Source organism: Streptomyces sp. NPDC033178, from assembly GCF_055577685.1.
Genome location: NZ_JBVIPT010000001.1, coordinates 630,719 through 686,088 on the forward strand (window position 1 = coordinate 630,719; position 55,370 = coordinate 686,088).

Consider the following 55,370-nt stretch of genomic DNA (forward strand, 5'->3'; position numbering starts at 1 on the left):
TGCTCGCCAGCGCGACGACCCGCAGCGTGGGCCCGGCCGCGTCCAGCAGGGCGGCGTCCACCCAGTCGTTGCCCAGGGCCAGGATCGCGCTCGCGCCCTTCGCCAGTTCCGCCAGATCCCGCGGTTCGGGCTTGCTCGTCCCCGGCCACGCCACGACCTCGGCGTCGGACGCCAGGCGGGCGATTCCCCCGCCGGGGAGGGCGGCCCGGGTGGTGAGCACACGCTGCTTCATCGGTTTCTCCCGTGCTTGATCCGCGTTTCACGAAATCAGTGAAGTCGATTTGGTTCGATTCGATTCGTGAAGACGCTAGTCAGCACATTCCAGAGCAACAAATAGCCGATTTGTGTGACGTCATCGAAAATCGGGATGCATTAATCCGACGCCTTCGAGGATTCCATGGACGCATCCCCGAAGGCGACGTCCTCACCGAATTCCGTGATCAATTCATGGAAGAGGTCGTGCACGGCGTGTGCGGGTTCCGACAGCGGCTGATGGTCGGACGTACACAGGGACAGTTTCACCGTGATCGTCGGATTGACGATCCGGCGTACCACGAGATTCCGTACGTCGAGGGTCGCGCGCGCCGCGGACCAGGGCAGGACCGTCGCCCCGACGTCGGCGCCCACCGCGCTGATCAGGGTGAGGACCGACTCGATCTCGCCGACCACCCTGGGTTCGAGCGAGGCGTGCTGGAACGCGGCGTCGACGACCTGTCTGATGGTGTGGATGCGGCTGGGCAGCAGCAGCGGGACGCCGGCCAGCTCTTCGAGGGAGACGTCGCCGTCCCCTGAGGGCACCGACCCGCCCGGCGCGGCGATCAGGAACAGGTCCTCGGTGCGCAGCGGCTCGAACTGCACACCCCGCAGCGGCCCGGCCCCGTAGATGAACGCCATGTCCATCCGGCCGGTCATGATCGCCTCGCTGATCACTCCGCCGAAGTTCTCGTTGATGTGCAGCAGGATGTCGGGGTAGCGCTCGCGCACGCTCCTGAGCAGCGGCAGCGCGAGCGCCGCGCCCATGCTGTAGGGGGCGAGGCCCACCGAGACGCTGCCCGCGGGCGCGCGTCCGGAGATGTCGACCGCCGCGTGGGCGAGATCGATCTGGCGCAGGATGAGCTGCGCGTGCCGGTACAGCGCACGGCCCGCCTCGGTCGGGGCCACACCGCGTTTGCTGCGGATCAGCAGCTGCTGCTTGAACTGCGCCTCCAGCACCGAGAGCTGCTGGCTGAGCGCGGGCTGCGCGATGTGCAGGATGTCCGCCGCGCGCGTGATGCTCCCGGCATCCACGATCTTCACGAACGAGTAGAGACGCCTGGTGTCCATGTGCGGCCTTCCAGCGGGGGCGGAGCCTCATGGTAGGCGCGGGGCCGCCGGACGACCCTTGGCGCGTTGTGCTCCACGTCATATCCAACGGTGATTACGTCACGCACAACGGGTATTTGCCGCCTCCTCGCGTTCGGACTACGTTCACCGAAACGCGATTTCGAGGTCGCTCGACCGAACGGCTCGCGTATCTCGCAGGAAATGTATCGGCCCCGTTAATTCCTCTTTTCAGGCGGCGTACGGACCCCGCCCGAAGAGCACCGGAACGACAATGCGGCGCCGCCTTTTCCTTCTTCTGTCCGGAGGATGTCATGACGCACAGGGTTGATCTCGTGGCCGACCTCGGCGAGGGGTTCGGCGCCTACACGATGGGCGATGACGAGGCCCTTCTCGATGTGCTGACATCGGCGAACATCGCCTGCGGGTTCCACGCGGGCGATCCACGGATCATGGACGCCACCGTCCGCCACTGCGTGCGGCGCGGCGTGGCCGTGGGCGCGCATCCCAGCTTTCCCGATCTCGTCGGGTTCGGCCGCCGCGCAATGGACGTGACACCGGACGAGGTCCGCACCGACGTGCTCTACCAGGTCGGCGCGCTCCAGGCCTTCGCCGTGTCGAACGGCACCGGTCTTCGGCATGTGGCGCCGCACGGCCGGCTGGGCAACCTGGTCGCGACGCGCCCCGACTACGCGGCGGCCGTCGCGGACGCGGTCGCCTCCCTCGACCCGTCACTGATCGTCCTGGCCCAGGACGGCGAGCTAGCCGACGCCGCCCGCGCCCGCGGCCTGCGGGTGGGCATCGTCGGGATCGCCGACCGGGCCTATCGCGACGACGGCACGCTGGTGCCGAGGAGCGAGCCCGGCGCGGTCATCCACGAGGAGAAGGAGATCGCCGAGCGGACGATCCGCATGGTGACCGAGGGCGTCATACGCAGCGTCGGCGGGCGTGACATCCCCGTCGACTGCGACACCGTGCTGCTGCACGGAGACACCCCGGGCGCGATCTCACTCGCCCACCGTGTGCGCCAGGACCTGCTCGCCGCCGACGTCGAGATCACGGTCCTGGCCGACGTGCTCGACGGCAAGGCCGCCTGACATGGACGGCGGCACGGGCATCGTGGACAGCGCCGACACCGCGCGCGGCAGTGTCGTGATCGTGGACTGCGGCGATTCGGCCGTCGTGGCCAAGGCCGTCGGCATGGACGCCGAGCGCGGCTGGCAGGTCGTGCACGCGCTGGCCGACGCCTTCGAGGCAGTAGGGCTGGCCGGCGTGCACGGCATCGTGCCCACCTACGACTCGCTGCTCGTCGAGTTCGACTGCGTCGACACCGATCACGACACGGTACGGCGGGTGCTGCGGCACGAGGCGGACCGGCTCGGCGAAGGTCCGGTGACGCCGCCCGCGGCACGGCGTTTCGTCGTCCCGGTGGTCTACGGCGGCGAGTTCGGGCCCGATCTGCCCGTCGTCGCCGACCAGTTGGGGCTGAGCGAGCGGGAGGTCGTGGAGCTGCACTCCGCCGCGGACCTCACCGTCCGCTGCCTCGGCGCACCGGCCGGCGCCCCGATGATGGACGGCCCGGCGTTCCCCCGGCCCGTACCGCGGCTGTCCTCGCCCCGCACCCGGGTGCTGCCCGGCTCGGTCGCGGTGGCCGGGCGGCAGGCCGTGATCTGCCCCATGCCGTCGCCCGGCGGCTGGCCGCTGCTCGGCCGCACTCCCCTGCGCGTCCTGGAGGACCTCGACGCCGACCCGCTGACCGCGTACCGGCCCGGCGACACCTTCCGCTTCGTACCCATCACGCCCGAGCAGTGGGACGACCACGCCGGCCACTCCCTGGCGGTGTCGCATGGCTGACACCCTGAACATCCTCCGGGCCGGCATGGCGACCGTGCAGGATCTGGGCCGGTTCGGGCGCTCCCGTTACGGCCTGCCGGTGAACGGTGCTCTCGACCAGCACTCCGCCCGCGTCGCCAACGTGCTCTGCGGCAACGACGAGGGCGCGCCGCTGCTGGAGATCACCGCCCTGGACTTCAGCTGCACGCCGTCGACCGACGTACTCGTCGCGGTGACCGGCGCGCCCGCGGACCTGACGGTCGACGGTGTCGTACGACCGCAGTGGGAGCCCCTCTCCGTGCGGTCCGGCGAGACGATCCGCATCAGCGGCATCCGCCACGGCATCCGGGTCTACCTGGCCGTCCTCGGCTCGGTCAACACCTCCTACCTGCAAGGCAGTTGTGCCCCCGACACGATTCTCGGCTTCGGCCACTCACTGCGCGATGGAGACGAGCTCGGCCTCCAGCGGCACTGCCCGCCCGTCGACCACCCCGAATACCGCATCCCGCTGTTCCGGCTGCGCGCACCGGTGACCCGCTTTCCCACGCCCTGGACGATCGACGTGACCGACGGCCCCGACCTCGCCGAGTTCGGTGACACGGCCGAGCGGCTGTTCCGGTCGGAGTTCACCGTGAGCCCGCAGAGCAACCACATCGGACTGCGGATGGCCGGTGACGTGCCCCGGCGCGTGGCGACCGGCGAGGTGCTCTCGCGCGGTGTCCCGGTCGGAGCCGTCGAGGTCCCCGCCAGCGACGAACTGCTCGTCCTGCACCGCGGCCGCGGCGTCACCGCCGGCTATCCGGTACTGGCCGTCGTGACCGCGACAGGACTGTCCGCGCTCGGCCAGGTCGGACCGGGCCAGACCGTCCGCTTCCGGCGCAGGACCGTCGCCGAGGCAGTGGCCACCCACCGCTCCCAGCGAAACGCCGTCCACGCCCTCCAGAACCGGGTGCGCACCGTCTTCGACGCCCTGCGCATCCCCTCAAGCCCCGCACGCACCGTCCCCGTCTCCCCGTAACCTGCCAGCAGACAGGAGAACGTCATGAGTACCGTGGCCGCTCAGCCGGTGCCCAACACCGTCGATCCGAAAACCGCTCGAAAAGTCACCCTCGCCGGGTGCGTCGGCATCTTCGCCGAGCTCTACGACAACGGAATCTTCGGCTTCATGGCGGGCACCCTGGCCGTCGTGTTCTTCCCGAACGCGGACAACGCGACCGCCGTCCAGTTCGTCTTCCTCGGCTACGCCGTCTCGTTCTTCTTCCGCCCCCTCGGGGCGATCATCTGCGGCCACCTCGGCGACCGCATCGGCCGCCAGCGCATGCTCGTCTTCGTCATCATGCTGATCAGCGTCGCGACCGCGGCGATCGGCGTCCTGCCGACGTACGCGAGTATCGGCATCGCGGCTCCCGCCCTGCTCATCCTGCTGCGCGTCGCACAGGGCTTCTCGGTCGGCGGCGAGGCCTCCGGCGCGATGAGTTTCCTCGCCGAACACGCCCCCGAGGGCAAGCGCGGCCTCTACACGAGCTACGCCCAGATCGCCTCGTTCCTCTCCCTGCTCACCGGCACACTGATCGCCGCCGCCATGACCAGCGGTCTCGGACAGGACCGTATGGAGTCGTGGGGCTGGCGCATCCCGTTCCTGCTCGCCGTGCCACTCGGCATCACCGGCATCTACATCCGCAAGCGGATCAGCGACACCCCCAACTTCAATCGGCTCAAGGAAGAGGGCGGGCTGTCGAAGAACCCTCTCAAGGAGGCCTTCACCTCCGCCGAACACCGGCGGGCCATGCTCCTCGCCCTGTTCATCCCGCTCATGAACGGCTCCGGCTACTACGTCCTGTTCAGCTACATGCCGACCTTCATGAACACCGAGCTCAACTTCAGCAAGGTGCAGGGCCTGCTCGTCACCGCGACCAGCCTGGTGGCCATCTCGATCGCCATCCCGTACATGGGCAGCCTCTCCGACCGCATCGGCCGCAAGAAGGTCCTCGCGGGCGCCGCTGTCGCCATGGCCATCGCGGGCATTCCCTGTTACCTGCTCATCGGCACCGGCAGCGTCCCGCTCGCCATCCTGGGCGCCTCCATCATGGCGGTCATCTTCGCCGGGCACACCGGCGTCATCCACATCCTGCTCGTCGAGCTGTTCCCCACCCGCGTGCGCTACTCCGCCTACGGGCTCGGCTACAACGTCTCGGCCGCCCTCTTCGGCGGTACCGCTCCCCTGCTGATGACGTACCTCATCAACAAGACCGGCAACGTCAACATGCCCGCCTTCTACGCGGTCGTCACCGCACTCGGCACGCTCATCGCCGTGTCCCGGGTCAAGGACAGGGCACACCTGCCGCTGCGCGACGCGTAGCCCGGCCGAACGCCCTCACCCCCCACTCTCTTTCACCCCCCACCTCTCTCCAGAGACCTCTAGGAGCGCATCCACATGCCCTTTTCCGACTACAACACCGCCCTGGTGACAGGAGCCTCCACCGGAATCGGAGCCGTGGTCGTCGAGCGGCTGACCAAGCAGGGGCTCGCAGTCCACGCCGTCGCCCGTAACGCCGAGCGGCTCGACGACCTCGCCCGGCGTACGGGCTGCACCCCGCACGCCGTCGACATCACCGACACCGCGGCCCTCACCGAGACCCTGCGGGGCATCGAGGTCGACGTCCTGGTCAACAACGCCGGGGTCTCCCGCACCGGGAACATCCTCTCCGCCGACGAGTTCGCCGTGGACGAGCAGATCGCGGTCAACCTCCAGGCCGTACTCCACCTCGTACGCCTGATCATGCCCGGGATGGTCGAGCGCGACCTCGGGCACATCGTCAACATCAGCTCGATCGCCGGCGTCTACAACTTCGGCGGGAACACGGTCTACCACGCCACCAAGGCGGCCGTGCACACCCTCTCCCGCCAGCTGCGCGTCGACGGGTACGGCCGCCGGATCCGCGTGACCGAGATCTGCCCCGGCCGGGTGGAGACGGAGATCTTCGGTCGGCTCCTCGGCGACATGGAGGAGGCCCAGAAGCAGTTCTACGACGGCTACGAGTCGCTCAAGCCGGAGGACATCGCGGACGCCATCGAGTTCGCCGTCGGCTCGCCGCGCCACGTGAACATCGGCCACATCGAGATCCTGCCGACGTTCCAGGTGCCCGGTGGCCTCAACTTCGAGAGGAGGACGGACTGACATGGCGACCTCCACAACCGCCTTGACTGCCCTGCGCGTTCAGCGCATCAAGCCCTCGCCGAGCACCGCGGCCGCCCAGCGCGTCCGCGAGCTCAAGGCACAGGGACTCGCCATCCTCGACCTCACCGTGGGCGAGCCCGACTTCGACACCCCCGAGCATGTGAAGGCGGCCGCCGTCGAGGCGATCCGGCGGGGTGACACCAAGTACACGCCGGTCAACGGCACCCCCCAACTGCGGGCCGCCATCGCCCAGAAGCTGGAGCAGCGGCACGGGCTGAGCTACTCCGCCGACCGGATCGCTGTCGGCGGAGGGGCGAAGCAGGTCATCTTCCTCGCGCTGATGGCGACGCTGGACACGGGCGACGAGGTGATCGTCCCCGCTCCGTACTGGGTGTCGTATCCCGACATGGTCCTCGCCAACGACGGCACACCGGTCGTCGTGCCCTGCCCGGAGGCCGAGGGCTTCAAGCTGACTCCGCAGCGGCTGGAGTCGGCGATCACCGACCGGACCCGCTGGGTGATCCTCAACGCCCCGAGCAACCCCACGGGAGCCGCGTACACCGTCAACGAACTCCGCGCACTGGCCGACGTGTTGCTCGCCCACCCGCACGTCCAGGTGCTGACCGACGAGATCTACGACGAGATCTGGTTCGAGCCGGGCCAGGTCCCCAGCCTCGCCGCCGTCGAACCACGCCTGACCGACCGGGTGTTCCTCACCAACGGCGTCTCCAAGGCCTACGCGATGACCGGCTGGCGGATCGGCTACGGCGCCGGTTCCGCCGCGCTGGTGGCGGCCGTCAACACCCTGCAGTCGCAGATCTCGTCCTGCCCGTCGTCGATCAGCCAGGCCGCCGCGACCGCCGCCCTCACCGGCGACCAGGACTTCGTACGCGACTGTGTGGCCGTCTACCGCGGCCGCCGCGACGTGACGGTGAAGCTGATCGACGACGTCCCCGGTCTGTCCTGCACTCCACCGAGCGGCGGCTTCTACGCCTTCGTGAACTGCACGGGCGTACTGGGGAAGCGGACTCCCGCGGGTGAAGTGATCGGCTCGGACGAGGAGTTCGCCCGCTACCTGCTCGAATCGCAGCAGGTGGCGGTCATCCACGGTGCCGCGTACGGATCACCGGGCTACTTCCGGATCTCCTTCGCGACCTCCACCGACGTCCTCACCGAGGCCTGCGAGCGCATCGGTCGCGCCTGCGCGGACCTGTCCCCGGCCGACCCCTCCTGAAGACCTGCCCGCCCCTCCTGAAGACCCGAAGGAGCGTCATGATCCGCGTCAACACGAAGTTCCATCGGCCCGACCCCGACCTGGTCGAGCAGCTGAGCAAGTACTCCGCCGCCACGATCCACGAGGCACAGGGCCGCCTGGGTGCCCTCGACTCGACGATCAAGCCGGTCGACCCCGCGATGTCGCTGTGCGGCCCCGCGTTCACCGTGCGCTGCGCTCCCCGCGACAACATCATGCTGCAGGTCGCGATCGCCCACGCCCAGCCCGGTGACGTCATCGTCGTCTCGGCCGGCGAGTACGCCGAGGCGGGATCGTTCGGAGACGTACTGGCCAACGCGTGTGTCGCCAAGGGCCTGGGCGGCCTCGTCACCGACACCGGCGTCCGGGACACCCGGGAACTCCGCGAACTCGGCTTCCCCGTCTTCTCGTACAGCGTCTGCATGAAGGGCACCGTCAAGGAGACCGTGGGGCCGATGGCCGAACCGGTGCTGATCGGCGGCGAGATCGTCCATCCCGGCGACGTCGTGCGCGCCGACGCCGATGGTGTGGTGGTGGTACGGCGCGACGACGTGGCGGACGTCGTGCGCAGGTCCCAGGAACGGGTCGAGGCGGAGGACGCCTACATCGCGGCATACCGCTCCGGAAAGAGCGTCATCGAGGTCAGCAACCTCGCCGCCGTGCTCGAGGCGAAGGGGCTCGTCATCGACGCGTAGCCGCCCGCCGACCGGCCGCTCACGCCTCGCGATCGGGACGTCGACGCGGAGGCCGGCTGTCCATCCCCGCCACGGAGGCTGTCCATCCCCGCCGCGGTGGCTTTCCGTCTCCACCACTGCGGGTGTCCGTCTCCACCACCGTGCCTGGGCACGGTCCGTGCGGATTGTCGGAGGAGTAAGCTAGGGTTACCGAGAGTATTTCGCGCACCGGCCTTCATGCTCGTGTCGTTTTCGGCGATTGACTACGCCGGTGCCGGTTCCAACCGCTCCGGAGCAGGGTTCGCAACATGAATGCGACCGTTTCATACGCGCCGACACTCGAAGACACGCCTTCTCCTCCGTCTCTGCGCATGTCGCTGGCTCCCAGCGGTCCCGCACCGGCTCTGCTGGACGGCGCCTGGTGGCCCCGCTCCCGCGATCTCGGAGCGGAACTTCCCTCACTGACCGCCGTGCTCGATTCGCTGTGGGGGCGGATCACCAGGGTCACGGTGAATCCCGGACACTGGCCGACCGTCCCACGCAAGGTGTCCGTCGCGGGGCATGTCGTGAAGGTCGGCTCATTCATGGCCCAGCAGGACCCGCACCAGATGTTGCTGCTCTCCTATCGCGTGGGCCGCTGGGACCTGCTGGTGATCCCTCCGCAGACGGATCCCGTCTCGGCAGCCTGGCTGCTGGCCGCCGCGAGCGATCCACTGCGCACGTCGACCGCGAGCGAGCTGATGGCGGAGGCGGCGCGCCTGGGCACGGTGACGGAGACCGACCGGGCCGTGGAGGCGGTCCGGGGCTCCGAAGGAAGCCATGAGGCGGGCGGCCCACCCGCAGGTCCGCGGAACCCGGCGGTGACTGCTCCGGTACTCGGCGCACCGGCGGTCGCTCCCGCGACACAGCATCCGGCGAAGGAGGTGTGACGGCCATGGAGACCTTCGTGACCGTAGTGGTGATCCTGGCGATGGTCGCTCTGGGCGCGTTCCTGATCCATCGGCTCAACAACCAGCACGACGAGCGCATCGCGGCCTTCCGCTTCAGCCGCTCCCTGCCGGCTGCCCGGGGACCCGCGCCATCGGCCCCGAAGCAGGTTCCGGGTCGCGCCGCGATCATCGGCACCAGTGATCGCCCGGGCCGTGACGACGGAGGACGTGGACGGCTCCGGGCCTGGGCCTGGGCACGCACACAAGGGAAGTGAGTCATCATGCTCGCCGTCCCACTCCTGGCGGACACCAGCGGTGAGCCGGCGCTTCCCGGCACCGCGGTGCGCGGTTGGAGACGACCTCCAGGCGACACGGGGATGTTCGATGGTGCGTGATGACCACGGCCCCGCCCGCGCCGCGACGGCCATGGTCGTACGGGACGACAACGCCGTCTCGGCCGGACATGTCCCCACGGTCGCCGGTGTCACCCCGGCCGCCCGGACCGTCGTACCGTCCCGTTCTCCCGGCTGAGGACTGACGGCTCCGGCGGGAGCCGCAGCACTCAGCCAGTCGCACCGCACGCAGCCCAGGACCCCGGCCGCCGCACCACGGACAACAGGCCGGGGTCTTCCCGTGCCGTGTGTCTCCCGGACCGCTCGGGTTCGGGAGACGGCCTCGACGTGAGGAATGTGGAAACCATGGGTGTTCCGATCACTGTGCCGGCGGTGTCCGCCGCGGCCGGACCGGTCCGGTTCGCCACGCACATCCATCGGCCGGGGTCCGCCACGGTGATCGCGGAGACGCACGGTCCCGTGGCCGACGATGCCTCGACGCGGTGGCCCGGATGAGGCCCGACAGCCGCTCGGACCGGATCCAGGTGCTGGTCGCCGAGCAGGCGGCCCGGCGCGGCGCCCGGGCCGGCGTGGTGGACGTGTGTGCCGCGGCCGTGGCCGCGCTGCCGGTCGGCGGGGCCGGGCTGTCGGCGATGTCCCGGACCGCGGGAAGCCATCCGCTGTGCAGCACGGACGACATCAGCGCACAGTTGGAGGAGCTCCAGCTCATGCTGGGCGAGGGACCGTGCGTGGACGCCTTCGTACGGGGTTCCGCCGTCTTGACGCCCGATCTGCTCACCGGTGAACTCCAGGAGCACTGGGCCGTGTTCGCCGACGCGGCCCTGGAAGCCGGAGCGCGGGCCGTCTTCGCACTCCCCCTGCAGATGGGAGCGATCATCCCGGGAGTTCTGGACCTGTACGCCGACGTGCCGACCGTGCTCGACGCCGAGCAGCTGGCCGACGCGCTGGCGTCCGCCTCGACGATCTGCGTGTCGAGCAGAAGCAGTGTCGCGAGATCGGCGAACGCCAGAACATCGACATGGAGCAGGCCTTCACCGCACTGCGCGGCTACGCCCGCTCCCACAACCGTCGCCTGGTCGATGTGGCCCGCGCGTTCATCAACGGCTCGGAGCCCCTCGTCGGCCAGGGCACCTGACCACCCGAACGGCCTCGCCCACAACGACCGGACCCCACGGTCCGAGCAGCCGAACGGGCCAGGAACCGTGGACGCGTTCGGGACTTGTCGGCAGGGCTGCTCAGCAGGGGCCGTCCGACGGTCGGCCGGGACGAAGGCACCGGAGAGTTGAGTTCACAGCTCCCGGTGCCATCCGTCGAGGCACCGCGTTACCCCGTGTCCGCCACGTGCAGGTGCCGCAGCGCCCGGCTGAGTTCCCGCCGTATCTCTTCCGGGAGTGGGAGCGTCTCGTCGTCCGTCGTGGCCACCAGGGCCGCGGCCACGTCCCGGAGCTTGATGTTGCAGTGCTGCGACACACTCACGAGCAGGTCCCAGGCCCTCTCACCGGAGCACGGTGCCAGGGCCATCACCATGCCGCGGGCCTGGTCGATGACCGCACGGGTCACCAGGGCGTTCCCCAACTGCTCGTTCCTGGCGGGCAGTTCGACAACCTCGGCCAGCAGAGCCGCGTCCTTCGCCAGAGCGACAGCCGTCACCAGCCGCTCTTCTTCGCGGTGCGTGGTCACCTGGTGCACGGTGGGCCTCCCAGGAGCGGAGAAGGACATCGCTGCCGGGGACCGGGGCCTGACTCGTCAGCGTAGTCCTGCCCAAAGCTCGCGGATAGCGTGCGACATCTGCGGGTACTTGCTGCAGTGGATGGCTGCCGCCCCGGCCCCCGATCGCCGGTTTCCGCCTCGGGCGCACAACGCGGGAAGGACGCACTCGATGCAGCTCTCGTGAAGGTCCGACCAGCACAGACCGTAGTAAAATTGTTGCGGTTGGTGCACTCTCACGTGCAACCGACAGGCGCCTCGCCCAGAGGGGAAACGGCATGATCCAGGCAGCCGACATCCGAGAATGGCGCAACCAGGACGTGGTCGATCCGAAGGGGCACAGGATCGGCGTACTCGAAGCCGTCTACGTGGACACCGCCACCGACGAACCGGCCGTGGCCACCGTCCGGACCGGACTGCCCACCAGGCAGCGTCTGGTCTTCGTCCCTCTCGACGAGACAACTCTCGGGCCGGGCTATCTCAAGGTCTCCTATGCCAAGAGCCTGGTGAAGAAGGCTCCTTCGATCGGCACGGACGACATTCTGCCCGCCGAGCAGGAGGAAGAGATCTTCCACTACTACGGCATCGCCTACCAGCCGGGTGCCAACGGCGAGCGGCAACTCGCGCGCCGTTGAGGCGACATTCCGCCGAGACTGCGGTCCGCCGAGACGGCAGTCCACTCGAAGGGACTCGAAGGGAGGTGTGCGGGCGATGGTGCTCTTCCTGCTGGTCGTCCTCGCCGCCGTCGTCCTGGGGATCATCGGCGTGGCAGCGGACGGCCTGGGCTACCTGCTGGTCATCGGCATCATGCTCCTGGCAGCCGACGTGATCATTGCCGCCGTCGTCTGGTCCCGGCGTGCCAGGCGCCGTCCCGTTCGCTGACGGGGGCGGCGGCGGAGCGTCGTCGTAGAACGTCCCGGAAATCGGGGACCACGTCTCCCTACCGGGTCAGCCCGGCCTTCTCGCAGGCGCGCCGGAGTTCCGGGGCGCAGATCTGGTCGACGGTGTACACGCCGCCCTTGACGAGGGTCTGCTCGATGTTGTCGACCGTCACCGCGTTCGGAGTGAGCAGGACGGACGGGATGTCCTCGGTGGTGGGACTGTCGGTCGTCGTGGTGGCGACGTCGTCGAGTTCCTCGCCGCGCGCCAGGGCGACGGCCATGGCGGCGGCCGCGTCGGCCTCGGCCGCGAAGGGCTTGTAGACCGTCATGTACTGCTCGCCCCTGATGATGCGCCGCACGGCCTCGATGTCGGCGTCCTGACCGGTGATGGGAGGCAGCTTCCCTACACCGGCGCTCTTGAAGGCGGCGATGGCGCCCGCGGCGATGGAGTCGTTGGCCGCGAGGACGCCGTCGATCCGGTCGGGGCCGAGCGCGGCGATGGCGGCGGACATGTTGGTGTGGGCGTTCTCCTTGCTCCAGCCCAACGTGTCGTACGACCTGCTGATCGTCACCTTGCCTGTGATGACGGACAGGGCGCCCCGCTTGTACCACGCCGCGTTGGGGCTGGTCGGATCGCCGTTCAGCATGACGATGTTCTCGCCCTTCGCCCTGTCGCCCATGGCCTTCAGGAGCGCCTCGCCCTGGAGCCTGCCGACCTGTGCGCCGTCGACGGTGACATAGCCCGAGATCGGGCCCTCGGCGAGCCGGTCGTAGGCGACGACCGGGACATCCGCCTTGCGCGCCTCCTGGATCGAGGACCGGAGCGCCCGGGTGTCGGCGGCATCGAGGATCAGGACCTCGACGCCTTTGGTGATCATGGACATCATCTGTTGCCGCTGCCTCGCCGCGTCGTTCTCGGCGTTGCCGTACTCCATGGTGCAGCGGGGGCACAGCTCCTTGAGACGCTGCTCGATGAAGGGCTTGTCGGCATGCTCCCAGCGGGGCACCGCTCGGCTCGGGAGCAGCAGACCGACGGTGAAGCCGTCCCTGTCGGCCGCGTCGTCTCCTCCACAGGAGACCAGGGACATCGTCATGAGCCCGGCGACGAGCGCCGCGACGAGATGCCTCGTACGGGTTCTCATGGCGCGGCCCCTCGTTCCGTCCCGGGCTCCGGGTCCGCGGGAGTCGGCTCGCCCTGCGGCACCACGATCTCGCTCCACACCTGCTTGCCGTCGGCCACCGGCATCGAACCGAAGTTGTCCGACATCGCCTCGACCAGGAGCAGGCCCCGACCGCCGGTCGACTCCCAGTCCACGGTCACCGGCTTGGCGGGCGCACGCGGCGAGGAGTCGGTCACACAGACCCGGAGCCGGTCCCCGCGGAGCATCAGATCGACGCGGACGGGGCCCTGGGTGTGCACCAGGGCGTTGGTGACGAGTTCGGACACGACCAGCAGCACCGCGTCGGCCACGTCCTCGACCCGCCACTTGCGCAGCGTGCGCGCGGTGAACCGGCGGGCGTGCATGACGGCGTCGGGCAGCCGCCACACCGCCCAACCGGCCCGGATCGGCCGGGACTTCATACCGTCGTAGCGCAGCAGCAACAGCGCCACGTCGTCCTCGCGACGGTCGACACCGCCGAGCAGTTCGTCGGCCATCCGCCCCGGATCCGCGGGATCGGCGGCGGCGAGGGCGCTGCGTGTACGCCGCATACCGTCGTCCAGAGGCAGATCGGCCGCCTCGACCAGCCCGTCGGTGACCAGGGCGAGCACCGTGCCGGGGGTCAACGCGACGGCGGTCATGGGGAATTCGGCCTCCGCGAGAATGCCCAACGGGAGCCCGCCCTCGACCTGCACCTCCTCGGTCCTGCCGTCCGGATGGCGTATCAGCGGTGCGAGGTGCCCGGCCCGGACGAAGAGGGTGTTGCCCTCCTCCAGGTCCAGTTCGGCGTAGCAACAGGTGGCGAACAGATCGGTCTCCATGCCGACCAGGAGCCGGTTGGCGCGTGAGACGACCACGTCGGGCGGATGCCCCTCGACCGCGTAGGCCCTGACCGCGGTACGCATCTGCCCCATGATCGTCGCGGCCCCGGCGCTGTGTCCCTGTACGTCTCCGATGACCAGCGCCACCCGGTCCTCGGACAGGGCGATGACGTCGTACCAGTCGCCGCCCACCTGCAGCCCTCGCCTGGCGGGCAGATAGCGGGCGACAGCCGTGCCCCCGGGCAGCTCCGGGAGACGCCGGGGCAGCAGGCTTCGCTGCAGCATCGTCGCGAGCTCCTGCTCGGCGTCGTGCGCGTGAGCGCGGCTGAGGGCCTGCCCGACCAGCGCGGCGGTGGCGGTGAACAGGGACCGCTCCTCGGGGACGAAGTCGTGGGGCTCGTCCCAGCCGACCAGGCACACGCCCGCGACCCGGCCCTTGGCGGGAAGCGGCAGCACGGCCAGACCGCCGACCCCGATGCCCGCGAGTCCGGGTTCGAGGGCCGTGCCGGCGGACCACAGGTTCATCCGCCCGTCCCGCAGCGCCATTTGAAGAGTGGGCAGGGCACTGACCGGTGCGTCGGGCCACTCCGAACGCCACTCGGAACGCCACGACTCGGGCCAGGCGGCGGGCTGGGGCGGGTCGAGCACGGTGACCATGAGCCGGTCGTCCCGCAACTCGGCGAGTGCCACCCGGTCGGCGCCCAGCGGCTCGCGCAGGGCGGTGACCACCACCCGGCCGACGTCACGGACCGTTGTCGCGTCGTCGAGTGCGGCGGTCAGCCACTGGATCCTGGACACGTCGTCGGCGCTCTGCCGCAGGACCGAGGTCGCCGTCACCATGCCCAGCACCTGCTCCGGGCGGTCGTCGGTGCTCGCCACCACCCGGCAGGTCAGGCTCAGCCAGCGCATACCACCGGTGGGACGGCGGACACGGAACTCCAGCTCCCGGCGGCCGAACGCCTCCGTGGACGGTTCCAGTACCGAGATCAGCGCGTGCATGTCCTCCGGGAGCGCGTGCGCGAGGAGGGTGTCCACCTTGCCGTCGAAGTCGTCCGGTGTGATGCCGACCAGTTCGAGGAGTGCCTCGTCCGCCTCGATCAGACCGGTGTCCGGCATCAGGACGAACGAGCCGACGCCCAGACTCCGCAGGGCGGGGCTCAGCAGCGACGACGGCGCGGGGCGGTCGGCCTCGGTCCTGAGCAGTTCGGCGATCGCGTCGGCGTACCGCTCCAGGAAGCGCCGCTGCTCGGCCTCGAAGCCGACCGCGGACGCTCCCACGACGACGAGGCAGCCCAGCCGCCTGTCCTCCGTCCCGAGCGGCAGGGCGGCGAGCGGCGCCTCTGTCGGTGGCGCTTGTGCCTGCTGCACTCGTGCCTGCGGCGACTGTGCGGACGGCGGCGTCGGTCCGCCCTCGGAAGGCCCGCTCCCGGAAAGCCCGCCTTCGGAAAGCCGGCCTTCGGAATCCCGGCCCCCCGAGCGGGGAGCGAGTTCCGCGAGGTCCAGCCACAGCGGCCGGTCGGTACGGAAGGCGTGCGCCGCCGGTGAGTCGCCGGAGAGGGGCAGCCGCTCCGGCGGCAGGTACCGGGACGTGGCGCGTCCGGCCGTTTCCACCAGCCGGAGATCGCCGTTCCCGGCATCCGGCACATAGACCGCCGCCAACGCCACTCCGGCGAACGTCAGGGATCTGTCGCTCGCGGCGGCCTGCGGCAGAGGTGGCCGTGAACCGTTGTCGTCGGCGCCGGCCCGGGACTCCCGCGGCTCCGAGACTCCGGCCAGGGCGCGGCCGTCATGATGCATGTCCGCGACCTACCTCCGGTCCATGCGGCAGGTGCCGCTGGGTTGAGATCGGGCGCCCACCTACCAGAATCGCATATCAGGACCAACCCGACAGATCCGGTTGATCGCCGTCAGTGGCAGACCCGCCCCAGGGGCACCCGCGCCGGCCATGAGAGGCCGTCTCGGCGCCTCGGCGCAGCCACTTTCGCGCGGTGCCCTGCGCCCGTCGCCGAAGGCAGGAGCCGAACCGCCGCGGTCGACGGCCGGAGCCGGGCCGCTGCGTTCGCAGATCGCCACGGCCGGTGCCACAGTTAAGACGTGTTCGTCATGCCACGCCGGTCACACGCCAGCCCTTGACGCCGCGACGCACCCGGACCCGCCGGCCGTCTCGGGCCGGGCGCGGGCAACCGTGAGCGCCCCTCGTCACGCGAGGTGAAGGACAAGGGAGGTCTTTCACATGAAGGCCTGCATCCGGGGCGCGGCCATCGCCATGACCGTGATCTCGGCGGTGGTTGCCCTGGAGGCCTGCGGGCAGGACGCCGGGGACGACTCCGACACCGGGAGGGCGCTGAGCATCGGCGTGCTGCTGCCGGACTCCACCACGGCCCGCTGGGAGACACAGGACCGGCTCCTGCTCCAGAAGAGGATCACGGAGCTGTGCGACGACTGCGCGGTCGAGAACGCCAATGCCAAGGGCGACGTGGCCATCCAGCAGGAACAGATGGACTCGATGCTCACCAAGGGGGTCGACGCCATCGTCCTCGTGGCCGTGGACGCCAGATCGCTCCGCCCCGCGGTCAGGAAGGCGGACGAGGCGGGCGTCCCGGTCATCGCCTACGACCGCCTCGCCGAGGGCCCGATCGCGGGCTATGTCTCCTTCGACGGCGAGGAGGTCGGCAGACTCCAGGGCCGGGCACTGCTGACAGCGATGGGTGACAGGGCGCCCGGCGACCAGATCGTCATGATGAACGGCGACCCCAGCGACCCCAACGCGGTGTCGTTCAAGAAGGGCGCACTGTCCGTGCTCCAGGGGCGGGTGAGGATCGGCGAGGCGTACGACACCCTCCAGTGGAGGACGGAGACCGCGCACATGAACATGACCGCCGCGATCGCGGCCCTCGGTGTCGAGAACATCGACGGGGTGTACGCCGCCAATGACGGCCTCGCCGCCGGCTGTATCTCCTCCCTCAAGGCGAACAAGGTCGCCCCGCTGCCCCCGGTCACCGGGCAGGACGCCGAGCTCGGAGCCGTACGGCGCATCGTCGGCGGCGATCAGTACATGACCGTCTACAAGCCCTTCGCACCCGAGGCCTCCGCCGGCGCGGCCATGGCCGTGGCCGCGGCACGCCACGAAAGCCTCGACCGGGTCGCCAAGGGCGAGGTGACGCCCCGCGGCGGGCACACGGTTCCGGCCGTCCTCCTCACCCCCGTGTCCGTGACGCTCGACACGATCAAGGACACCTTGGTGAACGACGGCGTGTACACGGTCGAGCAGATCTGCACCCCCCAACTCGGGGCCGCCTGCGACAGGGCCGGACTCACCTGACAAGCAGGTTCCGACCAGGTCCGGCCCGCCCCCGGGAAGGAGATGGTTTCCGTGACGGGTCCCCCCTTGCTGGCACTGCACGGCGTATGCAAACGCTTCGGCGTCATCGAGGTCCTCGACGACATCGAGCTGGAGATCCACGCCGGACAGGTCGTCGCTCTGCTGGGCGACAACGGGGCGGGCAAGTCCACCCTGGTCAAGGTGATCTCCGGGGTCTCCCCCGCGGACAGGGGCTCCATCGAGTGGGAGGGCCGGGCGGTCCACATCAGGCGTCCCCACGACGCCCGGGACCTCGGCATCGCAGCCGTCTACCAGGACCTCGCGCTGTGCGGAAACCTCGACGTCGTCGGCAATCTGTTCCTCGGACAGGAGATCCGCAGGCTCGGGTTCCTGGACGAGGTGGAGATGGAGCGCCGCACCCGAGGCCTGCTGGACCGCCTGACCCGGGGCATCCCCGATCTGCGCGCCCCCGTCGTCTCGCTGTCCAGCGGTCAGCGGCAGACGGTCGCCATCGCTCGTTCGCTGCTCGGCGACCCGCGGGTCCTCCTCCTCGACGAACCGACCGCGGCGCTGGGCTTCGAGCAGACCAGCGAGGTCCTGGACCTCGTCGACCAGTTGCGTGACCGTGGTCTGGGCGTCCTGCTCATCAGCCACAACATGGGTGACATCAAGGCTCTCGCGGACCGGGCGGCCGTCCTGCGGCTGGGCCGCAACAACGGCTTCTTCGACGTGAACACCTCGTCCCAGGAGCAGATCATCTCCTCCATCACCGGCGCCACGGAGAACGTGCCCCGCCGGACGGCCTCCCAGGAGGCGGGGTGGTGAAAGGGATGCGCAACACGGCGGACTCCGCACGGACCGAATCCACCGCACCCGGCGCCGGTCGGCCGCGGCGTGGGCGGACCGTCGCCCGTGCCGCGGAGAGGGGGATCGCCTACCTCCGGCGCAAGCTGCGGGCCGGCGAAGTGGGCTCTCTCCCCGTCGTCCTCGTCCTCGCCGCGGTCTGGATCATCTTCCAGTCGCTCAACTCGAACTTCCTGTCCCCCCGGAACCTGTCGAACCTCAGCGTGGACATCGTGGGTACGGGTCTGATCGCGGTCGGCATCGTCTTCGTACTGCTGCTCGGTGAACTCGATCTGTCGGTCGGCTCGATCAGCGGTCTGGCGGCGGCGGCCTTCGCCGTGCTGAACGTCAACCACGGCGTGCCGGAATGGCTCGCCGTCATCATCGCGGTGCTCGCGGGAACCCTGGCGGGAACCGTCCAGGGCTTCTCCGTGGCCAGGACCCGGGTGCCGGCGTTCGTCGTCACCCTCGCCGGGCTGCTCACCTGGAACGGCCTCATGCTCTACGTCCTCGGGACCAGCGGCACGGTCAACCTCGACGAGAACGGGCTGGTCGCCAAGCTGACCAGCTACTACTTCACCAACGACGCCGCGGCCTACGCTCTGGCGGCGGTCGCCGCGGGTGTGGTCTTCCTGGTGTCCTACCAGGACATGCGGCGGCGCAAGGCCGTCGGTATGCCGCACCGCTCGCTCCGGGGGATCGTGGTGCGCACGGGAGGTCTCGCGGTGGTCGCGTTCGCCGCCGCGTATCTGCTCAACCGTTTCCAGGGACTGCCGCTCGCGCTCCTGATCTTCCTCGTGGTGGTGGCCGGCCTCGACATCATTCTCCGCCGTACGCACTACGGTCGGCAGGTCTACGCGCTGGGCGGCAGCATGGAGGCGGCCCGGCGCGCCAGCCTGAGCGTGACGCGGGTGCAGACCGCGGTACTCGCGGTCTCGGGCACCATGGCCGCGGTCGGCGGACTGTTCCTGGCCTCGCGCATCACGTCGGTGAGCCAGGGTTCGGGCTCGGGCGTCCTGCTGGTCAACGCCATCGCGGCGGCCGTCATCGGCGGCACCAGTCTGTTCGGCGGACGCGGCACCACCTGGTCCGCGGTGCTCGGCATGCTGATCATCCAGTCGATCGCCTCGGGCATGGCGATCACGGACACCCCCACGGCCGTCCAGTTCATCATCACGGGCGGGGTGCTCTTCGCCGCGGTACTCATCGACTCTCTGGCGCGACGCTCCCAGCAGGCCCGCGGACGGGCCTGACGCTCTCGTACGCATCCGTCCCGGCCGTCCGCAAGACCGTCCGGGCGGTTTCTATCTGAAACGTCAAGTAATGGCCATAGGTTGCCCGGTTGCGTACACCAACTGTCCCTCCAGCACCTACTCTCGCCCCAAGTCCATTCGACGATGAACAGGCGAGCTGAGGGCAATGGAGCCACTTCGTCCCACGGATCCGGAGCACTTGGGGCCGTACCGTCCTGTCGCGCGACTCGGCGCCGGAGGGATGGGGGAGGTCTTCCTCGCCCGGGACGACCAGCAGCGGACCGTGGCCGTCAAGGTCATCCGGCCGGAGCTGGCCGCGAACAGGGACTTCCGGATCCGTTTCCGGCGCGAGGTGGACGCGGCGCGGGCGGTGAGCGGCAGATACACGGCGACCGTCGTGGACGCCGACCCGGACGGCCCCGTCCCCTGGCTCGCCACCGCGCACATCCTCGGTCCGACGCTGGCCGACGCCGTCGAGGAGCACGGACCGCTGCCGCCCAGGTCGGTACTGGCCCTCGGAGCCGGACTCGCCGAGGCGCTGATCGCCGTGCACTCCGCGGGGCTGGTGCACCGCGATCTCAAACCGTCCAACGTGCTGCTGTCCGCCGAGGGCCCGCGGGTCATCGACTTCGGCATCGTCCGCGCCACCGACGGCTACGAACTCACCCTGTCCGGTGTGCTGCTGGGCTCCCCGCGGTACATGTGCCCCGAGCACGCCACGGGTGACCCGATGGGCCCGGAGGGGGACGTGTTCTGTCTCGGCTCGGTCCTCGCCTTCGCCGCCACCGGGAACGCGCCCTTCGACGGCTCGTCGGCGGCCACCCTGTTGTACCAAGTGGTGCACGGTACGCCGGATCTGACGGGCGTTCCGGATCCGCTGGACACGATCATCGAGCTCTGCCTCGACAAGTCCCCGACGGCCCGGCCCACTCCGGACCGGGTGTCGGCGGCGTGCGCGCCGGGTGGTACCGACGCGCTGGACTGGGAGGGCTGGCTGCCGGAACCCGTGGCCGCCTCGATCAGCCGGCAGGCCGCCGACCTCATGGACCTGGACCTCGGGCCCGGACCGGGTACGGACGTCGCCGAGCGTGAGCCCGCCCGCGCCACCACCGGCCACATGGCCGCCACCGGTGTCCGCACCGACCCGCGCGGCACCGTTCAGCAGCTCGTCACCGAGCGCCCGAGCCCCCATCGCGTCGTCTTCCCCGAAGCGCCGACGCCCAGCCCGCCGCCCGGCAAGTCGCCCGACCCGGTCACCCACCGAGCGCGGCGGTCGGCCGGGCCGCGTCCCTCCCGCCGTACGGTCCTTGCGGCCGCCGCGCTCGGCGTCGTCACTCTTGGTTCCGGCGTCGCGGCACTGCTCGGTGAGCCGAAGGAGCGGGCCAAGTCGGCCCCGGAGCCGGCCGGTCCGGCGCCGAAGCCGCTGTGGGTCTACCGGGGCGACCCGCTCGTCGAGGCGCCTGCGGTCTTCTACAAGGACACGGCCCTGCTCAAGTCGCAGTCAGGCGCGTTGTTCTGCCTCGGTCTCGCCGACGGCACCAGCCCCCGGTGGATCTACCGGGGCATCAGCCAGTCCCCCACCCCGCCCCTCCTCGTCTCGGGCGATGTCGTCGCCCTCGGCACCGGCGCGACCGTGCTGGGCGTCAACCCGGTCACCGGCATCGAGCGGTTCTCCCTGGACTTCGGAGAGGACTTCCGGTTCGACACGCTGCTCGGCGGGTTCAACGACCAGCGGGTCACCATCTCGGGTCTGCGGTTCAGCCGCCCGGACGGGTCGCAGGGGTCGGCCACCTCCACGAACGTCGTCCTCAACACGGATCTGCGGGAGCGCCGGGCCGATGTCATCCCCATCAGCGGGGAGGACATCGGCCTCGATCTGAAGCCCGTCATGGCATCCCGGCGCTTCATCTACATGGACGGGCTGCACCGCCTCACGGCCCGTGGCACCGCGAGCACCGGGGACGTGCTGTGGCGCCGGCCCATGAACTCCGACTCGGACGCCCGCTCGGCCCCGGTGGTGCTCGGCGGAACCGTCTTCGCCGTCGACAGCGAACTCATCGCCGTGGACGTGGAGTCCGGGGCGGTTCGCTGGCGGGTGAAGGAGGAGAAGGGCGGCTTCGCCTCCGTGGCCGCAGCGGCCGGCACGGTGTACTGCACCACCAGGAACCCGCACGGCATCCAGGCGTTCGACGCCGCCGACGGCACCCGGCGCTGGTTCCGCCGGACCCCTCGGCTCGATCTGGGCAACGCCCTCGTCGCGGGCGGCGGCGCGGTGTTCGTCACGGCCGCCCGCAACAGGGACGGGTTCTACGCGATCGACGCCCAGAAGGGCGAGCTGCTCTGGAACTTCACCGACGGCCAGGACGCCGGCATCAACGACTGGCAACTCGCCTGCGACAGCGACGGCCCCCTGATCGCCCAGCACTTCAACAAGGTGTACGCCCTGCCGATACCGCGACTCTGAAAACCCCGGGACCACACCCGTGATGCAATGGGGCCACTTAACAGATCTTGGGGCGGAGTGGGCGTGTTGAGCAACGGTGGGCCCGGCGCGGGATGTTTCCAGCCGCTGGAGGACGGCGATCCGCGGATCGTGGGCGGCTACCGGCTGGTGGCACGGCTCGGGTCCGGCGGCATGGGGCGGGTCTATCTCTCGCACACGCCGGGCGGACGGGCCGTCGCGGTCAAGGTGATCCGGCCGGAGCTGGCCGAGAACGCCGAGTTCCGCAAGCGGTTCCAGGCCGAGGTGGCGGCCGCGAGCCGAGTGCACGGGCTCTATACGGCCCCGGTCGTGGACAGCGACACCGAGGGCTCGATCCCGTGGTGTGCGACCGCCTATGTGCCGGGTCCGTCCCTCGCCGACGCGATACGCGACCACGGGCCACTGCCCGTCGACACCGTGCTGCGGCTGATCGCCGGTGTCGCGGAGGCACTGCAGGCGGTGCACCGTGAGGGCATCGTGCACCGGGACCTCAAGCCGTCGAACGTGCTGCTCGCCGACGACGGCCCGCGCGTCATCGACTTCGGTGTCGCACGGGCCGCGGACGCCACCTCGGTGACGCAGAGCGGCATGGCCCTCGGCACGGTCGCCTACATGGCGCCGGAGCAGGCGCTCGGCGGCGAGGCCGCCGCCTCTGCCGACGTGTTCGCGCTGGGGCAGACCGCCGTGTTCGCCTCGACGGGCCGCGGCGCCTTCGGGGACGGGGACGCGCACGCGGTGCTCTACCGGGTGGTGCACGAGCAGCCCGACCTCGGCCAAGTACCCGAAGAAATACGAGAGTTGGTGGCGCAGTGTCTGCGCAAGCCCGCTGCCGAGCGGCCTTCCGTCGAGGAGGTCATCCGCTCGGTTCAGGCGATCCAGGCGCATCGCGGTGACGAGGCCCGGTACACATCGGGGGCATGGCTCCCGGGCGAGCTGGTGGCGGGGATAGCGGCTCGGGCCGAAGGAGCCCATCAGGCCCAGGCCAGGGCCCAGGCACCGGCGGAGGCGGCTCCGAGCGCTCACGGTTCCCGCGGATTCGGGGCCGCAGGCGCTGGCGAATTCGGGGCCGCAGGTTCCGGTGGTTTCGGGGCCGCGGGCTCGGGCGGCGGCTTCGGCCCCGCCGGCTCAGGCGGTTTCGGCCCCGCGGCGGCCTACTCCCCCACCTCGCCGTCCCAAGCAGCGCAGTCCCATGCCGCACACCCTCACGCCGCACAGTCCCACGCCGCGCTGCCCGGACCGTTCGTGATGGGGAATCCGGCCGCACCGGGTGCGTACACACCGACTCCATGGCCCCAGCCGCAGGAGCCCGCGGCCGCGCAGACCTCCACGGTCACCACGAACGGCACGGGCCGCGGGGCTCGGCCCTGGATGCTGTCGGCGGCCGCAGTCGTGCTCGTCGCAGGTGGGGCGGCCGCCGCGCTGCTGTTCGTCCCGGGGGACGACGACAAGGACGACACCGGGGCCTCGGAGGTGGCCGCGTCGCAGTCGGCTCCCAAGGCCGACAAGTCCCCGTCGGCGTCCGGCTCCCCGTCGGCCAAGGCGTCGAAGAAGCCGAAGCCCGCCAAGTCCGCGCTGCCGTCCGGCCCTTCGGGGCCCGCGACACCCACACAGGCTCCGAGCCCGGCTCCCCCGGCCGCGTCCAGCGAGCCGTCGGCGCCGAAGGCCCCGGCCCCGGTCACGTACTCCGGGATCCGGATGACCGCGAGCCACGACCTGTATCTGGCGGACACCCCGGTGCGCCCCAAGGCGGACACCGGCAGCTCGGATGAGGATCTGACGTACGCCGTCTACTCCTCGGGCGCCGTCCTCGCCCCCGGCACCACCTCCGGCAGCTCCCTCGCCCTGCTCCCGGCGGGGCGGCAGGGCAGCGTGGAGGCGTGCAAGGCCGCGACCGGCTACAAGAGCTACATCTGGATCAAGGACCTCACCGCGGGCCGACAGATGTGCGTCATCAGCGGGACGGGACACGTGGGGCTCGTGACGTACCGGGGTTCGTCCGGGACGACGTACGCCACCCTGGACGTGAAGGTGTGGCGCGACGCGGCCTAGGGGCCGAAGCTCCGGCCCCGGCCTGACAGTTGACGGTCCCTACAGCTCCTGGTCGCCGAAGGGGAGCGCGTCCAGGTCCCCGTCGAACTCCCCGACGTTCGGGAGCATCAGCTCCAGGGCGTCGGACGGCTCGTCCTTGCGGCTGTCGGGGCCGAGGAGTGCCTGCTCGGTCCAGATGCACTTTCCTGTGGCGGTGTAGCGCGTGCCCCAGCGCCGGGAGAGCGCCGTGATCAGTTGCAGTCCGCGGCCTCCCTCGTCGGTTTCCGTCGCCCGGCGGATGCGGGGCATCGTCAGGCTGCCGTCGAAGACCTCGCAGACCAGCTCGTCGTCGTGCAGGAGGCGCAGGCTGACGGGCCCCTTGGCGTGGCGTACGACGTTGCCGACCAGTTCGCTGGCCAGGAGTTCCGTGGTGGGTGTCAGGCTGTCGAGGCCCCAGGCGGAGAGCTGCTCACGGACGTGGCGGCGGGCCTGGCCGGCCGCCCTGGGGTCCTCGGGGAGCGACCAGGAGGCCATCCTCTCGACGGGCAGGGCGTGCAGCCGGGCGACGAGGAGCGCCGCGTCGTCGGCCGCCTGGTGCTCGGCGGGGAGAAGGCCGGCCGTCAGGGTGTCACAGAGACGTTCGAGACGATCGCGTTCCCCGTCCGGGTCCACGTCCGTGATGTGCGCCGCGTGCAGCAGCCCGGCCAGGTCCGCCATGCCCTCGTCGATCTCGCGCGTGGACGACTCCACCAGGCCGTCGGTGTAGAGCACCAGCAGGCTGCCCTCCGGCACCGCCAACTCGACTGTCTCGAAAGGTGGTTCGGCCGCGCCCAGCGGAGGGTCGGGGGCCAGTTCCGGAAAGTGGACCCTGCCGTCGGGATGGACCACGGCCGGCGGGGGATGGCCTGCCCGGGTGATGGAGCAGATCTGCGTGGTCGAGTCGTACAGCGCGTACAGGCAGGTGACGTACGACTCCTCGCCCATGCCTCCGACGATGTCGTTCAGATGGCTCATGATCTCGTCGGGCGGCAGTTCCAGGTCGGCGAGGGTGTGGACCGCCGTGCGCAGGCGGCCCATCGTCGCCGCCTCCGGCAGGCCGTGGCCCATCACGTCGCCGACCACCAGGGCCACCTGGCCACCCGAGAGCGGGATGATGTCGTACCAGTCGCCCCCCACGTCCATGCCCTGTCCTGCGGGGAGGTAGCGGGCCGCCGCCGTGCATGCCGACGGCGTGGGCAGGTCCCTGGGGAGCAGGCTGCGCTGGAGTTCGCGGGATCGGGTGTGTTCGGCGTCGTAGAGCCTCGCCCGTTCCAGGGCCTGGGCGACCAGGGCGCTGATCGTGGTCAGCAGGGTGCGTTCGTCGTCGGTGAGGCGGCGCGGACGGTCGAAGGCCACTACACAGACGCCGAAGGTGACGCCGGACGCCGTCAACGGCAGGAACGCCCACGCCTGTTTGCCCGCACGCCCGGGCAGATCGGCCTGCCCCGGTGAGCGCGCGACGAGTTCCTGCGCGGAGGACAGGAAGAGCGGTGTGTCGGACGTGACCGCGTCCCAGCCCGGGTCGCCGGATATTCGCGGGCGGCGGTCGACAGTGGCGAGGAAGTCGTCGGGGTAGCCGACCGCTCCCACGGTGTGCAGCAACTCGCCCTCGACCGTCTGCACCAGGAGTCCGGCGGCGGCGAACGGCGGCAGCACCCGTGGGGCGAGCGCGTCCACCACGTCCCGTGAGGTCGTCGCCTTCGCGAGGGACGCCGTCAGCTCCGCTATCTGGGCCGCGCGCTCGGACGCGACCCGCTCGGCGGCCTGACGCTCCTCCTCGTGCCGCCGCCTCTCGGTGACGTCGGTGAAGTAGAGGGTGCGGCCGTCGGGGCCGGGGACCAGCCGCAGGTGGTAGCGGCGGTCGTCCTCCGGCATGTGTACGTCGAAGCTGGCGGGCTTGTCCTCGGCCGCGGCCTTGCGAAAGCGGCTCTCCATGCCGGGCACCTGCTGTGCGGAGGGCAGTTCCCACAGGACACGCCCGAACAACTCCTCCTCGGAGAGGCCCAGCGTGCGTTCCGCCTCAAGGTTGGCGAAGGTGATCCGCCACTCGTCGTCGAACGCCAGGAAGCCGTCGCTCATATGGCGCAGGGCGCGGCTGAGGGCGTCGCGGGCGGACCGGGACTCGTTGCTCTCCCAGCCCACGCCGATCATCCGGAGGGGTTCGCCGTGTTCGTCGTACGTGGCCCTGCCGCGGGCCTGGGTCCAGCCGTACGTGCCGTCCAGGCCGCGTACGCGGTACTCCGCCTCGTAGACCGTGTGGTCGCGGATCGCCCGCTGAGCGGCGCCGAGCGTCGGGGCGAGGTCGTCGGGGTGGACGGTCCTCATCCAGTTCTCGATCTTGCCGGTGAAGTCGGCCGGTCTGGTGCCGTAGAGCTCCAGGGCGGCCTCGTCCCAGATCAGGTCGCCGGTCCGGATGTCCCAGTCCCAGGAGCCGACGCTGACCTCCTTGAGTGCCTGCCGCAGGCGCTCGCCGCTGAGCTCGGTCTGCGCGGGCCCGGCCGGCGGGGGCGCCTGGGCCATGCGCTCCTCGGTCCAGGCGATCACGGCCCGCAGGAAGTCCCACTGCTCCGCGGTCGGCTCGCCCCCCTCGCCCGTGACGACGGAGAGGGCCCCGATGCTGCGGTCCCCGCTGGACAGCGGGGCGGCCGCCAGTCCGCTGCCCGGCCATGCGGCCTCCCCGGCCACGGAATGTGCAGTGAGTTCCCGAGGTGCCCAGACGCCGCTGCCCTGGTGCAGGGCGCGGGCGGGGGCCAGCGGGCCCTCCTGGTCGATGATCTCCCAGGCCCGGGTGAGGACCGGTGGGAGACCGGCGGCGGACACCAGCCGCAGGGCGGACATGGGGCCACGAAGGTGGATCATCCCTCCCAGGGCACCGAGCTCGCCCACCGCGTGCTGGAGTGCCAACCGGAAGATCTCGCTCTCCGCGACACCTGGTTCCACCGTGCTGAGCAGAGCCAGCCGTGCATTCATACGATAAATTTTACCGTTCTGGCCTCACCGGATGCGGGCCTTCGCAGGAATCACACCTTCGCAGCCACCCTCCCTTACCTGGTCTTCAACACCTGCTGCTTCAGGCTGAGTTGCTGTCGTGACGATGGCCGGTTCGACACTCCCGCACCCCGTGTAACGCCCCTTCGCCCCGGGCAGTCCTCCGGTCACGGCGACACACGAGGAGCGGCATGGACATCGGCGTCTTCATCCCCATCGGCAACAACGGCTGGCTCATATCGAAGAGTTCGCCGCAGTACCTGCCGAGCTTCGAGCTGAACAAGGCCGTGGTGCAGAAGGCCGAGGAGTACGGGTTCGACTTCGCCCTGTCGATGATCAAACTCAAGGGATTCGGCGGCGAGACCGGGTTCTGGGACCACAACCTGGAGTCGTTCACCCTGATGGCCGGCCTGGCCGCCGTCACCGACCGGATCAAGCTGTACGCCTCCACACCGATCCTCGCACTGCCCCCGGCAATCGTCGCGCGCATGGCGGTGACGGTCGACTCGATCGCTCCCGGCCGCTTCGGCGTCAACATCGTCACGGGCTGGGCGCCCGGTGAGTACGCGCAGATGGGCCTGTGGCCGGGTGACGAGCACTTCGGCAGCCGGTACGCCCGTGCCGTCGAGTACGTCACCGTGATGAAGGAGCTGTGGAGCGAGGGAGTCAGCAACTTCAAGGGCGAGTTCTACGAGATGGACGACTGCGTCCTTTCACCGCGGCCGGCGAACGGGCACATCGACGTCGTCGCCGCGGGCCAGAGCAGCACGGGAATGAGGTTCGCCGCCGAGCACGCCGAGTACAACTTCATCCTGGGCAGTGGCGTGAACACTCCCCTCGCGCTCTCGGACACCACGGCCTCGCTCGTGGACATGGCGCGCGGCACCGCCCGTGACGTCGGGGCGCTCTCCCTCTTCATGGTCATCGCGGACGAGACCGACGAGGCGGCCCGGGCGAAGTGGCAGGACTACCACGACAACGCCGACCTCGCCGCGCTGGCGTACATGGCGGGTGAATCGGCCACGGACACAGCCGCCGACGACTCCTCGACCGCCCGGACCATCTCGCTGCCCGAAGGGGCGGTGAACTTCAACATGGGCACGCTCGTCGGTTCGTACGAGACCGTCGCGAGGATGCTCGACGAGGTCGCCGGGGTCGACGGCACCAAGGGGATCATGCTGGTCTTCGACGACTTCCTCGAAGGCATCGAGACTTTCGGTACGCGCGTCCAGCCGCTGATGAAGTGCCGCTCGGACAGGTCGGCCGCGCCCTGAGGGCGAGGAGTGAGCCAGACCACAACAAAAACGGTGCCGTATCGATAGTGGCGGAGCTACTCTGGTCATCGAGGTGAACGAAACAGTTTCGTTCAGGGCTCCGCGCATGCCCCCGGCGAGGACGCCGCCCATCGCCCCTCCCCATGGAGAACGCCTGCCATGACCTCCGTACTCATCGTGAACGACCAGTCCCTCCAGCGGCTCGGTCTGCGGATGCTCCTGGCCGCCGAGCCCGACCTGACCGTCGTCGGCGAAGCGGCGACCGGGGCCGAGGCGGTTCGCCTCAGCGCCGAACTCCGCCCCGACGTCGTCCTGTTGGACAGCAACGTCTCCGACACGGACGGCATCGCGACCATCCGCCGTATCGCCCACCCCTCCCTCCTCCCGCTGGTTTCGGAACTCACCGGAGCCGGTCCGCAGCGCCCGCGCGTACTCGTCCTGACACCTGCCGGCCGGGAGAGAAGCGCCTACGCCGCGCTGCGTGCCGGAGCGGCCGGATTCCTTCTCCAGCACGCAACCCCCGACGAGTTGACCGCGGCCATCCGCATCGTGGCCGCCGGAGACGCCGTCATCACTCCCGGCCTGACCCGCACGCTCATCGACACCGTCCGTCAGCAGCGCCCCGCCCGCCCTCTCGACGGGCAAGCCGGCCTCGGCACCCTCACCGGGCGCGAACGCGACGTCCTCACCGCCGTCGCCTCCGGCTGGTCCAACGCCGAGATCGCCGAGCGCCTGTCCATCGCCCCGACCACCGTGAAGACCCACGTCAGCAACATCCTCGCCAAGATCGGCGCCCACGCCCGCGTCCAGGCTGTGGTCTTCGCCTACGAGTCCGGCCTGGTGCGCCCGGCGGCCTGACACCGACCGGGCCGAGCCCGACGGCCACGATCACGGGTGGCCGAGTACTGTCCCCAGGACCTGCCGGACGGTAGTCTCCGGCCACCTGACTGTCACGGTTCCGGACACCCGGGCCCGCACGGGCACCGGTACCCTCTGCGGATTCACACTCAGTTCCCCGCCCGGGTGCAGGCGGAGGCCCTCGTGGCGCATTCTTGCTGTGTCAGCCACTCGGCGGCGCACGGACGAGGTAGGGCCGATGACTGGGAGAGCCGAGCACGACACCCGGACGCCCGGACGCCTGGCCGCACTGCTGACCGGGATCACGGCGGAGGCGATCGGCGCGGCCGACGGCTTCGCGGGAGGCGTGTACCTGCGGTCCAGTACGCCCGGGCTGCTGCGGCTGGCCGTGCTCTCGGGGCTGCCGGGGCCCCTGTTCCGCCCCTGGTGGCGCCTGCACGTCGACCGTCGGTTCCCGGTCGCGGACGCCTACCGGCTGGGCGTCCAGGTGGTGCTCCCGGACGCCACGGAGACGATGCGCCGCTACCCCCAGTTCGCGGCCGGCCTGCCGTTCCAGTTCGGATCCGTGTACGTGCCCGTGGTCGAAGGGTCGACGGTCTACGGCGTACTGACCCTCCTGCGCCCCTCGACGTCGGACGCCACCACCGTGCTGCCCGACCGTGACCGCATGGCACAGCTTGCCGAGGATCTGGGCGCGGCTCTGCGGAGCCTGGAGGACGCCGACGGGTCTCCGGTCGCCTGGGACGACGAACCGCTGTGCGTGCGCCCACCGGCCGCGGGCCCTCCTGCCGCGCCCGTCGGGCGTTTCGCCTGGGATCCGGCAACGGATGTCGTGACCGCCGACAACCGTCTGCGTGCCCTGCTCGGGGTGGCGCCGGGACAGTCCGCCGACACCCCGCAGGCACTCGCGGACGCCGTGGCCGCCGCCGACTCCCATCAGATCCTGGCCGCCCTGCGGGAGACGGCAGCGGGAAGACCGCCGCCGCTGCCCCTGCACGTACACGCCGTGGACGGCACTCCTCGGCTGATGGACCTCTGGACCCCGCACGACACGGCCGCACCGCCCGGAGGGCACCCGGTCCGCGGGATCGTCCTCGATCCGCACGTCGGCTCGGCGGCCGACAAGGCGGCCGACCTGCTCCCGGAGGGCGTGTTCTGTCTCGACCGGCTGGGCCTGGTCGTCTACGCGAATCCGCGGGCGGCGGAGATCCTGGGCCGCCCGCGGTCCGAACTTCTGGGCCGCACCCTGTGGGAGGCGGCGCCGTGGCTCGACCGGCCCGCCTACGAGGACCATCTGCGGGAAGCCCTGCTTGCACCGCATCCGGTGCACTGCCACGTCGTACGGCCGCTCAAGCACGAGGAGGTGCCTCTCGCGGATCCCCACGGAGGTGACTGGTTCTCGCTCTCCGTCTACCCGGGGCCCGGCATCCTCACCTGCAAGCTCGTTCCGGCCGACCGCATGGCGGACCCGCCTCCCGAGCCGGCGCCGCGACCCGGATCGGAGGCACCGGCCGACGCGCCCCTGGCCGACGGATCCCCGGCCGCGGTCACCTCCATGGCTCCGCTGTACCGCCCGATCATCCTCGCGATCGCGCTGACCGAGGCGGTCACCGCCCATCAGGTGTCCGCGGTCGTGATGCAGGAACTGCTGCCGGCCTTCGGCGGCCGTCGGCTCGCCATCTACCTGCTGCAGGACCGGCATCTGTATCTCGCCTGGGAATCGGGCTTCCCCAAGGGTTTCCTCGCGCCGTTCGACGGGGTCGGTCTCGACACCCGGCTGCCCGGCGTGGAGACCCTCACCACCGGTAAGCCGCTCTTCTTCGAGTCGATGCACCAGCTCACGGCCGCCTACCCCGGCATCCCGCTCGACGCGACGGAAGGAGCCCGCGCCTTCCTGCCCCTCATCGCCTCAGGGCGCCCCGTCGGCTCCTGCATTCTCGGCTTCGACCGCCCCCGCAACTTCAGCACCGAGGAACGCACGGTGCTCACCGCCCTCGCCGGGCTGATCGCCCACGCCATGGAGAAGGCACACCGCTACGACACCGAGGCCGCGCTCGCCCGCGGGCTCCAGCAGGCGCTCCTCCCCCGGCGTCTGTCGGGCCATCCGCGGGTGGAGACCGTCGGACGCTATCTGGCGGGCACCCAGGGAATGGACGTGGGAGGGGACTGGTACGACGTCGTCGAGTCCGGGGACGGTCTCGCCCTGGTCATCGGCGACGTCCAGGGACACGGCGTCCAGGCCGCCGCCACCATGGGGCAACTGCGCAGTGCCGTAAGGGCCTTCGCGCTCGGCGACCATCCGCCCGACGAGGTCCTCAGCGGCACCAACCGTCTCCTGATCGACCTCGATCCCGGCCTGTTCGCCAGTTGCTGCTACATCCGGCTGGACCCCGTCACCGGTCTTGCCCGGGTCGCCCGCGCCGGGCATCCCCCGCCGATCCTGCGCTTCCCGGACGGCCGCACCCACGTCCTGGACATCCCCGGCGGCGTCGTGCTCGGCGTCGACGCACACGCTCAGTACCCGGTGACGGAGTTGCAGCTGGAGCCCGGCGCCATCCTCGCGCTCTACACGGACGGGCTGGTCGAACGGCCGGGCGTCGACATCGACGAGGGCATCACCGCGCTGCGCGTGGCGCTGGCCCGGGCCGGTTCGCCCGCCGCCCGCCCCGGCGGCCGTTCGCTGGCCGCAGTCGCCGACCGGCTCACCGCCAGGGCCCGGCACGTCGCCGACCGCCCCGACGACATAGCGCTGCTGCTGACGGCACGCCGCCCGGCGTCGGGGCACCACCGCTGAGCGACGGCACTCCACCCGGGGGGGCAGCCGTACGGGCTCATCCGCGCGGCGGGGCAATCGGGCGCCCGAGACGCACGGGGACCCCCGGGGAGTACAGCACGCTCACCGGTTCACCGACCGGCGTCGGCAGCCCGGCCGACTCGACGAGGTTCTCCTCGCACGCGACCAGCGTCGCCCGGTGCAGCGGCCAGCGTGGATGGTCGTTCGGCAGAAAGCCCGCGTCGCCGAAGAACGGGTTGTGCATGCCCCACCGAGCGGTCAGGAAGTGCTCAAGACCGGTCGGCTCGGTTATGCGCTCCCCGGGCCTGACGACGAGCCGGCTGTACGCGCCGCGCGGCCCCGGCACGCGCCTCGCGCTGGTGTAGCCGACGGTGCCCTCGCCGGTCCGCACGGACATACGGGACCACACGTACGGCAGCCGGAACGCGAGGCGTCCCATGACCACCGGCAGGAGCCGGGACGCGTCCATGGAGCGGAAGACCACACCGCGGCGGCCGTGCGCGTCCACCGAGTACAGGCGCACGTTGGTCTCCGGGAAGGAGCCGAGGTACGGCACTCCCGGCAGGCGCAGCCAGCCCACCTTGTGCATCCGGAACGCGACGAGCCCGACGAAGGTGACGCCGTCCACGGTGTCGGGAACGGTGCCGTCCGGCAGCAGTCCCGCCACGGCCGCCGGATCCACGGCCCAGTGCACGAAGGTGAGGTCCAGCCACTGCTGGGTGAGCAGGGGGCGGCTCAGTGCGACCGGGGCGTCGGGCGTGACCGGTTCCGGCTCGGACGAGGTGATCGACACGAGCGAAAGCATCGCAGGACCCTGTCCGGGGCACGGCGAGAACGCGTGCTGTGTGACGCGTCTGGCACCGGTACGCACCGGTGCCGTCGTTCCGGGCCCACCGTCGTACGCCGGCCCCGGAGGGGTCCCGGGGCCGAGGCGGGGGTCAGACATCGGTGGGCAGGCCGCTCACCTCCGCGATGCCGCGCAGCTCCTCGTCCTGCCGGTGCCGTTCACCGATGAAGTCGGCGATCTCCTGGCACCTGGCCGGATCGGCCGCGGTGCCCGAGTCCGTGACGACCCTGACGGGTCCGACCTCCTCGGTCTCGATCTCGACGATCTGGTTGTCCAGCCGTCCCGTGACGGCGACGGCCACGACGAGGGACGCCTCGTCGCGGACTTCCTGCGAGACGCTCGCACCGTCCTCGCCGTCGAGACTCAACTCGATCGGCCCAGCGCGTTGCTCCTGCATCGCCTCCAGCACTGGTTCGACCATGCGGAGCAGCACCGCGTAGTCCGAGGGCGCCATACGCACGCGCAACAGGTCGAGATAGAGGTCCACGGGCCGGTCTTCGGGCGGAAACTCTGATTCGCTCATGGGACTCGACTTCCCCGATGTGGCCAACATGATCGCATCTGGGGCCAAAATGGTGGATCTCCGCGCCCGCCGCCACTCGGGAACCGGTTTTGTGCCCGGTCTAGGCGCCGCGGCGCACCCGGGCGGCCTTGCGGGCCTCGGCCGTCTGCCGGGCCTCGGCGGACCGGCGGGACTCGCCACCGGCGCGTCCCGGACGGGTGCCCATGCCGCGGAAGGGGGTACCGCCGCGCTGGGGACGCTCCGTGACCGGCGCGCTTCCGTCGACCGGGATCCCGGAGGGCGCCTGAGCACCGGTGATGCGGCTCAGGTCGGCCTCTCCTGAGCGGACCTGGGTGATCTGCGGCCTGATGCGGGCGTCGGACATCAGCCGGGTCATGTCACGGCGCTGATTGGGCAGCACCAGCGTGACGACACTGCCGGACTCCCCGGCACGGGCAGTGCGGCCTCCGCGGTGCAGATAGTCCTTGTGGTCGGCGGGCGGGTCCACGTTGACGACGAGGTCCAGGTCGTCGATGTGGATGCCTCGGGCCGCGACGTTGGTCGCCACCAGCACCGTGACCTGGCCGTCCTTGAACTGGGCCAGGGTGCGGGTGCGCTGGGGCTGCGACTTGCCGCCGTGCAGCGCCGCGGCCCGCACCCCGCTGCCCAGCAGGTGCCGGGTGAACTGGTCCACGGCGTGCTTGGTGTCCAGGAACATCAGCACCCGCCCGTCGCGGGCGGCGATCTCCGTGGCGGCGGCGTGCTTGTCCGCCCCGTGCACGTACAGCACGTGGTGCTCCATCGTGGTGACCGTGCCCGCCGACGGGTCGACCGAGTGGACCACCGGGTCGTGGAGGTAGCGCCGGACCAGGAGGTCGATGTTGCGGTCCAGGGTGGCCGAGAACAGCATCCGCTGACCGTCGGGCCGTACCTGGTCGAGCAGCTCGGTGACCTGGGGCATGAAGCCCATGTCGGCCATCTGGTCCGCCTCGTCCAGGACGGTGATCTCCACCCGGTCCAGGCGGCAGTCCTTGCGCTCGACGAGATCCATGAGACGGCCCGGGGTCGCGACGACGACCTCGGCACCGCCCCGCAGAGCCCCGGCCTGCCGGCCGATCGACATACCGCCGACCACGGTGGCCAGCCGCAGCTTGAGCGGCCGGGCGTACGGGGTCAGCGCGTCGGTGACCTGCTGGGCCAGCTCACGGGTGGGAACGAGGATCATCGCGAGCGGCTTCCGGGGCTCGGCACGCCGCCCGGCCAGGCGTACGAGGAGTGCCAGGCCGAAGGCGAGCGTCTTGCCCGAGCCGGTGCGCCCGCGGCCGAGGACGTCACGGCCCGCGAGGGAGTTCGGCAGCGTGGCGGCCTGGATCGGGAACGGCTCGGTCACGCCGAGGCGGGTGAGCGTGTCCAGCAACTCGGCGGGAAGGCCCAGTTCACCGAAGGTCGCAACAGCGGGGAGGCCCGGGGTGACGGTGGTCGGCGGTGTGAACTCGCCCTGCACCGCGGCGGGCCTGCGTCCGCTGCCACCCGACCGGGTGACGGGTCGCCCCTGGCCCTGCGGGCGGGCACGGCCGCCCCGGCCGGAACCGCCGAAGCCGTCCTTTCGGCCCTTGGAAAAACCGTCGTTCGTGCGAGCTGAGCGGTTCATGAAGAACCTTCCTCGATAGGGCACGTATCGAGGAATTCTCGGCGGACACAAGCCGAACGAATTGCAAGAACGAGCCGGGTGCGGGACCGGAAAAAGCGCCGGCCGCAGCGATGTGACACAAGAAGGAAGTCCCGGTCAGGACTTCCTGGAAAAAATCAGCAAGCTGGGGCCCCACCGCGAGGTGGGACCCCAGCTGCCTTGTACGATTCGACGTCAGGCAGGCGTGATGTTCTCCGCCTGCGGGCCCTTCTGACCCTGGGTGATGTCGAAGTTCACCTTCTGGCCCTCCTGGAGCTCACGAAAGCCCTGGGTGGCGATGTTCGAGTAGTGGGCGAAGACGTCGGGGCCGCCGCCCTCCTGCTCGATGAAGCCGAAGCCCTTTTCCGAGTTGAACCACTTGACGGTTCCAGTAGCCATGTCATTTCCCCTTCGGGGCAGTACCCGGGGGTCCGCACTGTGTGAACCCCTGCGTCGCCGCAATGAACCCGTCCGGAAAGAGCGCCGGAAATACAAAAGCGCCCGGCGATATGTAATCATCCGAGCCACTTGAAGTGTGCGGGAACTACAATTGCAACTGGATCAAGACTATCACGACCCACCCATACGGCAACGGCTGACCCGCCCTGATCTCCACGGGCCTCGACGAGGAGTTCAGGGGCCGGGCCCCGGGTCCGGTTTCACGGCGTCGGTGATTCCGGCGCGGGCGGCCTCGAGCTGGGCGGCGAAGGCGACGCCGAGGAAGAGCGCGACACCGGTGAGGTTCGCCCACAGCAGCAGGGCGACGAAGGCGGTGAGCGGTCCGTACACGGCACCGAAGGACCCGCTGCTGGCGACGTAGAACGCCAACAGCCAGGTGGCCGCGACCCACAGCACCAGATGGACCGCCGAGCCGAAGGCGAGCCAGGTGTAGCCCGGCTGGTCCCTGCGGGGAGCCCAGCGGAAGATCACCGCCGAGGCGACCCAGACGAACACCACGCCCAGCGGCACCTGGAGCGGCCCCCACCAGTCGAGGTTGTCGCGCGACCAGCCGAGGGCCTGGACCACCGACTCCCCCACCGCGTCGCCGGCGACCAGGACGAGGAAACCGAGGACCATCGGCATGCCCGCGGCGAGGGCGAGCAGCAGGGACCGGCCGTACTTGGCCAGGAGCGGACGGTCGCGCTCGATCCCGTAGATGCGGTTGGCGCCCCTTTCGACCTGGCCCATGGCCGAGGCCAGGTTGAGTACGGCGAAGGCCAGGCCCAGCCACATCGCCAGGGCGCTCCAGATCCCGGACCCGGCACTGCGCTCGGTCTCGGCCAGGGCGTCCTCGACCAGGTCGGCGCTGGCGCCGGGCACGATCCGGCTGAGGGTGAGTTCGATGATCCGGCCGACACTCTCGGTGTGGACGGTGGTGGCGACGCCCACCAGGGCGATGGTGAAGGGCACCATGCCCAGGACCACCTGGAAGCCGAGGGAGCGTGCGCTGGTGAAGCCGTCCGCGTAGCGGAAGCGGGCGAACGCGTCCACCAGCAGGCGACGGCCCCCGTAGCGCCGCAGCGCGGTGAGCGCCTCGTCACCGGACAGCTCCTCCCCGATCATGTCCCGCGTCTGCGGGACGTGCCCAGCGGTGCCCATCGCTCACGTCTCCTCGTTCTGTGAAATTCGGTGAATCCTTTTCCGGGTCGGGAATGATTCGGTCCTTCGGGGGAAGCCCGCCGAATTCTCGACCCACCCGTGTTTGGACGGGCTTTCTGCGGTCAGCCGTAATAGTAGAGTGCACCGCCGAAGCAGTGAGGACGTGATCTGCAGTGGCCAAGAACCAGAAGGCACGAGCCAAGACGGAGCAGGCCAAGGGCAAGGCCAAGGAGGCTGCCGGCCGCACCGTCGGCAACGAGCGGCTGACAGCCGAGGGCCGGGCCGAGCAGTCCAAGGGTGACGCCCGCCAGGCCAAGGAAAAGACGAAGGACATATTCCGGCACTGATGGCGATCATCAATTCCGCAGGGCCCGTCGCGCGCTGCGGCGGGCCCGCCGACTTCCAGGTCCTTTCAAGACGAAGGAGCGAAGAATGTGCGGGGAGCACCGGACGCACCCGATCGAGTCGGTGACGGTCCCCGGCCGGCCCCGTTCGCCGGGACCGCGCAGTCCGGCGGAGGTGCGCGAGGCGGTCAGGCACGCCTTCGAAGGCGCGCGACGATCTCGCAGCCGCGACACCGTGGCCGCTGACGAGGCCGTCGGTGACGCCCTGCTCGTCGCCTCGGAGCTCACCACCAACGCGATGCTGCACGGCGGCGGTGTCACCCAGTTCGAGGTGACGCTGGACGACTGGGACGTACGCCTGTCGGTGAGCGACCGCAGCGAGGAAGTGCCGACATCGGCACGGCACATGGACGAGCGGGGCTTCACGCGGGTCGGGGGCCACGGCTGGCCGATCGTCTGCCATCTCGCCCGTGACATCACGATCTCGGAGCTCGACGCCGGAGGAAAGCGCATCACCGCCGTCGTACCGCTCTCGCCCCGATAGGGCCGGGCGCCGCCCTCCTCCCGACGGGCACCGCCTTCCTGCTTCGGCATTCGGTCGTCTTCGGCTGCGACGTGGCGAGAGGCCCTCGGTTCACGCCGTGAGGGCCTGCCGGGTCGCCTGCCGGGTCTGACGTGGTGTGCCCGCCGCAGGCGGGGCGGCCGGCAGCGCGGGCCGCACGGGGTACGTGGTCTTCGCCGGGTCCACGACCGGGTCCCCCAGCACGATCCGGCCCGCCGCCTGCAGCGCGTCGCACTCGTCGGTGGGCAGGGCCACATGGCAGACGCCGAGCCCGACTCCGGAACTGAGGGGTTGCCAGTAGCCGTACCGCCGACGGCCGTTGGCGTGCACGGTCAGCCAGACGGGAACCCGCTGCACCGTGATGAGACGCAGGACCTCGGCACCGCCGGGGCCGAGCGGAGCGGGTGTGCGCGGGACGGGTCGGAGCTTCATCAGCGGTCTCCGTCCAGGGTGCGCGGCGCGGCTCGGCGGTGGGAGGTGGGCGTCATGTACGGGCGGCCTTTCGTCGGACGGGTGCGATCGCGCATCGCCGGGACGATGACGTTCTCGCTGCTCCGCATTGTTGCGGAGGGCACTGACAACACGGCCGGAGCGGCTCCGGAGAACTCTCCGGAGCCGCTCGACCGGCCTTCGTGACCGACGGGTGTCCCGGTTACGGAATACCACTCCTCGGTTTCGAGCCCGCGCCCCTCGGTTTCAAGCCCCGCGCGTCATCGAGATGAGCGCGTTCCGGCGGTGGGTGAACCGCCCGAGCCCGCTCCGGGCGGCGCTCGCCGTGGCGCCTTCAGCGGATCCTGGCGCCGTACACGTGGGTGACCGTCATCGTCATGAGCACTCTACGGTCGGTCACCATCACCGACCGGTATTCGTCCCAGTCCGGGTGCTCACCGGAGGCGCGCCGGTAGTAGTCCACCAGCGCCTCGACCTCCGGACCGTGAGGGTCCGTTCCCGGCCCGGTGAGGGTCACCGTGCCCTCGGCCGTCGCCCATGACCAGCCGTCGGGGCCGGTGACCTCCAGCGCCGCTCGCGGGTCCCTGCGCAGGTTCGCCGTCTTGGCTCTTCCCTCGGTCATCGAAACGTGGAGAACATCGGCCTCCCGGTCGTAGAAGGGCATGACGGGCGACAGCTGGGGGCGGCCGTCCGACTTGATCGTCGCGAGAACACCGAGTCGGCTCTCCGCGAGCAGTGTGCGTGGGTCGAATGGTGTGGCGGTCATGTCCAGGACCAAGTCGCGACCGCGGGCCGGCTATTCCCGGCGAGGCGGGGCCGACGGGCGGTCATGACGGCGCCCCTGAAGGCTTGCGGAACTGCTCGATCATCGCCGCGTAGCCGTCACCGCCGCGTCCGTCGGCCACGGCCCGGTCGGCCAGGTCCTGGATGAACCTGGGCAGTTCGACGTTGACACCGAGGGACTCGCTCTCGCGGGCGAGGTGCTCCATCGCGGCCCGGTGGGTGTCGATGGTGGCGTCGAAGGCCGGGTACGTTCCCTCGGCGATCTGCTGTGCGTAGCCGGGCAGCCAGTCGGTCACGATCCCGATCCCCTGCCTCACGAGCGGGACGAGCCCCGCGGGGTCCACTCCGGCGGCCCCGAGCAGTGCGGCACCATGCAGGAATCCGTTCAGGACGCCCCACATCAGGCCCAGCACGGCCATGTCGTGCAGCGCCGACAGCGCGTGGTCGTCGCCCAGGTACGTCGTTGCCGCGGCCAGACTCCTCAGGGCGGGTTCGTGCAGGTCGAAGGCCTGCCTGGGCCCGCTGTAGACGATGATGGCGTCCGCCGTGCCGATGCCCGGAGGGACGGCCAGGATCACGCCGTCGAGGTAGGCGCTGCCGTGCCGTGCCGCCCACTCGGCCGTCCCACGGGCCTGCGCCGAGGTGCCCGAGGTCAGGTTCACCAGGACCCGGCCGTCGAGGGCGTCGCCCACCGGATCGAGGAGCTTGTGCACGGCGTCGTAGTCCGAGAGGCAGACGACCACGAGCTCGCCGGCCGCGACGGCGTCGCCGATCGAGTCCGCGAGGGTCGCGCCCTGCGCGATCAGTGGTTCGGCCTTCACCGCGGTGCGGTTCCACACGGTCGTGGGGTACCCGTCGCGCAGGAACGCCTGGGCCAGTGCCTGGCCCATCAGCCCCAGTCCGATGACCGTCACGGGCGTGCGGTCGGCATTGTGCTTCCGTGTCATGCGTTCCCCCTGGGTGGGTCGGTGGTCATGGCAGAATCGTCAACGTTCACACCGGTATGAAGGTCAAGGGGGAATCGGCGTGCTGATCGGGGAGTTGAGCCGGCGGACCGGGGTCCGCACGCATCAGCTGCGTTACTACGAGGCCCAGGGGCTCCTGGAGCCGGGTCGCGGCACCAGTGGCTACCGTGAGTACCCGGACGACGCCGTCCTGACCGTGGCCCAGATCAGGAGGCTGCTGGAGGCCGGACTGTCGACCGAGGAGATCGGGTACCTGCAGCCCTGCGTCACGGGCACGGCCCCCGATCTCGAACCCTGTCCGGAGCTCCTGGACACCCTTCGGGCGCGCCTGCGGGGGCTGGACGAACACATCGACACGCTCACTCGCTCACGCCAGGTCCTCCACGACTACATCGACGCCACCGAGCGGCGTGTGGCGCAGGGATCCCAGGCGTGATCGCGCTCCGCCGGACAGGTCGGGCCTGCACGACGCGGTGGGGGCGCCCGGGTGGCAAGATGGGCCACAGTGGGGCGGCGAGGGCGCTTCGACCACGTAAGCGGGTGACACATGGCGGACGAGCCGGGCGAGGTCTGGGAGCGGTTCGCCGTCGCCCTGGCGGAGATGGCGCGGGATCTGCTGGCCCAGGACTCGGCGCAGGACACCTTGGACCGCATCGTGGAGCATGCGAAGGTCCTGATCAACGGATGCGACCACGCCGGCATCCTCACCGTGCGGCGGGGTGAGGTGCACGCACTGGCGGCGACGAGTGATCTCGTGCGCCGCGCCGACCGGATCCAGCAGGATCTGCGGGAAGGCCCCTGCTTCGACGCCGTGACCGACCGCCAGCAGGTCTACACCATCCATGACCTGCGCGAACCTCATGATCGCTGGCCCCGCTTCGCCCCTGAGCTGAACAAGCTGGGCCTGGGAAGCGCGATGGGCTTTCTCCTCTTCACCGAGGACGACGATCTCGGCGCACTCAACGTGTACTCCCGGCAGCCGGGCACCTTCGACGAGGCCGCTCAGCGCGCCGGCTGGATCCTCGCCTCGCACGCGGCCGTGGCCTTCTCCGCGGCCCGTACGCATCAGCAGCTCGGCCACGCCCTGGAGACCCGGCACGAGATCGGCGAGGCCATGGGCATCCTCATGGAGCGCCACGGGCTGACCGAGGACACGGCCTTCAAAGTGCTCAAGAAAGCATCGCAGGACCGCAACGTAAAACTGCGCGAGATCGCCCGCCTGATCTGCGAGACCGGCGAGAAGCCGGGCTGACCACCTTTGGCCGGGCACGGGCCTGCCTGGCCGGCAGAGGCTGACGGCCCCCACCGGCAAGGGCGAACGGCGGGTCAAGTGGTGGCGCAGGTGGTGCCGTTGAGCCTGAACGCGGTCGGAGCGGTGTTGGTGGCACCCTTGCTGCCGGTGAAGCCGACGGTGACCGAGCCGGCGGCGGGGACGGTGGAGGTGTAGGAGGCGGGGGTGACGCTCACCGCGCCGCCGCTCTGGGTGGAGGTCCCGCCCCACATGTTGGTGACGGTCTGGCCGTTGGCGAAGGCGAAGGCGAGTGTCCAGCCGCTGATGGCGGTGGTGCCGGTGTTGCGGATGGTGATCTCACCCTGGAAGCCGCCCGGCCACTCGCCGACGACGCGGTAGCCGACCGAGCAGCCGGCACCGGGCGTGCCGCCGCCCTGGTCGGTGGTGACGTTCACCGTGGCCGAGCGGGCCGAGCGGTTCCCGGCGGCGTCGCGGGCGTAGACGGCGAAGGTGTACGTCGTGGCGGCGGTCAGGCCTGTCACGGCGACGGTGTTGTTGGTGGAGGCGGCGACCGTGGTCTCGGAGCCGCCGTTGACACGGACCACGTCGTAGCCGGTGACGCCGACGTTGTCGGTGGCGGCGCTCCAGGCGAGGGTGAGCGAGGTGGCCGTCACCGCGGAGGCGGTCGGTGTTCCGGGGGCGGTCGGGGCCTGGGTGTCCCCCGGGTTACCGCCGCCGAAGACCGTCGCCTCCCGGGAGGTCTGGGCGATGCCGTTGGCGCCGTTGAAGATGCGCTGCCCCCAGGAGCTGAGCCGGTCGGGGTCGAAGCCGATCGACAGGTCGAGGATCGGATCGGTGTTGCCGCTCCAGCTCCAGGCCAGATAGCCGAGCCTGAGCTGCTGGGCCGTCGCCATCATGGTGTTCTCGTCAGGGTCGCCCCACTGGTCGGGAGGCCCGCCGAACTCACCGATGAGGATGGGGAGTCCGGCGTCGACGAAGGCGTTCAGGTAGTCGGTGATCTCCTGGGCGGTGTCGTAGACGCTGTACATGTGGATCGAGAAGACCAGGTTGCCGGTGGTGTCGGCGTCGTACACGGACTGGGCGTTGGCCCGCATGACGCCCTGCCAGTCCTGGCCCCAGTTGGGCGCGTCCACCATGATCGTGTGCTCGAATCCGGCGTTGCGCAGCTTCTTGATCGCGGCGATCGTGGGATCGGTCCAGCCTGCCGGGTTTGTGTTGCCCCAGGGCTCGTTGCCGATGTTGACGATGACGTAGTTCTCCTCACCGACCAGTACGTCCTTGAGCCCGATCCAGTAGTCGGCCGCCTGGTCGAGAGTGCCGGCCGCGGCGTCCTCGCCGTATCCGGTGGTGTCGTGCACCTCCAGGACGCAGATGAGCCGGTTGGCCTTGCACTGGCCGACGACGGCGGCGACGTCCGCCGCGCTGTTCCTGGTCCAGCGGTGACCGTTGGAGAGGACGACGCGGACGGTGTTGGCGCCGAGCGCCTTGACGTCGGCCAGCGACTGCGTCTCGCCCGGGTACCAGGTGTGGGCGTGGTTGACGCCGCGCATGATGAAGTCGTTCCCATTGCCCTCGACCAGGCGGCCGTCGGTGATGTGGAGGCCGGTGGCGAGGGTGCCGGGCGACTGGGCGTGGGCCGTCGCCGGACCCAGGACGCCGAAAGCCACGAGCCCGAGGAGGGTGACCAGTCGGACCAGGGGGGCGGCGACGTGGTTCGCTCGTATCGCGCTGGTCGACGTGCTTCGTATGGTGCTTCTCGTCGTGCTTCGTATGGTGCTTCTTGTTGTTCTCACTGCGACTCCAGGGAGTGAGCGCCAAGAAACCTGAGCATCAGAAGAAACGTGGGAGCGCTCCCATAGAGGCACTGCGGCAGGAACATGTCAAGGCATCGCGCAATCTGGACGCCGAGGCCCCCTCCGGCGGTCACCGCATGCGCTGCAGCGCGCACACGGCCGATTCCTCCATCGCACGGACCTTCCGCAGCAGGTCCGGGGTCGTGGTCTGGTTCACCTGGGTGGTGAGCGAGACGGTGAGGGAGCGTCGCCCGTCCGGTGTCGCGGCGAGCAACTGGGTGTATCCCGGGGTGTTTCCGGTGTGCCCGAGCACCACGCCGCACCGGGTGGCGTAGCGGAAGATGCCGAGCCCCGCCTTGTTGCGGCCGGGGCCGGCCGGTTCGGAGGCGCCGTCCACCCATCGGCGCTGTTCGCGCAGCGCGGTCGGGGAGGTCAGGGCGCCGCTCGCGTAGCCACGGATGAAGCGGTTCATGTCCCGCGGCGTGGCGATGATCCCGCCCGAGGCCCACACTCCGGAGGCGCCGATCAACTCGCTGACGTCCAGCGGCGGTACCTCGCTGACGTCGTAGCCGTGCATGAAGGGCCGCACCATCTCGTATCCCTGCGGGAGGCTGGTGTCGTGCAGTCCCAGGGGCCGGTAGACGATCTTGCGGAGCAGTGTCTCGTAGCGTTCGCCGGTCACCGCTTCGGCCATGAGGGCGACGGCGATGTTGTCCGAGTTCGAGTAGCGGTACTGGGAGCCCGGACGGAACAGCAGGCGCTCGTCACGGACGAAGTCGAGCAGGCGCCGCGAGTCGAAGCGCCGTCGGGGGTCGGCCGCGAGCAGGCGCAGGAACTCCGGATCCCGGCTGTAGTCGGGCAGACCGCTGGTGTGCTGCAGCAACTGTCGCAGCCTCACCTTGGCCCAGGCTCGCGGCAGGCGTGGCAGTCGTGCCCCGATGGTGTCGTCCAGGTCCAGCGCACCGTGCTGGACGAGATGCAGGGCCACCGCGCCGCTGTAGGCCTTGCTCGCGCTGGCGATCCGGGTGTGGTCGCGGGGTCCGATCGCGCGGCCGGTCGCCAGGTCGGCGACTCCGGCACGCAGCACGCGACGTTTGTCGCCGCTCTGCAGGAGGACCACCACTCCCGGCGGGCCGCCCGGAGAGGCGACCAGTTGGTCGACCTGTCGCTGCAGTTGGTCCGGGTGGTCGTGGGAACCGTCCCCGGGAGCGGCGGCGGCCGTGGGGAGCGTCCCGCCGCCGATGGAGGCGGCGGCCAGCACGGTGACCAGGCACAGGCGCAGACGAGAGTGGTGCTGAAGCGGCATCATCATTCCCGGGCAGACGGGGCAGGACACGCCCAGCATCGGCTCGCGGGCGACTCACCGCTCGCGCACCTGCTCCAAACAGCCGATCAGGGCGCCGGGCCGTGGCGCGCTGCCGCCAGAGCATGGGCCCGGCCATGGGCCGGAGCGGCGGGGAGACGACAGACTGGGCTCGGCGGACGACCAGCGAGTACGAGCACGCCCTACGGCCAGTCGCCGTACGACCAGTCGCCGCCGCTTGACACGTTGAGCACCTGAGGTGTCTGTCTCACCTCTGTCCACGCACCGGCCCCCGAAGCCGCTGTCAGCCGCCCTCTGAAGCCCAAGTTGCTCGTCGCAAAGCCCGAGTTGCTCATCTGGTCGACGGAGCAAGCGCTCGCGCCGCACCGTCCGAGTCGCGCTGCTCTGCCGCGTCGGCAGGCCGTGACGCCCGGCCCTCCAGGAGTTCCGTGCCCAGTGGCGTGAGCGTGTGCCGCATGGTGTTGCGTACGCGCAGGCTGTGAATCAGGCCCGCGTCCCGCAGCACGGTCGCGTGTTCGCTGACGGAGGCGGGCGAGATGGCCAGTCGGCGGGCGATCTCGTTGCCGGTCGCGTTCTCCACCTCCGCGATCGTGGCGAGGGTCGCCGCCCGGGTGCGGCCGAGGAGCCGGTCGAGTGCGCTCGCTCTCCCCACGGCACCGGCGGGCCGCAAGGACTCGATGCCGCGGTTCACGGGATACACCAGCACCGGGGAGAGCGAGCCGTCGCGCAGCGCGATGGGCCTCCCCCGGCAGAAGTACGACGGCACGAGCCGCAGTCCGCGCCCCTGGAGGTACACGTCCCGGTCCTCGGGATAGGACACCTGCAGGACCGGCGCACGCCATTGCACCGTGGGGTGCAGCCCGCTCAGCAGCCGGTCGGTCCCGCCGGCCAGGAACGCCTTGGCGCGCAGGGCCCGTTCGGCGTCCACCGACGCGCTGATCTGTGTCCAGTACGGGTACAGCGCCTGCCGGTGATACCGGCGCAGGGCCGTGCCCAGACCCCGTCTCGCCGCGGGCAGACCCGAGGCGAGTGCGGCCGCCCACGAAGGCAGTCTGCGCTGCTGGCCGAGGGTCGCCACGTCCGTCCGCAGGCGAACGTGCGAGGTGGACAGGATCATGTCGACGGCTGCTTCGGGGTCGGTGGTCCCCTCTGCCGGTGTCAGGAAGTCGGGCGAGTACCCGCGCGGCGGAACGAGATGCAGCAGCGGCCGTGCGGCCGTGTCCAGCGACGTCCGGACGTGCGTGCGCCATCGCCGCAACTCGACATCGATATCGGGACCGCCGAGCACATGAAGGCTGAGCAGGGCTTCCCAAGCAGGATCCGGCCCGGTAGCCAGACGAATCCGGCCGAGGTCCTCCGCACTGAAATGGATACGCAGCATCAGCTTCCCCCCGAAAGGCTGCTACCCCAGGCGCCCCACTCTTGCCGACGAACGCAGGACTGCGATAGCTCCGATTCCGCCAGCCCTGGTCTTTCGGCGACGGCCGAAACAGTTCCTGTGAGCTCCCGGACCGGGCCTAGTTTCAGGGCCAGGCACCACGGGGGAACGGCGACGGAAGCTGCCGACGGTTTCCGTCGCCGCCCGTAGGCAAACGGAGGACTTCGTGACAACTGCACGTCGAATGGTCGGTTCCCTCACGGTCGCGGCAGCTCTCGTCGCCGGGACCACCGTCCTGGCCACCGCCCCGGCATCCGCCCAGGCCGACGCGTCCGCGCCGGCCCAGACCCAGCGCGCCGCCTGGGACGGCAACATCTACCTGTACTACAGCGCGTCCGGCAACAGCTCCTGGAGCAAGTACGCGGGCTGGGTCAGCGACTTCGCCGGGCACACCTTCGCCGCAGGAGGTGAAGGCAGCGGCCAGCGCGTGAAGAACAACGTGAACCGCGCCTGGAACAACGACGCGAACTATGCCGCGCGGATCTACTACAACGAGAACTACAACGCGAGCGGCAGCGCTCCCTACGACGACTTCTACCCGGGCAACGCCCGGCAGCTCAACAGCGGTGTGCGGAACAACAACGCCTCGATGAGCTGGTGGTACGTCGGCTGACATCGGGCTCGGGCCCGTCCGAGAGCTTCGGACGGGCCCTTCCGTACGAGCCCATTCGTACGGGCCTTCGTACGGCCGCACACACAAGGGGGACATGACATGCGGGCGCGAACCAGGCAGCACACACTGCGGATCGGGGCCGCGGTCGCCCTGTGCGCCGCCCTCGCGGGCTGTGCGGAGGGACAGGCTGCCGAGCCGAGGCCGACGGCATCCGGTCCGCCTCCCGTGACCGGGGTGCCGACGATGCTCGGCGTCGGATCGCTGGTCCTGCCCATCGAGCCCTACCTGTTCACCGACCGGCAGGTCGCCCGGCTGTTCCGGGCGCGGGCGGTGCTGACCGCGTCCTGCATGGAGCGTTTCGGCCACCGCTGGCCCGTCCCCACCGGAACCGCACCGGACACCGGCACGCTGAATCCGGCCAACACGGCGCACCGGTACGGGATCACGGACGCTCGGACCGCCGCGCGGTACGGATACCACCCGGCACCCGGCACGGCACCGAGTCGCTCCAAGGAGAAGAGCACGGCGCCCAAGCCCGGGCCCGAAGAGATGCTCCTCCTGACGGGCCTCCGCGACGACGGCACCCCGGCGGCCAGGGACGAACGCGGGCGCGCCGTTCCGGCGGGCGGATGCCAGGGCGAGGCAACGGCTGCCCTGTCGGGCGACCCCGAGAAGATCGGCAACCGGGAGCTCGTCGGCAAGATCAACATCGGCAGCTACAGCGACTCGCAGAAGGATCCACGGGTGGTGGAGGTCTTCCGCGCCTGGTCGCGCTGTATGAAGCGACACGGCCACCAGTACGCCGATCCGACCCAAGTGCCGGGCAGGGACCCCGAGTTCACGGGTCCGAAGGCCACCCGGGCCGAGATCGCCCTGGCCGGCACGGACGTACGGTGCAAACGCGAGACGAACGTCATCGGCGTCTGGTCCTCGGTCGACGCGGCCTACCAGCGGCGGGCGATGAGCGCGAAGACCCGGGAACTCGCCGCGATCAAGCGGGACATCCGCAGGCAGGTGACCAACGCGGGCCGGGTACTGAGGGCCGACTGACGGCGCTCGACCGGTCCTCATCCGGCTGCGGAGGCCCCCGTAATACCCGCGTCGGTGATACCCGCGTCGAAGGGAACGGACGTGTGCTGGTGGACGATCTGCCAGCGGTCGCCCGCCGCACGGTAGCCGGTGGTCACCCGCGCCGTGGTGTCCAGCGAACCACCGCCGACCAGCGTGGCGCGCATCCGTACGAGCGCGTGGCTGAACGCGATGCTCTCGTCGACCCGTACACGGAATTCGAGCACCTCGCGCTCCACCGGCCCGGCCAGCGTGGAGAACCACATCTCCTCGGCCTTGCGCAGTGCCTCGATCCCGCGCTGCTCCAGACCGCTCACGGGGTGGAACACCTCGACGTCCGGCGCGTAGCAGGCCATCGCCCGGTCGAAGTCCCGCTCACGGCCGGCGGCGGTGAGTTCCGCGTCCAGGCGGCGGATCTCCTCCTCGGCGTTCCCGTCCTCCCAGAACGCGCGCACCTCCATGGCCCCGATGGTCGCCACGGGGTGCTTCGCCGCCACCTCGACGGCCTCCTCCAGGCTGTCGCACTCAAGGATGTCGAACCCGGCGACGTACTCCTTCGTCTCCGCGAACGGTCCGTCGGTGCGCAGCACTTCGCCGTTGCGCACCCGCACGGTGACCGCCTCGGCGGGCAGCCGCAGACGGTGGCCGTGCAGCCGCACGCCGCGCTGGACGCCCTGCTCCTCGACCCAGGGTTCGACGGGGGCCATTCCGGAGGCGTCGGCGGTGTCGTCTCCGCAGACCAGCAGCATGTACTTCATGTTTCCTCCAGGTATTGACGAGGCCCTTGTGAGCCCCTGCACCCCACCGACGAACAGCGGTACGCCGAATCGACACTCCGCAGGGATCTCCTGTGTGCGGCCGGTCAGGCCGCCTCGGCGGGTTCGGCCGTCCATGTGATGTGCGGAGGCTCGACCCGGGCGCACAGGGGACCGCCCTGTGCGTCGGTCAGGCCGAGGCGGGCCACCAGGACGCCGTCGCGGGCGGCCGCGGCGAGTACCTCTTCCGGGACGACGTCGAGCATCAGCTTGGCGCGGCGGAACATGCTGAAGACGCCGGACTCGTCGACCGTGCCCCAGGACAGGTAGATGAACCGGCGCCCCAGCCGGTCCTGCACGTAGGGGCCTTTGATCTCGGTGCCGGTCGGTGAGGTGACCGCGGTGCACTCCAGGATCCAGGTCGCCGCCTTGGCGTCGCCCGGGTGCGGTTCGAGGAGTTCGGCCGGACGGTCACGGCGTTGGACGGCGACATGGATGTTGTCGTACGCCGGGACCTTGCCGTCGGCGGGGGCGGCGGAGGTACGGCCGGGCAGGTCGACGGCGTCGATTCGGATGCGCATACCTGCCATCATCGCGTTGAAAACCCCTGATGAGTGGCGCACTCTTGGCGAACTGCCTCGACCGGCAGGCACAGAAGCCGGGCAGGCACAGAAGTGGGAGGCGGAATGCAGCAGCCGGAGGACAGGCTTCTGGCGGAAGCCCTCGGCAGCATCAATCCCGGTGGGAAGTTCGCCTCCCGGTTCATGAGGAACGACGTCGGCGAGTCCGACCGTGAGCTGCCGCTGGACTTCGACACGGCCGTCGAACGCGTCCGCACGCTGCTCTTCGGCATGGCCCGCGGTGCACATCCGGTCGTCCTGGAAGCGACGACGGACCGAGTGACCCTGCGCGTGCTCACCGGCGGCGGAGCCCTCTCCATGAACCCGGTGGTGATCACCGTGGACGTGACCCGCGCGGGCGAGTGGGCGGCCCGGATCCATGTGCGGGCCGTCGCGAAGGAGGGCCTGATCAAGCAGCGGGCCGGCCGGAAGACGGCCGAGAACGTCGCAGCTCTGCTGGACGGAACCGACCCGCGCCCCTGAGCCGTACGCACCCGTGCGCGCCCGGGCCGCAGCGGCGGACCGGGCGCGAGGTGGGCGCGATGCCCGTCACGTCACCGGCATCGCCAGGTACTGGTACTCCAGGAACTCGTCGATCCCCACCCGGCCGCCCTCCCGGCCGAGCCCCGACTGCTTGATGCCTCCGAAGGGGGCGGCCGGGTTGGACACGAGCCCTGTGTTGAGGCCGACCATGCCGACCTCCAGGCGCTCACTGACCCGCAGCGACCGGTCGAGGCCCGCGGTGAAGACGTAACCGACGAGCCCCCAAGGAGTGTCGTTCGCCGCGCGGATCACCTCGTCCTCGTCGTCGAAGGTGAGGATCGCCGCCACCGGCCCGAAGATCTCCGTGTCCATCAGCCGGCTGCCCGGGTCCACACCGGCCAGCACGGTCGGCGGATAGAAACGGCCGGGCCCCTCCGGAGTGGCTCCGCCGACCAGCACCCGGGCGCCTCGCCCGACGGCGTCGGCGACCAGTTCCTCGACCTTGGCGCGGCCCGCGTCGTCGATCAACGGGCCCACGTCCACGCCTTCCCGGGTGCCGGGGCCCACGACGAGCGCCCCCATGCGTTCGGCGAGCCGCACCGCGAACTCGTCCGCCACGGAACTGTGCACGAAGAAGCGGTTGGCCGCCGTGCACGCCTCGCCCATGTTGCGCATCTTGGCGATCATCGCGCCGTCCACGGCGGCGTCGAGGTCGGCGTCGTCGAAGACGATGAACGGGGCGTTGCCGCCGAGCTCCATCGAGGCGCGTACGACGGTGTCCGCGCACTGGGCGAGCAGGATCCGCCCGACCTGGGTGGAGCCGGTGAAGGACAGCTTGCGGATGCGGCCGCCCCTCAGGAGCGGCTCGACGACCTTGTCGGCCCGTGAGGTGGTGACGACGTTCAGCACGCCGTCCGGCAGGCCCGCCTCGCGGAGGATCCCGGCCAGCGCGAGGCTGGTCAGCGGGGTCTGCGGGGCGGGCTTGAACACCATCGTGCAGCCCGCCGCGATCGCGGGCCCGATCTTGCGGGTGCCCATGGCCAGCGGGAAGTTCCACGGCGTGATCAGCAGACAGGGGCCGACGGGGCGGCGCGTCAGCAGCATCCGGTTGCGGCCGTCGGGCAGCACGCCGTAGCCGCCGCCGTCGATGCGGACCGCCTCCTCGGAGAACCAGCGGAAGAACTCGGCCGCGTACGCCACTTCACCGCGGGCCTCGGCCAGCGGCTTGCCCATCTCGGAGGTCATCAGCAGGGCGAGCTCGTCGGTGCGGGAGAGGATGATCTCGTAGGCGCGGCGCAGGATCTCGCTGCGTGCGCGGGGCGCCGTACGGGCCCACTCCTCCTGTGCCGCGACGGCGGCTTCCTCGGCGAGCCGGGCGTCCTCGGGTCCGGCGTCGGCGACCTGGCAGAGGATCTCGCCGGTCGCCGGGTCGTCCACGGGCATCGTGGCGCCGGCTTCGGCGTCCAGCCACTTGCCGCCGATGAACAGCTGCTTGGGTACGTCGTTCAGGATGCTCACGGTGTGTCTCCAGGCTGGTCGGCACGGGCGGGGGCGGCGGGGTCGAGCAGTTCCGCGAGATGTACCGCGCGGGTTCCCCGGCCGCCCGCGAGCTGGCCGAGGTGGTCGATCTGGGTGGCGCAGCTGAAGCCGTCGGCAACCACGGTCGGTGGGCCGTCGGCCGCCGCGTCGAGGTGCGGTCGGAGCGACAGGTCGGCGACGGCCATCGAGGTGTCGTAGTGCTGTTCCTCGAAGCCGAAGTTCCCGGCGAGGCCGCAGCAGCCCTCCGCCTCGGTCACCTCGGGTATCCCGAGGCGGGACAGCAGATCGCGGGGACGGCGGCTGCCGAAAGTCGCGTACTCGTGGCAGTGGGTCTGCAGCAGCACCGAATCCGGCAGCGGGGGCGGGCTCCAGCCGGGCGCGGCGAGATCGGTCAACGCGCCGGTCAGGGTGTGGACCCGGGCCGCGACCCGCCGGGCGGCCTCGGTGCCGAGCAGCTCGGGCACGTCGCGTCTGAGCGCGGCGGCGCAGCTGGGCTCGGCCACGACGATCGGCAGCTCGCTGTCGGATCCGCCGTCGAGCCGGGCCACGGTACGGGCCATGACCCGCCGCGCCACCGACAGTTGACCGGTGCTGACCCAGGTCAGCCCGCAGCACAGACCGTCCCGCGGGGCGCTGGGTATCCCGGCGTCGGCGAGCACGCGTGCGGTGGCCCCGGCCACCTGCGGGCGGAAGGCGCGCGTGAAGCTGTCGACGAAGAGCAGCGCGCTCGGCTCGTCAGTGGTAGCCGTACGCAGGGCGGACCGCAGCGAGCGCCGGGAGGCGAAGGAGGGGATCGTACGTTTCCCGGTGACGCCGCCCGCCCGCGCGAGCAGCCTGCCGACGGGCCCGCGGAGCAGCGCGTTCAGTGGCCTCGCGACCAGGCCGGCCAGGGCCGAGGTGAGCGGCAACCATCCGAGCGAGTAGTGGGAACGAGGCCGGATTCGCCCCCTGTAGTGCTGGTGCAGGAACTCCGCCTTGTACGTGGCCATGTCGACGCCGACGGGGCAGTCGGTGGAGCAGGCCCTGCAGGACAGACACAGGTCGAGGGCGTCGCGGACGTCCGTCGAGCGCCAGCCCTCGTGGACGGTCTCGCCGCGCAGCATCTCCTGGAGCGCCCGCGCCCGGCCCCGGGTGGAGTCGTTCTCGTCGCCGGTGGCGCGGTAGCTGGGACACATCACGCCGCCGGCCGACGCGTCGGAGCGACAGCGGCCGATACCGACACAGCGGCGTGCGGCGCCCGCGAAGCCGTCCTCGTCGTGCGGGAAGGTGAAGAGCGTCGGGCGGCCGTCCGGTGCCGGCGGGCCGTGCAGGGCCAGGTCGGCGTCGAGCGCGGCAGGTGCCACGATGACGCCCGGGTTCAGCAGCCCTTCCGGGTCGAAGGCGCGCTTGAACGCGGCGAACGCCCGGATCATCAGGTCGCTGTACATCACCTCCAGCAGCTCACCGCGCGCCCGGCCGTCGCCGTGCTCGCCCGAGAGCGTGCCGCCGTGCCGGACCACCAGCGCGGCCGCCTCCTGGAGGAAGCGGCGGGCGGCGGCCCGGCCGGTGTCCGTGGCGAAGTCGAAGTCGACGCGGACATGGACGCAGCCCGCGCCGAAGTGCCCGTACAGCACGCCGGTCAACTCGTGCACGGCCAGCAGCGCGCGGAAGTCCCGCAGGTAGTCGGCCAGGTCCTCCGGGGCGACGGCCGCGTCCTCCCAGCCGGGCCAGGACTCGCCGCCGTCCAGCAGGCGGGCGGCCAGACCGGCGCCGTCCTCGCGGACCCGCCACAGGGACCGCCGCTCCCCCGGGCTCGACACGAGCCGCCCGTCGGCCATCCGCCCGCGCGCCTTCAGGGTGTCGAGAAGTTCGGCCGCGCGGGCGGTGACCAACTCCTCCTCGTCGCCGTCGAGTTCGACGTACAGCCAGGCCCGTCCGCCGGGCAGCCCGGTGACGGAGTCCGTTCCCCGGCGGGCGCGCATGGTCGCGACGATGGCCTCGTCCATGCCCTCGACCGCGGTGGGCGACCAGCGCAGGATCTCCGGTACGTCCTCGGCGGCGTCCACGACATCGTCGTAGCCCAGGGCCAGCAGGGCCGAGGCCGGAGCCGTCGCCACCAGGCGGACGGTCGCGGCGACGACGACCGCGCAGGTGCCCTCGGTACCGACCAGGGCGCGGGCCATGTCGAAGCCGTGCTCGGGCAGCAGGTGTTGGAGCTGGTAGCCGGAGACCTGGCGCGGGATCCGGCCCAGTTCGGTCCGGATGACTGCGAGATGGCCCGCGACCAACTGCCGTATCTCGTCGGCGAGTCGGGCGACACGCTCGACGGACGCGGTGTCCGCCGGATCGGCCGCGCGCAGGCCGCCGTGGTCGGCGATCGCGTGGACGCCGTCGGCGGTGACGATCTCCAGCGACTCGATGTGGCGGCCTGTCCGCCCGTGACGTACGGACCGGTTGCCGCATGCGTCGTTGCCGATCATGCCGCCGAGCGTGCACCGGCTGTGCGAGGACGGGTCGGGGCCGAAGGTCAGCCCGTGCCGCACCGCGGCCGTCCGCAGTTCGTCGAGCACCACTCCGGCCTCGACCGTGGCGGTACCGGCCGCGGGGTCGATGTCCAGCACGCGGTTCATGTGGCGGGAGAAGTCCAGGACGACGCCCGGGCCGATCGCGTTGCCCGCCATGCTGGTGCCGCCACCGCGTGCCGTGACGGGGATGCCCAGTTCCCGGCAGGCGTTCAGTACGGCTGCGACGTCGGCGGCGGAGCGGGGGAAGGCCACGGCCCGTGGCGGCACCCGGTAGTTGGAGGCGTCGTACGCGTAGGCGGCGGTCCGGCCGCCGGTGTCGACCCGCATCCCGGGGGCGGTACCGGCGAGCAGCCGCGACAGCGCCTCGGTGCCGCCGGGCGCCGCCGAGCCGGGCCCGCGAGGTGGCAGCGTCGCCGCCTCGTGGCCCGTGCGAGGGTCCGGCCCAGCGGTCACGGCGCCGAGGTTCCGGTCTCCACGGCGGCGGACCAGGCCCGCAGCCCCTCGTCGATCGCCGTCTCGTCGACGACGAGCGCCGGGATCATCCGTACGACCTGGTTCCAGGCCCCGCACAGCAGCAGGAGCAACCCCTCGTCCACCGCGGCCCGTTGCACACGCGCGGCCGTCGCGGAGTCCGGCTGCCCGTCCTCGGTCACGAACTCGGTCCCGAGCATCAGACCGAGCCCTCGTACGTCCCCGACGCCGGGGGTGTTCGCGGCGACCGTCTCAAGACCGGCCCGCAGCCTGTCTCCCATCGCCTCGGCGTTCTCGACGAGCTTCTCGTCGCGTACGACGTCGAGGGTGGCGCAGGCCGCGGCGCAGGCGACGGCATTGGCGCCGTAGGTGCCGCCCTGCGAGCCCGGCCAGGCCTTCCGCATCAGTTCCTCGGAGGCGGCGATGCCCGACAGCGGGAAGCCGCTGGCCAGCCCCTTGGCGGTGACCAGGATGTCGGGGGTGACGCCGAAGTGGTCGTGGCCCCAGAAGCGGCCGGTGCGGCCCACTCCCGTCTGGACCTCGTCCAGGATCAACAGGAAGCCGTGGCGGTCCGCGCGCTCGCGCAGCCCTTCGAGGAAGGCCCGGTTCGCGGGCACGTATCCGCCCTCGCCGAGGACCGGCTCGACGATGACGGCGGCCGTGTCGTCGGGCGAGGAGATCGTCTGGAGCGTGTAGTCGAGTTCCTGGAGGGCGAAGCGGGTGGCGGTCTCCTCGTCCCAGCCGTACCGGTAGGCCGTCGGGAAGGGGGTGACGACCACCCCACTCATCAGCGGTGAGAAGCCGGAGCGGAAGCGGGTGCCGGAGGTGGTCATGGAGGCGGCGGCCACGGTCCGGCCGTGGAAACCGCCGTGGCAGACCAGGACGTTCGGCCTGCCGGTGGCCTGTCGGGCCAGGCGCAGCGCGGCCTCCACCGCCTCACTTCCGGAGTTCATGAAGAACACACTGTCCAGCCCCGTCGGCAGCACCTCGCCGAGCCTGTCGACCAGTTGCCGCAGCGGCTGGTGCATGACCGTCGTGTACTGGCCGTGGATGAGCGTGCCGACCTGCTCCTGGGCGGCGGCCACGACCCTGGGGTGACAGTGGCCGGTGCTGGTGACACCGATGCCGGCGGTGAAGTCGAGATAGCGGCGGCCGTCCTCCCCGTACAGGTGGACGCCCTCGCCCCGGACCGCCACCACGGGCGTGGCCTGGCGAAGGTGCGGCGACAGTGTGGTCATGTTCGTCTCCCGGCGGTGTGTCGGTTGTCGCTCGGTCGTTTCTCGCTCGGCGTCTTCAGCATTTCCAGGGAGCCGGGCAGTCACAACGTCTGATCTGTCCGCTCCGGGCACGGCATTTGGACGTTGTGTCAACCTCCTCGGGCGGGGAACGTCGTCAACGGCCCGGTCAACGGCCCTCGGGCCGACCTTGCGCAGGTGGCCGGGGGCTTGTCAGAGTGGCCGGGCGCGTATGGAGGCACCGTGAGTGAGGAACGCCGGACGGCCGGACCGTCGTACGGGGACGAGCCGGAGGCCGTGACGGGTCGTCCCCTCACCGTGGGCGACGTGCTGGGGCTTCCCGTGCTGGCCGCGGGTCAGCCCCGGGTGGTCGCCGGCGAGTCCGGTCTCGACCGGCGCGTCCAGTGGGTGCACATCACCGAGCTCACGGATCCCGCCTCGTTCCTCAAGGGCGGGGAGCTCGTGCTCACCACCGGTATGCCGCTGCCCGAACAGCCCGCCGAGGTGCGGCGGTACGTGGACGAACTCGCCGACATCGGGGCGGCGGCCCTCGTGATCGAACTGG

52 protein-coding genes (2 of these 52 running past the window's edge) are annotated in these 55,370 nt (G+C 70.7%); 30 read left to right on the forward strand and 22 right to left on the reverse strand.

All coding sequences use genetic code 11. The annotated features are described in order from the left end of the window. Both ACZ5VQ_RS03070 and nac read right to left on the reverse strand, forming a co-directional pair. Positions 1-232 carry the beginning of a 2-hydroxyacid dehydrogenase gene (locus tag ACZ5VQ_RS03070; RefSeq protein ID WP_469103392.1) on the reverse strand. The gene continues 806 nt to the left of window position 1, outside the view, so 232 of the gene's 1,038 nt are visible here — the first part of the coding sequence; the start codon lies at positions 230-232; its stop codon lies beyond the left edge, outside the window. Positions 233-372: 140 nt separating this feature from the next. Continuing rightward, positions 373-1,323 (reverse strand): nitrogen assimilation transcriptional regulator NAC, encoded by a 951-nt coding sequence (gene nac, locus ACZ5VQ_RS03075; RefSeq protein WP_469103393.1) that lies wholly within the window; start codon positions 1,321-1,323, stop codon positions 373-375. A gap of 311 nt (positions 1,324-1,634) precedes the next feature. On the opposite strand from nac, the gene ACZ5VQ_RS03080 reads away from it, so the two are divergent. From ACZ5VQ_RS03080 to ACZ5VQ_RS03135, 12 genes are all read left to right on the forward strand, one after another. Then, positions 1,635-2,417: a LamB/YcsF family protein gene (locus ACZ5VQ_RS03080; protein WP_469103394.1), complete on the forward strand. Its 783-nt coding sequence runs from the start codon at positions 1,635-1,637 to the stop codon at positions 2,415-2,417. Position 2,418: 1 nt separating this feature from the next. Further along, positions 2,419-3,174 (forward strand): 5-oxoprolinase subunit B family protein, encoded by a 756-nt coding sequence (locus ACZ5VQ_RS03085; RefSeq protein WP_469103395.1) that lies wholly within the window; start codon positions 2,419-2,421, stop codon positions 3,172-3,174. Continuing rightward, positions 3,167-4,171, forward strand: a complete 1,005-nt coding sequence (locus ACZ5VQ_RS03090; RefSeq protein WP_469103396.1) for a 5-oxoprolinase subunit C family protein — start codon at positions 3,167-3,169, stop codon at positions 4,169-4,171. Before ACZ5VQ_RS03085 ends, ACZ5VQ_RS03090 begins: the two co-directional genes overlap by 8 nt. 24 nt (positions 4,172-4,195) lie before the next feature. After that, entirely contained in the window at positions 4,196-5,512 is a 1,317-nt protein-coding gene (locus ACZ5VQ_RS03095) for an MFS transporter (protein WP_469103397.1), read from the forward strand. Positions 5,513-5,587: 75 nt separating this feature from the next. Further along, on the forward strand, positions 5,588-6,331 hold the full coding sequence (locus ACZ5VQ_RS03100; RefSeq protein WP_469103398.1) for an SDR family oxidoreductase: 744 nt from the start codon (positions 5,588-5,590) through the stop codon (positions 6,329-6,331). A 1-nt stretch (position 6,332) separates the two neighbouring features. Beyond that, positions 6,333-7,565 carry an aspartate transaminase gene (locus ACZ5VQ_RS03105; protein WP_469103399.1) on the forward strand — a complete coding sequence of 411 codons (1,233 nt, stop codon included), beginning with the start codon at positions 6,333-6,335 and terminating at the stop codon, positions 7,563-7,565. Between the two features lie 38 nt (positions 7,566-7,603). After that, on the forward strand, positions 7,604-8,278 hold the full coding sequence (locus ACZ5VQ_RS03110) for a 4-carboxy-4-hydroxy-2-oxoadipate aldolase/oxaloacetate decarboxylase (protein WP_469103400.1): 675 nt from the start codon (positions 7,604-7,606) through the stop codon (positions 8,276-8,278). A gap of 287 nt (positions 8,279-8,565) precedes the next feature. Next, the gene (locus ACZ5VQ_RS03115; RefSeq protein ID WP_469103401.1) at positions 8,566-9,186 is read left to right on the forward strand and encodes a DUF5994 family protein; all 621 of its coding nucleotides are present in this window, start codon (positions 8,566-8,568) and stop codon (positions 9,184-9,186) included. A gap of 5 nt (positions 9,187-9,191) precedes the next feature. Beyond that, the gene (locus ACZ5VQ_RS03120) at positions 9,192-9,461 is read left to right on the forward strand and encodes a hypothetical protein (RefSeq protein WP_469103402.1); all 270 of its coding nucleotides are present in this window, start codon (positions 9,192-9,194) and stop codon (positions 9,459-9,461) included. Positions 9,462-9,570: 109 nt separating this feature from the next. After that, a complete protein-coding gene (locus ACZ5VQ_RS03125) occupies positions 9,571-9,717 on the forward strand; it encodes a hypothetical protein (RefSeq protein WP_469103403.1) in 147 nt (48 codons plus the stop codon). Between the two features lie 167 nt (positions 9,718-9,884). Continuing rightward, on the forward strand, positions 9,885-10,034 hold the full coding sequence (locus tag ACZ5VQ_RS03130; protein WP_469103404.1) for a hypothetical protein: 150 nt from the start codon (positions 9,885-9,887) through the stop codon (positions 10,032-10,034). Further along, positions 10,031-10,825 (forward strand): GAF domain-containing protein, encoded by a 795-nt coding sequence (locus tag ACZ5VQ_RS03135; RefSeq protein ID WP_469103405.1) that lies wholly within the window; start codon positions 10,031-10,033, stop codon positions 10,823-10,825. The genes ACZ5VQ_RS03130 and ACZ5VQ_RS03135 overlap by 4 nt, the downstream gene beginning before the upstream one ends. Positions 10,826-10,862: 37 nt before the next feature. On the opposite strand, the gene ACZ5VQ_RS03140 is transcribed toward ACZ5VQ_RS03135, so the two are convergent. Then, positions 10,863-11,219, reverse strand: a complete 357-nt coding sequence (locus ACZ5VQ_RS03140; protein WP_469103406.1) for an ANTAR domain-containing protein — start codon at positions 11,217-11,219, stop codon at positions 10,863-10,865. 305 nt (positions 11,220-11,524) lie between these two features. On the opposite strand from ACZ5VQ_RS03140, the gene ACZ5VQ_RS03145 reads away from it, so the two are divergent. Both ACZ5VQ_RS03145 and ACZ5VQ_RS03150 read left to right on the forward strand, forming a co-directional pair. Then, positions 11,525-11,881 carry a PRC-barrel domain-containing protein gene (locus ACZ5VQ_RS03145; protein ID WP_200394065.1) on the forward strand — a complete coding sequence of 119 codons (357 nt, stop codon included), beginning with the start codon at positions 11,525-11,527 and terminating at the stop codon, positions 11,879-11,881. A gap of 76 nt (positions 11,882-11,957) precedes the next feature. Then, positions 11,958-12,128, forward strand: a complete 171-nt coding sequence (locus ACZ5VQ_RS03150) for a hypothetical protein (RefSeq protein WP_383956111.1) — start codon at positions 11,958-11,960, stop codon at positions 12,126-12,128. 58 nt (positions 12,129-12,186) lie between these two features. Here ACZ5VQ_RS03150 and ACZ5VQ_RS03155 read toward each other — a convergent pair whose 3' ends face one another. Beyond that, positions 12,187-13,269 carry a sugar ABC transporter substrate-binding protein gene (locus tag ACZ5VQ_RS03155; RefSeq protein WP_469103407.1) on the reverse strand — a complete coding sequence of 361 codons (1,083 nt, stop codon included), beginning with the start codon at positions 13,267-13,269 and terminating at the stop codon, positions 12,187-12,189. After that, on the reverse strand, positions 13,266-15,905 hold the full coding sequence (locus ACZ5VQ_RS03160) for a SpoIIE family protein phosphatase (protein WP_469103408.1): 2,640 nt from the start codon (positions 15,903-15,905) through the stop codon (positions 13,266-13,268). The genes ACZ5VQ_RS03155 and ACZ5VQ_RS03160 overlap by 4 nt, the downstream gene beginning before the upstream one ends. 436 nt (positions 15,906-16,341) lie before the next feature. Here ACZ5VQ_RS03160 and ACZ5VQ_RS03165 point away from each other — a divergent pair, with 436 nt between their 5' ends. From ACZ5VQ_RS03165 to ACZ5VQ_RS03185, 5 genes are all read left to right on the forward strand, one after another. After that, a complete protein-coding gene (locus ACZ5VQ_RS03165) occupies positions 16,342-17,430 on the forward strand; it encodes a sugar ABC transporter substrate-binding protein (RefSeq protein WP_362083940.1) in 1,089 nt (362 codons plus the stop codon). A gap of 42 nt (positions 17,431-17,472) precedes the next feature. After that, a complete protein-coding gene (locus tag ACZ5VQ_RS03170) occupies positions 17,473-18,255 on the forward strand; it encodes an ATP-binding cassette domain-containing protein (RefSeq protein WP_469103409.1) in 783 nt (260 codons plus the stop codon). Between the two features lie 5 nt (positions 18,256-18,260). Continuing rightward, positions 18,261-19,526 carry a sugar ABC transporter permease gene (locus tag ACZ5VQ_RS03175; protein ID WP_469103410.1) on the forward strand — a complete coding sequence of 422 codons (1,266 nt, stop codon included), beginning with the start codon at positions 18,261-18,263 and terminating at the stop codon, positions 19,524-19,526. A gap of 241 nt (positions 19,527-19,767) precedes the next feature. Next, positions 19,768-21,990 (forward strand): protein kinase domain-containing protein, encoded by a 2,223-nt coding sequence (locus ACZ5VQ_RS03180; RefSeq protein WP_469103411.1) that lies wholly within the window; start codon positions 19,768-19,770, stop codon positions 21,988-21,990. Positions 21,991-22,053: 63 nt separating this feature from the next. Beyond that, positions 22,054-24,057, forward strand: a complete 2,004-nt coding sequence (locus tag ACZ5VQ_RS03185) for a serine/threonine-protein kinase (protein ID WP_469103412.1) — start codon at positions 22,054-22,056, stop codon at positions 24,055-24,057. Between the two features lie 39 nt (positions 24,058-24,096). On the opposite strand, the gene ACZ5VQ_RS03190 is transcribed toward ACZ5VQ_RS03185, so the two are convergent. After that, a complete protein-coding gene (locus ACZ5VQ_RS03190) occupies positions 24,097-27,045 on the reverse strand; it encodes a SpoIIE family protein phosphatase (RefSeq protein ID WP_469103413.1) in 2,949 nt (982 codons plus the stop codon). Between the two features lie 209 nt (positions 27,046-27,254). Here ACZ5VQ_RS03190 and rutA point away from each other — a divergent pair, with 209 nt between their 5' ends. The 3 genes from rutA (at position 27,255) to ACZ5VQ_RS03205 (ending at position 31,989) form a co-directional block, all read left to right on the forward strand. Then, positions 27,255-28,337, forward strand: a complete 1,083-nt coding sequence (gene rutA, locus ACZ5VQ_RS03195; RefSeq protein ID WP_469103414.1) for a pyrimidine utilization protein A — start codon at positions 27,255-27,257, stop codon at positions 28,335-28,337. A gap of 159 nt (positions 28,338-28,496) precedes the next feature. Further along, on the forward strand, positions 28,497-29,195 hold the full coding sequence (locus ACZ5VQ_RS03200) for a LuxR C-terminal-related transcriptional regulator (protein ID WP_469103415.1): 699 nt from the start codon (positions 28,497-28,499) through the stop codon (positions 29,193-29,195). Positions 29,196-29,433: 238 nt separating this feature from the next. After that, complete coding sequence (locus ACZ5VQ_RS03205; protein ID WP_469103416.1) at positions 29,434-31,989, forward strand: SpoIIE family protein phosphatase; 2,556 nt, start codon at positions 29,434-29,436, stop codon at positions 31,987-31,989. Positions 31,990-32,026: 37 nt separating this feature from the next. On the opposite strand, the gene ACZ5VQ_RS03210 is transcribed toward ACZ5VQ_RS03205, so the two are convergent. From ACZ5VQ_RS03210 to ACZ5VQ_RS03230, 5 genes are all read right to left on the reverse strand, one after another. Continuing rightward, positions 32,027-32,794: a YqjF family protein gene (locus ACZ5VQ_RS03210; protein ID WP_469103417.1), complete on the reverse strand. Its 768-nt coding sequence runs from the start codon at positions 32,792-32,794 to the stop codon at positions 32,027-32,029. 133 nt (positions 32,795-32,927) lie between these two features. Then, positions 32,928-33,359, reverse strand: a complete 432-nt coding sequence (locus ACZ5VQ_RS03215; protein ID WP_362083970.1) for a hypothetical protein — start codon at positions 33,357-33,359, stop codon at positions 32,928-32,930. A 100-nt stretch (positions 33,360-33,459) separates the two neighbouring features. Beyond that, on the reverse strand, positions 33,460-34,989 hold the full coding sequence (locus ACZ5VQ_RS03220) for a DEAD/DEAH box helicase (protein WP_469103418.1): 1,530 nt from the start codon (positions 34,987-34,989) through the stop codon (positions 33,460-33,462). A gap of 213 nt (positions 34,990-35,202) precedes the next feature. Then, positions 35,203-35,406 carry a cold-shock protein gene (locus ACZ5VQ_RS03225; RefSeq protein WP_055614959.1) on the reverse strand — a complete coding sequence of 68 codons (204 nt, stop codon included), beginning with the start codon at positions 35,404-35,406 and terminating at the stop codon, positions 35,203-35,205. Positions 35,407-35,640: 234 nt separating this feature from the next. After that, positions 35,641-36,606 (reverse strand): YihY/virulence factor BrkB family protein, encoded by a 966-nt coding sequence (locus ACZ5VQ_RS03230; RefSeq protein ID WP_469103419.1) that lies wholly within the window; start codon positions 36,604-36,606, stop codon positions 35,641-35,643. Between the two features lie 173 nt (positions 36,607-36,779). Between ACZ5VQ_RS03230 and ACZ5VQ_RS03235 the strand changes: the two genes are divergently transcribed. Both ACZ5VQ_RS03235 and ACZ5VQ_RS03240 read left to right on the forward strand, forming a co-directional pair. Next, entirely contained in the window at positions 36,780-36,953 is a 174-nt protein-coding gene (locus tag ACZ5VQ_RS03235; RefSeq protein ID WP_362083978.1) for a CsbD family protein, read from the forward strand. An 85-nt stretch (positions 36,954-37,038) separates the two neighbouring features. Beyond that, a complete protein-coding gene (locus ACZ5VQ_RS03240) occupies positions 37,039-37,494 on the forward strand; it encodes an ATP-binding protein (protein ID WP_362083981.1) in 456 nt (151 codons plus the stop codon). 90 nt (positions 37,495-37,584) lie between these two features. Here the strand turns inward: ACZ5VQ_RS03240 and ACZ5VQ_RS03245 are convergent, their stop codons facing one another. The 3 genes from ACZ5VQ_RS03245 to ACZ5VQ_RS03255 all read right to left on the reverse strand — a co-directional run bounded on the left by ACZ5VQ_RS03245 (position 37,585) and on the right by ACZ5VQ_RS03255 (position 39,692). After that, a complete protein-coding gene (locus tag ACZ5VQ_RS03245; protein ID WP_469103420.1) occupies positions 37,585-37,944 on the reverse strand; it encodes a hypothetical protein in 360 nt (119 codons plus the stop codon). A 352-nt stretch (positions 37,945-38,296) separates the two neighbouring features. After that, complete coding sequence (locus tag ACZ5VQ_RS03250; RefSeq protein ID WP_200394082.1) at positions 38,297-38,728, reverse strand: PPOX class F420-dependent oxidoreductase; 432 nt, start codon at positions 38,726-38,728, stop codon at positions 38,297-38,299. A 61-nt stretch (positions 38,729-38,789) separates the two neighbouring features. Next, positions 38,790-39,692, reverse strand: a complete 903-nt coding sequence (locus tag ACZ5VQ_RS03255; RefSeq protein ID WP_469103421.1) for an NAD(P)-dependent oxidoreductase — start codon at positions 39,690-39,692, stop codon at positions 38,790-38,792. 79 nt (positions 39,693-39,771) lie between these two features. Between ACZ5VQ_RS03255 and ACZ5VQ_RS03260 the strand changes: the two genes are divergently transcribed. Together ACZ5VQ_RS03260 and ACZ5VQ_RS03265 are read left to right on the forward strand one after the other, a co-directional pair. Continuing rightward, positions 39,772-40,146 (forward strand): MerR family transcriptional regulator, encoded by a 375-nt coding sequence (locus ACZ5VQ_RS03260; protein ID WP_469103422.1) that lies wholly within the window; start codon positions 39,772-39,774, stop codon positions 40,144-40,146. A gap of 111 nt (positions 40,147-40,257) precedes the next feature. Then, positions 40,258-40,962: a GAF and ANTAR domain-containing protein gene (locus ACZ5VQ_RS03265; protein ID WP_362083992.1), complete on the forward strand. Its 705-nt coding sequence runs from the start codon at positions 40,258-40,260 to the stop codon at positions 40,960-40,962. A 74-nt stretch (positions 40,963-41,036) separates the two neighbouring features. Here ACZ5VQ_RS03265 and ACZ5VQ_RS03270 read toward each other — a convergent pair whose 3' ends face one another. The 3 genes from ACZ5VQ_RS03270 to ACZ5VQ_RS03280 all read right to left on the reverse strand — a co-directional run bounded on the left by ACZ5VQ_RS03270 (position 41,037) and on the right by ACZ5VQ_RS03280 (position 45,460). Beyond that, the gene (locus ACZ5VQ_RS03270; RefSeq protein WP_469103569.1) at positions 41,037-42,686 is read right to left on the reverse strand and encodes a cellulase family glycosylhydrolase; all 1,650 of its coding nucleotides are present in this window, start codon (positions 42,684-42,686) and stop codon (positions 41,037-41,039) included. Between the two features lie 199 nt (positions 42,687-42,885). Further along, positions 42,886-44,061: a serine hydrolase domain-containing protein gene (locus ACZ5VQ_RS03275; RefSeq protein ID WP_469103570.1), complete on the reverse strand. Its 1,176-nt coding sequence runs from the start codon at positions 44,059-44,061 to the stop codon at positions 42,886-42,888. Between the two features lie 349 nt (positions 44,062-44,410). Next, positions 44,411-45,460, reverse strand: coding sequence for an ArsR/SmtB family transcription factor (locus ACZ5VQ_RS03280; protein ID WP_469103423.1), 1,050 nt, complete (start codon positions 45,458-45,460; stop codon positions 44,411-44,413). A gap of 223 nt (positions 45,461-45,683) precedes the next feature. On the opposite strand from ACZ5VQ_RS03280, the gene ACZ5VQ_RS03285 reads away from it, so the two are divergent. Beyond that, positions 45,684-46,130 (forward strand): hypothetical protein, encoded by a 447-nt coding sequence (locus ACZ5VQ_RS03285; RefSeq protein ID WP_469103424.1) that lies wholly within the window; start codon positions 45,684-45,686, stop codon positions 46,128-46,130. 99 nt (positions 46,131-46,229) lie between these two features. Next, complete coding sequence (locus tag ACZ5VQ_RS03290) at positions 46,230-47,180, forward strand: hypothetical protein (RefSeq protein WP_469103425.1); 951 nt, start codon at positions 46,230-46,232, stop codon at positions 47,178-47,180. A gap of 17 nt (positions 47,181-47,197) precedes the next feature. Here ACZ5VQ_RS03290 and ACZ5VQ_RS03295 read toward each other — a convergent pair whose 3' ends face one another. Both ACZ5VQ_RS03295 and ACZ5VQ_RS03300 read right to left on the reverse strand, forming a co-directional pair. Beyond that, positions 47,198-47,956 carry a nuclear transport factor 2 family protein gene (locus ACZ5VQ_RS03295; RefSeq protein WP_469103426.1) on the reverse strand — a complete coding sequence of 253 codons (759 nt, stop codon included), beginning with the start codon at positions 47,954-47,956 and terminating at the stop codon, positions 47,198-47,200. A 104-nt stretch (positions 47,957-48,060) separates the two neighbouring features. Beyond that, positions 48,061-48,534, reverse strand: a complete 474-nt coding sequence (locus tag ACZ5VQ_RS03300; RefSeq protein WP_469103427.1) for a DUF5990 family protein — start codon at positions 48,532-48,534, stop codon at positions 48,061-48,063. A 105-nt stretch (positions 48,535-48,639) separates the two neighbouring features. Between ACZ5VQ_RS03300 and ACZ5VQ_RS03305 the strand changes: the two genes are divergently transcribed. After that, entirely contained in the window at positions 48,640-49,056 is a 417-nt protein-coding gene (locus tag ACZ5VQ_RS03305) for a hypothetical protein (RefSeq protein WP_469103428.1), read from the forward strand. 66 nt (positions 49,057-49,122) lie between these two features. Here ACZ5VQ_RS03305 and ACZ5VQ_RS03310 read toward each other — a convergent pair whose 3' ends face one another. The 3 genes from ACZ5VQ_RS03310 to ACZ5VQ_RS03320 all read right to left on the reverse strand — a co-directional run bounded on the left by ACZ5VQ_RS03310 (position 49,123) and on the right by ACZ5VQ_RS03320 (position 54,808). Next, entirely contained in the window at positions 49,123-50,565 is a 1,443-nt protein-coding gene (locus ACZ5VQ_RS03310) for an NAD-dependent succinate-semialdehyde dehydrogenase (RefSeq protein ID WP_469103571.1), read from the reverse strand. Positions 50,566-50,570: 5 nt separating this feature from the next. Continuing rightward, positions 50,571-53,426: an FAD-binding and (Fe-S)-binding domain-containing protein gene (locus ACZ5VQ_RS03315; protein ID WP_469103572.1), complete on the reverse strand. Its 2,856-nt coding sequence runs from the start codon at positions 53,424-53,426 to the stop codon at positions 50,571-50,573. Positions 53,427-53,548: 122 nt separating this feature from the next. Then, on the reverse strand, positions 53,549-54,808 hold the full coding sequence (locus ACZ5VQ_RS03320) for an aspartate aminotransferase family protein (protein WP_469103429.1): 1,260 nt from the start codon (positions 54,806-54,808) through the stop codon (positions 53,549-53,551). A 240-nt stretch (positions 54,809-55,048) separates the two neighbouring features. Here ACZ5VQ_RS03320 and ACZ5VQ_RS03325 point away from each other — a divergent pair, with 240 nt between their 5' ends. After that, positions 55,049-55,370 carry the 5' portion of a PucR family transcriptional regulator gene (locus tag ACZ5VQ_RS03325; protein ID WP_469103430.1) on the forward strand. The gene runs 1,331 nt beyond the window's last position, so only the first 322 of its 1,653 coding nucleotides appear in the window; it begins with the start codon at positions 55,049-55,051; the stop codon falls past the right edge of the window.

What these genes read in the sequence shown, in the direction of transcription:
- nac (WP_469103393.1), bottom strand. Translation starts at nt 1,323, where the DNA reads ATGGACACCAGGCGTCTCTACTCGTTCGTGAAGATCGTGGATGCCGGG.
- ACZ5VQ_RS03080 (WP_469103394.1), top strand. Translation starts at nt 1,635, where the DNA reads ATGACGCACAGGGTTGATCTCGTGGCCGACCTCGGCGAGGGGTTCGGC.
- ACZ5VQ_RS03085 (WP_469103395.1), top strand. Translation starts at nt 2,419, where the DNA reads ATGGACGGCGGCACGGGCATCGTGGACAGCGCCGACACCGCGCGCGGC.
- ACZ5VQ_RS03090 (WP_469103396.1), top strand. Translation starts at nt 3,167, where the DNA reads ATGGCTGACACCCTGAACATCCTCCGGGCCGGCATGGCGACCGTGCAG.
- ACZ5VQ_RS03095 (WP_469103397.1), top strand. Translation starts at nt 4,196, where the DNA reads ATGAGTACCGTGGCCGCTCAGCCGGTGCCCAACACCGTCGATCCGAAA.
- ACZ5VQ_RS03100 (WP_469103398.1), top strand. Translation starts at nt 5,588, where the DNA reads ATGCCCTTTTCCGACTACAACACCGCCCTGGTGACAGGAGCCTCCACC.
- ACZ5VQ_RS03105 (WP_469103399.1), top strand. Translation starts at nt 6,333, where the DNA reads ATGGCGACCTCCACAACCGCCTTGACTGCCCTGCGCGTTCAGCGCATC.
- ACZ5VQ_RS03110 (WP_469103400.1), top strand. Translation starts at nt 7,604, where the DNA reads ATGATCCGCGTCAACACGAAGTTCCATCGGCCCGACCCCGACCTGGTC.
- ACZ5VQ_RS03115 (WP_469103401.1), top strand. Translation starts at nt 8,566, where the DNA reads ATGAATGCGACCGTTTCATACGCGCCGACACTCGAAGACACGCCTTCT.
- ACZ5VQ_RS03120 (WP_469103402.1), top strand. Translation starts at nt 9,192, where the DNA reads ATGGAGACCTTCGTGACCGTAGTGGTGATCCTGGCGATGGTCGCTCTG.
- ACZ5VQ_RS03125 (WP_469103403.1), top strand. Translation starts at nt 9,571, where the DNA reads ATGGTGCGTGATGACCACGGCCCCGCCCGCGCCGCGACGGCCATGGTC.
- ACZ5VQ_RS03130 (WP_469103404.1), top strand. Translation starts at nt 9,885, where the DNA reads ATGGGTGTTCCGATCACTGTGCCGGCGGTGTCCGCCGCGGCCGGACCG.
- ACZ5VQ_RS03135 (WP_469103405.1), top strand. Translation starts at nt 10,031, where the DNA reads ATGAGGCCCGACAGCCGCTCGGACCGGATCCAGGTGCTGGTCGCCGAG.
- ACZ5VQ_RS03145 (WP_200394065.1), top strand. Translation starts at nt 11,525, where the DNA reads ATGATCCAGGCAGCCGACATCCGAGAATGGCGCAACCAGGACGTGGTC.
- ACZ5VQ_RS03150 (WP_383956111.1), top strand. Translation starts at nt 11,958, where the DNA reads ATGGTGCTCTTCCTGCTGGTCGTCCTCGCCGCCGTCGTCCTGGGGATC.
- ACZ5VQ_RS03155 (WP_469103407.1), bottom strand. Translation starts at nt 13,269, where the DNA reads ATGAGAACCCGTACGAGGCATCTCGTCGCGGCGCTCGTCGCCGGGCTC.
- ACZ5VQ_RS03160 (WP_469103408.1), bottom strand. Translation starts at nt 15,905, where the DNA reads ATGCATCATGACGGCCGCGCCCTGGCCGGAGTCTCGGAGCCGCGGGAG.
- ACZ5VQ_RS03165 (WP_362083940.1), top strand. Translation starts at nt 16,342, where the DNA reads ATGAAGGCCTGCATCCGGGGCGCGGCCATCGCCATGACCGTGATCTCG.
- ACZ5VQ_RS03170 (WP_469103409.1), top strand. Translation starts at nt 17,473, where the DNA reads ATGGTTTCCGTGACGGGTCCCCCCTTGCTGGCACTGCACGGCGTATGC.
- ACZ5VQ_RS03175 (WP_469103410.1), top strand. Translation starts at nt 18,261, where the DNA reads ATGCGCAACACGGCGGACTCCGCACGGACCGAATCCACCGCACCCGGC.
- ACZ5VQ_RS03180 (WP_469103411.1), top strand. Translation starts at nt 19,768, where the DNA reads ATGGGGGAGGTCTTCCTCGCCCGGGACGACCAGCAGCGGACCGTGGCC.
- ACZ5VQ_RS03190 (WP_469103413.1), bottom strand. Translation starts at nt 27,045, where the DNA reads ATGAATGCACGGCTGGCTCTGCTCAGCACGGTGGAACCAGGTGTCGCG.
- rutA (WP_469103414.1), top strand. Translation starts at nt 27,255, where the DNA reads ATGGACATCGGCGTCTTCATCCCCATCGGCAACAACGGCTGGCTCATA.
- ACZ5VQ_RS03200 (WP_469103415.1), top strand. Translation starts at nt 28,497, where the DNA reads ATGACCTCCGTACTCATCGTGAACGACCAGTCCCTCCAGCGGCTCGGT.
- ACZ5VQ_RS03205 (WP_469103416.1), top strand. Translation starts at nt 29,434, where the DNA reads ATGACTGGGAGAGCCGAGCACGACACCCGGACGCCCGGACGCCTGGCC.
- ACZ5VQ_RS03210 (WP_469103417.1), bottom strand. Translation starts at nt 32,794, where the DNA reads ATGCTTTCGCTCGTGTCGATCACCTCGTCCGAGCCGGAACCGGTCACG.
- ACZ5VQ_RS03215 (WP_362083970.1), bottom strand. Translation starts at nt 33,359, where the DNA reads ATGAGCGAATCAGAGTTTCCGCCCGAAGACCGGCCCGTGGACCTCTAT.
- ACZ5VQ_RS03220 (WP_469103418.1), bottom strand. Translation starts at nt 34,989, where the DNA reads ATGAACCGCTCAGCTCGCACGAACGACGGTTTTTCCAAGGGCCGAAAG.
- ACZ5VQ_RS03225 (WP_055614959.1), bottom strand. Translation starts at nt 35,406, where the DNA reads ATGGCTACTGGAACCGTCAAGTGGTTCAACTCGGAAAAGGGCTTCGGC.
- ACZ5VQ_RS03230 (WP_469103419.1), bottom strand. Translation starts at nt 36,606, where the DNA reads ATGGGCACCGCTGGGCACGTCCCGCAGACGCGGGACATGATCGGGGAG.
- ACZ5VQ_RS03240 (WP_362083981.1), top strand. Translation starts at nt 37,039, where the DNA reads ATGTGCGGGGAGCACCGGACGCACCCGATCGAGTCGGTGACGGTCCCC.
- ACZ5VQ_RS03245 (WP_469103420.1), bottom strand. Translation starts at nt 37,944, where the DNA reads ATGAAGCTCCGACCCGTCCCGCGCACACCCGCTCCGCTCGGCCCCGGC.
- ACZ5VQ_RS03250 (WP_200394082.1), bottom strand. Translation starts at nt 38,728, where the DNA reads ATGACCGCCACACCATTCGACCCACGCACACTGCTCGCGGAGAGCCGA.
- ACZ5VQ_RS03255 (WP_469103421.1), bottom strand. Translation starts at nt 39,692, where the DNA reads ATGACACGGAAGCACAATGCCGACCGCACGCCCGTGACGGTCATCGGA.
- ACZ5VQ_RS03265 (WP_362083992.1), top strand. Translation starts at nt 40,258, where the DNA reads ATGGCGGACGAGCCGGGCGAGGTCTGGGAGCGGTTCGCCGTCGCCCTG.
- ACZ5VQ_RS03275 (WP_469103570.1), bottom strand. Translation starts at nt 44,061, where the DNA reads ATGCCGCTTCAGCACCACTCTCGTCTGCGCCTGTGCCTGGTCACCGTG.
- ACZ5VQ_RS03280 (WP_469103423.1), bottom strand. Translation starts at nt 45,460, where the DNA reads ATGCTGCGTATCCATTTCAGTGCGGAGGACCTCGGCCGGATTCGTCTG.
- ACZ5VQ_RS03290 (WP_469103425.1), top strand. Translation starts at nt 46,230, where the DNA reads ATGCGGGCGCGAACCAGGCAGCACACACTGCGGATCGGGGCCGCGGTC.
- ACZ5VQ_RS03295 (WP_469103426.1), bottom strand. Translation starts at nt 47,956, where the DNA reads ATGAAGTACATGCTGCTGGTCTGCGGAGACGACACCGCCGACGCCTCC.
- ACZ5VQ_RS03300 (WP_469103427.1), bottom strand. Translation starts at nt 48,534, where the DNA reads ATGCGCATCCGAATCGACGCCGTCGACCTGCCCGGCCGTACCTCCGCC.
- ACZ5VQ_RS03305 (WP_469103428.1), top strand. Translation starts at nt 48,640, where the DNA reads ATGCAGCAGCCGGAGGACAGGCTTCTGGCGGAAGCCCTCGGCAGCATC.
- ACZ5VQ_RS03315 (WP_469103572.1), bottom strand. Translation starts at nt 53,426, where the DNA reads ATGCGGGTCGACACCGGCGGCCGGACCGCCGCCTACGCGTACGACGCC.
- ACZ5VQ_RS03320 (WP_469103429.1), bottom strand. Translation starts at nt 54,808, where the DNA reads ATGACCACACTGTCGCCGCACCTTCGCCAGGCCACGCCCGTGGTGGCG.